Origin of the sequence: Herbiconiux daphne (genome assembly GCF_024979295.1) — a bacterium.
Taxonomy (GTDB): domain Bacteria; phylum Actinomycetota; class Actinomycetes; order Actinomycetales; family Microbacteriaceae; genus Herbiconiux; species Herbiconiux daphnes.
In genome coordinates, this window is sequence record NZ_JANLCJ010000002.1 from 620,761 (window position 1) to 678,431 (window position 57,671).

Below are 57,671 nucleotides of genomic sequence, written 5' to 3' on the forward strand. Positions count from 1 at the left end.
ACGCCCCGGCCGACTCGACCGCGGTGCACACCGCCGCGCAGACCCTCGACCGGGCGATCGCGGCGGCACTCGAAGCGGGTGCGACCTTCGACTTCATCGCGCTCGCGACCTCCCCCGAGCAACTCGCCGACTGGTCGCGCATCGACGGCTACCAGCGCGAGCCACTCGCCACCATCGACGCAGCGCGCGACACCACGACGCCCAGCGCCTGGAATACCGCGGCGCAAGCGGTCGTCGACCAGCTGGCCGCCCTCACGCAGTCACCCCCGGCCTGGTTGCAGCAGGCCCACCCCGAGGCCGTCACCCTCGACATCGCGGGCATCCACGCCGAGGCCCTCGCCGCCGACCAGTCCGGCTTCTTCGGCCGCAAAAAGCGCCGTCGTGCGGTCGCCACAAAGCTGGCCCCGGCCCTGCGCTCCCCCGACGCGGTCGACCTCAAGCAGCTCTCGACCCTCACCGGCCAGATCGCCGAGTCGGCCGCCTACCTCCAGTCCCTCCGCGCCTACATCCAGCAGCTCGCCGGCGTGCGGATCGCCGCCGACTGGAACCCGCTCCGCCCGAGCGACGCCGAATCCGTGACGACGCAGATCGCCTGGCTCCGCTGGGTCGGCACGACCATCGGCGTCCGCCCCGGCGAGGACCCGGATGCGTTCACCGCCGAGTCCCGCCGCCTGTACGAGTCGACGCCCCCGGATGCCTCCCGCGCCGCCGCGATCGCAGCGCTGGCAACAGCGTGGTCGGCCCTCATTACGGCAGCTCGCACCTCGGCAAGCGATCTCGGCGCGTGGGCCTCCGGCCCGGCGGGCGTGACGGGCCACGGTGCCTCGACCGGCCAGACCGCCCCGACAAGCCGGTCTCACGAGCCCCAGCGCCAAACCTTCTTCGAGACCTGGGCCGCCACCCGCACCGGCCGCAACCTCGACTCCCCCACACCCGTGTCCCTCGACCGCTGGCTGGCCTTCACCCGCGCCCTCGAACCGCTCCGCCGCCGCGGAATGACCGACGCAGTCAAGGCGCTCGAGACCGGCGAGCTCACCGCGGATGACGCACGCCTCTCGTTCGAGAAGGGTCTCGCCGCGGCATCCGTCGACGAACGCGAACAGACGACCGCCCTGGCCGACTTCGACCCGACCGCCCACAACCGCTCGATCGAGCGCTTCACCACGAGTGCGCTGGCGATCCGCGCCGAGCTGCCGAACGCCATCCCGGCGCACGTGCTGGCGCTCCGGCGTTTCGATTCGAGCGCGCCGGCCGGCCAGGTGGGTCTGCTGCGCCGCCAGCTCGAACGCCAGCGGGGCGGGATGAGCGTGCGCACGCTGCTCGACACCTTCGGTGAGCTGATCACGCAGGTGCTGCCGATCACGCTGATGTCGCCCGAGTCGGTGGCGCGCTTCTTCCCCGCGAAGCCGGGCCTGTTCGATATGGTCGTGTTCGACGAGGCCTCGCAGATCCGGGTGGCGGATGCCGTGGGTGCGATGGGTCGCGCCGATTCGGTCGTGGTGGTCGGTGACAGCAAGCAGATGCCGCCCACCAGCTTCGGCGAGACGGCGCTCGATGCCGACGACGAGGTCGAGCTCGAGGCCGTCGTGGTGCACGACGAGGAGTCGATCCTCTCGGAGTGCGTGCAGTCGCAGGTGCCGAGCAAGTGGCTCTCGTGGCACTACCGCAGTCAGGACGAGTCGCTCATCTCGTTCAGCAATCACCACTACTACGAGAGCCGGCTCTCGTCGTTCCCGGCGCCGCTGAGGTCGGCCGAGCGCGAGTCGCGCGACGGCTACGGTGTCTCGATGGTGCGGGTGAACGGCACCTTCAACCGCTCGGGCAAGGGCAAGGAGCTGCGCACGAACCGCATCGAGGCCGAGGCGATCGTGGCCGAGATCCGTCGCCGCTTCGAGGCGGCTTCGGCCGCGCAGACGGATGTTCCGCCTGCCGCTTTCGAGGCCCCGTCGCTGGGTGTAGTGACGTTCAACGCCCAGCAGCGCGACTTCATCGAGAACCTGCTGCGCGACACCGGTGACGAGCGCATCCTGAACGCCCTCGACAACGACAGCGAGGGCCTGTTCGTGAAGAACCTGGAAAACGTGCAGGGCGACGAGCGCGACGCGATCCTGTTCTCGATCGCGTTCAGCGTGAACGAAAAGGGCTTCCTGCCGCTGAACTTCGGCCCCCTGCAGCGCGCCGGTGGCGAGCGCCGCCTCAATGTGGCGGTCACGAGGGCGCGCCGTCAGGTGCTGCTCTTCGCCAGCTTCGACCCATCAGAGCTCCGCGCCGAGCAGACGAGCTCGATCGGTGTGAAGCACCTGAAGTCGTACCTCGAGATGGCGGCAAGCGGCTCGGAAGCCCTCGAGGCCGACCCCCGCCGCACAGCGATCTTCGACCGCCACCGAGACGACATCGCCAACGAACTGCGGATGCGCGGCCTCGCGGTGAAGACGGATGTCGGCCTCTCCGACTTCCGAGTCGACCTGAGCATCGCGCCCACAGACGCCCCCGACCGCCCCCTGCTGGCGGTCCTCCTCGACGGCGACTCCTGGAAGTCCCGCCGAACGGTCGCCGACCGCGACGGCCTCCCCACCGAGGTCCTGAAGAACCTCATGCACTGGCCAGCGGTCGAACGCGTCTGGCTCCCGGAGTGGCTGCACGCCCGCGAGGCGGTCCTCGACCGCCTCGAACTAGCGATCGCCGACGTCCAGGCGGCCGACGCCAACGGCGCCCAGCTCGCCCGAGTCGACTCGATGGTCGAGCAAGCGCTCGAGGCCGACGAAGATATCGAGAGCCCCGCGACGTATGCGGCCGCGCCCGCGCGCTCCGCAGAAGCGCCGACCAGCGACGACCTCGCCGCAGCGAATGCTCCCAACCTCTTCAAGAACCTGGCGAGCGCACCTCCCGCGCAGCGTTCCATAATCGACGACCTCATCGAGCCCTACACCCCGTGGACGCTGCGAAGGGTCGGCTCGATCGCCGTCCTAGACGCGCTCCCCCGGCACGACGCCGCCCGGGCGGTGGAGGCCGTCATCCGAGAGATCGTGGCGACGGAGGGCCCGGTCCACCTGGTGAGGCTGGCGAAGCTCGTGGCAGCCGCCTTCGACCTGAACAAGGTCGCCCAATCCCGAGCAACAGCCATCCTGAGCTTCGTCCCACCAGAGATGAAGGCGCGCTCGACCGAGCCCTTCGCTTGGCCCGCCGAGCTCGACCCGGTAACGTGGCGCCGCGCGCGCTCCTCGCAACAGGGCGAAGCCCGCCCGCTCGATCACGTCTCCCTGATCGAGATCGCGAACGCCATGTCGATTGTTGCGGAGGCCTCAGCCGGCCTGGCCGTGCCCGACCTCAAGCGCGAGGCGCTGGCGATTTTCGGCGGCAAGCGGATGACCGAGGCGATCAGCGCCCGCCTCGACACCGCCCTCACATGGGGCATCGAGGGTGCGCGCCTGACCCGCACGACCTTCAACATCATTCAGCCGACGAGTCCGCCGAGCTCCAGTCCCGCAAATTCACAAGCGTGATCCACACATCGCCGCGCGACCCAGCTCACAACACGAACTCCTGGATCGCAGTCCATCGTCGTGAAAGCCAGTCCTGCTGCGTAGGCTCCCCCACTTGTAGCCACCGGCCTCGAGGTCGATCGACCGCCCGGAATAGAACTAGTCAGGTGATTCAGTGCTCACTCGAAGGAGCTGCACCGTGTCAAGTAGATGCCAACTGTTTGACGCTGTTGCGTGTGTATCGGCCCGAAGCGTGTACCCCGATTTAGGTGGCACAGGATAACCGGCTCGAGCGAGTCCTAGCGGAGCCTCCTTTGCTCTTCGAACCGAGTTGGCGGATACGAGCATTGCGACGGTCTGACGCCCACCTTGTGCTGGCGACACTCCTTAATTCGCGGCGAGTTGGTTTTCGATCATCATCGAACGACCAGAAACGCAATTGGAACATATGTCAGTGCCGGTCATGCTTTCGCTAGCAGCCGCTAGGGTGCACATGTGCGAATGAAGGGTAAACACGTTGGTGCGGTTGTCGGCGGCCTCATTGCGTTCGGCGCTCCGACATTGGCTGTCCTGCTCGGATTCCCAACGACGCTAGCTGTCGTGGCCTTTGCGGCAGCGGTCTTGATTGGCAGCGCGTATGGGCTGGTGACGGCCCACTCACGACGGGCCGCCAGCCCCACCCGGTTGCTTTCCGTGAGGCTCTCAAACAACCTATCTGAGGAGATTGGTACAGCGTTTGGAACCGCATCGCTTGACATCTATGTCGAGCGGGAGTGCGAGGAAAGTCTTCGCGCTGCAGCCATCACTACCACTGATCCCATCGTCCAAATTCTCAGCGCCGATGCCGGCTCGGGAAAGACGAGCATCCTTTGGAACCTCCATCGTCAGTTGACGAAGCTCGGACACTATCCGATTCTGGTTTCCGCTGCCTGGCTGAGCGCAACTACAACGCAAGCTGCGCTACCAAAAGACACACTCATCAGGGACATGCGCAGCTTGCTCGATCAGAGGCGAAGGCCCATTGTGCTCATTGACACTGTGGATCTACTTCTCCACAACTCGAATTCACGCGTACTGACGCTCGACCTAGTCGCAATTCTTCAGGAAATGAATCTCGCCGTGGTGCTGGCAACCAGACCATCCGAAGAGGAAGTTTTGCCGACCTCTCTCGGCAAAGTGATTCAACTCGACCGCTATACGCCACGTGAAGTGTCAGTTGCCGTTCACGCTCTCGTTCGGCGCTTTGCACCCGGCGAGGATGCTTTCATCGCGGAAGCCGAGATACAAGACGCGGTCGCTAGGGGACTACCGGTCCGAGAGGTCTGTGAGAAGCCATTGTTCCTGCGGATGCTTTTCGAACTTGCTCAGCCAAATCTGCCTGATCTTCGAGAGACAGACGTAACTTCTTTGTACCGGCAATATTGGGATGACCGTATCGAATCGGATAAGCGCGTCGGCGCCCTGAGCGAGAGCGAAAATCTCTCGTCCCATGCCGCTGCAACAGCACTCCTGATGCTTTCGAGCGGGACCCCTGAGGTCAGGTCATCATCGCTCCTCGAACGCGCTCCGCATGAACTCATTGCAATCGAACCCTTCTCGAACCGTTCGTATCGCGAAGGACTCATGACGCTGACAGAGCGAGGGGTTCTCGTAGAGGAAGGGCAACTCGTCAGTTTCTTCCATCAGACAATGTTCGAGTTTGTCGCCGCCCTGGCCATTCGCCGAAGAGGGCGAAGCGGTGACCTAGAACTACTGCTCCGCCACGTGCTTGACAATCCACTGGACCTGTTTGTCGGTGCAGTGCTTGAGCAATACCTGCTGCTCAGCGCCGACGATTCTCTGGGACGCGACAGCGTAGCCGAGGTGACTAAAGCACTCATAGACAGCGGAGCCACCGGCCTAGCAAACCATGCAATAAGAACCCTGGCACGCAAGCCGACGCTCATTAACCTACAACCAAATGTGCTCGACGGCCTCGGACACTCTCAAACCGAGCATCTCATCACCCTCAGTGCCTCCGGGAGCCTGCCGGACTATGAGAATTTGGCGACCCTCTATCGCTCTGTATGGAAGACCGGCTCCAGAGCCGTCCGTAAAGCCATCACAACTGCACTGCTCCGGCTCGCGCCTCGAAACATTGATTGGGCTCGCCAGACGTCTGCTCTACTCGGAGTAGTAGTGCAAGCCACACGAGATCCGGAGACGGTCCAGCGGCTTACAGAACTCCACATCCTGCTTTATCGGAAGGGACGACAATCGGACGCCGACCAGATTGCAATGATTCTGCGCAAGCTCGACGATATTTCGCGACCGACGTTCATTGAAACGCTTACGCATTTGGGAGACCGATGGGCAGTAATCGGAGACGCAGTACTCCTTGCGGCCGTACGCGGTGCCATCGGCCACAACATGGCGAACAAGAAGACCGATATGGATGGATTACAACGCGCCTACGGCCACTTGCTCTACCATTCCGCTCCTCTCGAAGACGGCCAGTATTGGACGACACTCGCCGAACGCGTAGCGCAATCTATCGTCGAAGAACCAACTAGTCCAGATCTTGCCGCCTACCTTCACTCCCTCGCGGAATTTCTTAGCACAAGCAACACAGCACCCACTATTCACGGCATTCTTAAGGCAGTGCGCTCTGCCCCACCCGGATCAGCGCCACGGCTCCTAGCCAGGTGCTTCTACGGCCCCCTGCTCGAGGGCAAGTCACTCGCAACGATCGCGCTCACCATCAGCCTTCAGGACGACCTACAAGGTCTGCCCGTGGCAAAGCGCGGCCTGAAATCCGACCATCAGCATCGGGCAAACGTCGCACGCATCGCTCTGTCGCATCCCAACACAAACGATTCGCTAATCAAAGACATAACAAGCCCATTGGCGATAAGGGATTCCACCATTCTTCGCCGCGCGGACGGACTAGTTGCGGTCCTCCCTCACATGTATCGCGCCGGCGTGCCAGGCAGCCGTGAGCAAATCCAGGACCTACTTGTACATAGAGATGTCGATTCGCGCATCGCACGGAGAGAATTCCTCAACCGAGCAGACATTTACCTTGCAGACCCGTACATCGCTGAGTACTACGTCCAAATCTCGATCGAAGAGAATGACTCTGGGCGCCTCACCCACGCTCTTAGAGATCCGCACGCAATGGCTGCGCTAGAGAACCACAAAGCCGCCCTGAGCGAACTGATCACCGACAACCTCAAAAGCTCGGCCCTTCCGCAGCGCGAGGGAGCGAATACGTGGTTGCTAGCAGTTCGTGCTGGAATTTTGAAGCCAGACTTCGATGACGTGGATAGCGCTCTGATCGAGCTGAGTGACTTGAAAGCGCGCACTCATCTAGTTAACCTTCTGCGCGAACTTAGCGAGAATAACCCAGACATCTGCTCCAAAGTCCTTTCCTCACTTGAACGAGAAGTTCGCTGGGTTTCCAACCTTTCACGAGACAGCAATCAGCGTGAGCGCGACATTTATCGTGACTCCGTGGACAACGCAACGGCGTATGTCATTGCCTCACAACCTGAGGTCACCGATTTTGACTACACAACTCTGATCTCGCTCGCTTCGCGCCGACGAAAAGTCGACAGCAATGTGGAAGTGGATCTTTACCGCGCCGTCAACCGGGTGATTGTCAAGGTTGCACCAGCCGCGCCGGATATCGCGCTAGAACGACTCCTTACCGCGGCCTCGTCTGCAGCCATCAGTGACATCAGCGGAGCGCAACAAAAAGACATCGCCGCTTATCTATTCTCGGCGCAACGCTCGGTCATGCGGGAAGTCGGACGGAGCTCACTTCGCCGCCTCATCCTCAGCACCGAGACGCTCCCCGAACCAATCGCGGAGTCGTTTATAAGAAACTGCTTCTCGTATAGGCGAACAGACTCACGCCCCAGCTTCAGCGAGCTTCTCAAGCGGGCGAACCTCCATGTTGGGCTCGCCCATTTGATTACCACCAACCTCGAATCAGCAACCCGCAGGATCGGATCGGGCACCTTCCCGAAGATCCTCGCCTAGATGCGGTCAGAGGATCGCACGAACGGTCGCGATGTCATCTGGTTCGAACCAGAAACGCGTGCTGCTTACGTGGCAGAATCCGCATGTTCACCTAGTTTAGAGGCCCCGATGACCACGTCAAGCGAGGTTGATCGCGACTGTGATGAGTCATTATTAAGTCACGCGAGCGAGCCCATTCCGCCACGCTGCCGTCGGCTATCGAGCCTGTACGGATAATGCGAATGTGCGGTCTATCCCAACCTGGCGCCATCCACGATCTGATCCGGAAACGGCCAAACGTGATGTAATTTCTCGGCTGGTTGATTCCCCTCGGGGCGAAGTTTCGCGTGGTGTGGCGATTCGGTCAAGGCGATAAGAGTGCCGCTCAAGCGACTCGCGCGGAACAAGATGAGTCACTAACAGCTGAAACTTCGCGCTCGACTATAATCTCGTAAAGGGATACGCAGATAGTCGGTGGGGGCTCCGCGGTCGTCTTATGCGACTTGATGTGGGGGGGTGATCACCAATCTGCCTACTATGCGACGTTGCATCGAAAGTCATAAGAGCATTCGTCGCCTTGCGCCGGCGGAGGAGCCGATCTTCTCTAGTAGCAACGATGCAGGGGGGATGGGGGGTATTTTGACAGATACCAAGAATCTGAGTGTGGGTCTCAGTGCGGAGTTCAAGCTGTCTGGCGCTCGAACTACGTATACCTTGCGGGCGAAGGTGACAGGAATCGGCGAGAGGGGAATTCAGTTCCTCACCTCTACCGGCCGAGAAATCACTGTGCCGCGCGAAGCTGTGGTGAGCATTTCTCCAGGGGCTGAGTTGGATGCTCCCAGGGTCCAGACAGGTCAAGGACAAAGACTCCCCGCGAGGACACAGGGAGAACTTGCTCGTTCGGTACGCCGCACTCTGGATGGTCTCGCAATTGAACCGCAAGCCGCCGTTCGCGCGAAGATGCTGCGGTTGCAACTAGAGGACGTGCTGAGCGAAATATCCTCTTCGGTTAACAAACGTCGTGCAGCCGCCGTGCTGAAAGTCGCAGTGGCGGTTGAAGCTCAGTTGGCGCAGCACGAACTTACGACTTCCACCGCGCTGCGAAAACGGGCCGCTGAGGCCGTGGTCGAGGCAACTACTATCTCGCAGAGGCCCTCAAGGAACATCCTGACAACTGCAATTGATGATTCTCTTGAAGCTTTGGTTGCAGCGCATAAGGATCACTGGCAAATGGTCACCTCAACAGCTATTCATCCGCCAGTCCTAAGCACCCGAGACCGAGTGAATGTCACACGAGGAGGTGACCATGAATTCGATCTGCCGGTGAGGATCTCACTTGATCGATCTGCCACCGAGCTCAGCGATGTGGCGCTAGTACTCGATAAGTACCGCAACCTGGCGCTGATAGGCCGCCCACCGATGGTTGAGACGCTCGTTGCGGGTCAGACTGTGACGCTCACGGTTCGGCTCCGCGATAATCGCAAGCAGGGAGCGAGGGGGGACATCAATATTGATGCACATCTTCGGTACCGAACGCCTGACGGCCAGACCCAGACGTCGCCGAAACAAAGGCTGTTGCTGAGCATTCAGGGTAGTGAGGCACGCTCCGACATTCCGAACCCGTACCGTCGCTACGCGGGTGGATTGCCTGTTTCCAGGCCTGAGATGTTCTTCGGTCGTGATGCGCTGGTCCATGAGCTCGTGCGCGACCTCGGCAAAACCCCGGGGGGAACTTGCTACGCAGTTTACGGGCAACAGCGAACTGGGAAATCCAGCGTCCTCGAGCAGGTGAAGACGCGCTTGCTCGCCCGGAAAGCGGTGGTCGCCGGACTCTCGATGGGAGTCATTGATCGTCGCAGCGTGACCATCGATTTCGTCGAGGAGATTCTCGATCAGTTTCGTGTGCAGATCGATCGCCTGCTTCCCGCGGAAACGTCTCGACTGCTCCTTGCCCGATGGCCCGACACTGCGGCCATCGAAAGTCGACCACTTAGGAGCTTCCAACGAGCGCTAGAGGCAGGTCGCTCTTTGCTGCGATCGGCCGGCTCGACCGGGGTCGCGTTTGTCGTGGTTGTAGACGAGTTTACGTACGTGCATGAAATTCTGAGACGCCGCGGAATTGATCCGGCGGAGCACAACGAGCTCAAAGACTTCATGCGCCAACTCAAAGGATTGCTCGAATCGAGGATGTTCTCGGCCCTACTGATAGGCCAGGACACAATGCCGCGGTTCCTGGAGTCGTACCCAAACGAATTCAGTGTGATGTCCACACGAAAACTGGACTATCTCACCGTCGACGAAGCGCAGAAGTTAGCGGACCTGCCTATTCGAACTTCTGAAGACAGCAGCCGTTACACGGGTTATGCCCTCAGCACCATCGCCTCGTACACCGGGGGTCACCCATTCTTCACTCAGATTCTCTGCGACCGGGTGATCACGCTCGTCAATTCTCACAATCGTTCCGAAGTCACACAGAGCGATGTCGAAGAAGCGGTCGAGAGTTTACTGTCGGGTCGTGACCGTATTGAGGCACACAAGTTTGACTGCCTGGTCACCGCAGATAACACACATACGCTCATCACCGGGGTCGAGGGCGAAGACGAGACGGATGGCATCGAGCGTTCCCTGACAGTCTTGCGAAGAATTGCCAACTTGTCGGGCAGTCAGAATAGCCCTGTCGCCATCGATCGGCTCCAACTCGACTCACGGCAGACCTCAGCGCTCGACGACTTGCTTCTACGCGGAGTGCTCCACCACAACGAGAGTGGGGTCTCCATTCGCGTTCTGCTTTACGCCGACTATCTGCGGAGATACCAGCGATGACCGATAGAAGGCTCATCCCCGACAGAGTGCATGCTTTGCTCTCGGCCCCCGCCAACGTTGCAATCCATGGGAGCCCGGGCTCAGGGAAATCGTGGATGGGTGATCGAGTAAAGAACCTGCTGGATGAGGCTAAACAGCCGGCCACCCGGGTCGATCTCTCAACAACCATGTCCGGCAGAGACGTCTTCGTTGAGCTTCTTCGTGGATCCGGTGGCGACAAAACCGACCTAAGTGACCCCTCTACGACGATTCGAGACATCTGGCGAGCACTCCGAGCCTCTCTCGATGGCTCGGACATACACGTAGTCTTCGTCTTGGATCAGTTTGATCGGGTGCTGCAGTTCGACGACGCCCTCGATTTCTTGCTCTTGTTTCGGGAACTGGTTCACCGTCCGGAATCCCTTCGTTGTACAGCTCTGATCCTTTCTCGTCGATCACTTCAGTCCATCGAGACGACGGTCTCGGGCATATCTACGCTGGCGAGCGTTTGTTACACGCAGTACCTCGGTAGCCTCGGCGACAACGATCTTGAGGATCTCGGTCCTGGCACCAAAGGATTGGACCCGGCAGAGACAGCCGAGTGTTTGCGTTGGTCGAGCGGGCATCCTGCGCTTGCCAAGTACTGGCTCGCAACCCGACCGGACATTTCTCCAGATCCCTCGGGAGATATGGAGCGAGCGAAAATTGCTTCACGTGTGCTTGACCACCTAGCCGAGTTGGGACTAATCGATGCAGCGGCACAATATGTCCTCGGTCCAGTCATCGATGACCTGCTGTACGAGAGGCAGGAACTCGAGTTGCTCGGCATCCTCTTACCGCAAGACGATGACCCAGTCACCTCGTACTCCTTCTCGACTCAGGAGCACTTTCGCGACTCCCTGCGCCATCGAACCTGGAGTATGAACCCCTGGGGCGTGCTCGGACAGGCAGAGGTTCGCCTGAGAAGCGTCATAAGCAGTACGCTGAGCGATTCCTATGGGGAGGACTGGGGCTCCACGGTCGCGAAGAAGAGCCAAGCCGTTCAAATGGCTCTCTCGGAAGCCACCGCGAAGCAAGAGCGTGATGCCAGAAGGTTTTCTCGCCAAGCTCCCTGGCTCTCGTATACGTATCCGGGAGACCTATGGCAGATCATGCAAGTCGAATGGCACCTGTTCGCAACGATATTCAGCACGCGCGACAAATCGCACTGGAGGACGGTGATGGGCGGGCTGGCACAGTATCGCGCTCCACTTGCGCACGGGCGCCCCGAAGTGCTCGGTGAGGTCGAGCGAACACAGTGTCGGTTGTACGCGGAACAGATCCTCGAGAGGATCACTAAACACGAGAAGACCTTGTTTGATCGACCGCGGCTCGGCACCAATTGAACTCCAGCCGGAACCGGGCAACCCTCTCCCGGAACCATGACGCCGACCCCTGCCAACTAACCCGCTCCGCAATCACCGTCGCCAGCATCCGCGGGTGCTCCGCAACACCTCCCGAGCCCTCGGCTCGAAGCGCGACGGTGTGTGGCGGATACCACGCTCGTAGCTCCGGCGAGTTCGACGAGTCATGACTTGACCGAGGTCGTCACGATGCTGGCGATGTGGGCCGCGACGGCTGAGGGATTCTCGTGCTCCCAGTACCTCAAGACGATCCAACCAAGCGACTCAAGCAGCTTGTTTGCTGCCGCGTCACGAACCCGATTCTGAGCAAGTTTTGGGAGCCAATAGGACTGATTGGTTTTCGGGAACGTCGCATGAGTGGGACAGCCGTGCCAAAAGCACCCGTCGATGAACACGAGTACCCGCTGACGCGTGAATGCAATATCCGCACGAGTGCGCGACTGCGGGCTCGGACGCCAATCCACTCGATATCGGAACCCCTGCGCATGGAGGATTCTCCGGACCAAGAGCTCGGGCTTCGTATCCCGCGCGCGGTTACTCTGCATTGACCTACGGACGCCCGGCGTGCTGGCCCACGACATCTGATGATGCTAACTAGTTTTGCCGAACCTTCAATGCGACGCTCCACAAAATCCGCGAATGGGATTGCGTACCAGCCTCAACTCCTAGGGCTCATCTGGACGCCCGTATAGCTTCGGAGCTAGCTCTTACGATTTCGTCACACATTGCTGCAACTTGCTCATCATCGAGCGAGCGGACATCGACGAATGCCAGTCTTCGTCGTATTCGTGCAGTTGAGTCACGGATCAACTCTCGGCGTGCGACCGCCTGGGTGCTGTCGACCACTGCGCGGCCGAGCGCCTGGACCAAACGAGGGTCGCCTCCGATCGAACGACGTTCGAGAAGCTGATTCAAATCACTTTCTGTCAGCTCTAGGAGAAGGTTCTCTGCCCCCTTGAAGACTGTGGCTTGCCACCAGAGGCGGCTCCATGCGTGACGTGTCAGGTCTGTTGCAACCCATCGCTCACGATTCGTACTTCCATGAAATCTCCACCGTGTGACGTCGGGAAAGAGAATTATCGAAAGGAAGGACCATATGTCCCGCGCTCCCGCTTCGGCCCACGTCAAGTCGAACACGCGGACCATGAGGTCGGCTGCAGCACGATCGAAAGCAATGCGGGCGGATTCCGTTGAAATCGTAGGAAAACCGAAGTCACCTGCAAGCCGGAGAAGTTCAGCACGCGCAGTCGAGAGTTTCTGTTCGTCGGCGCGACTTCCACCGATCGGCGAGTAGACCTGCGCCGGATGCGCCATGGATGGGTCGAGTTGCTCCAGGCCTTTGTCGAACAGGGCCGACGCGACGCCAAAGGGAAGTCGCGGGAGTAGAAGTGTCACTCGAAAATCCGTCCGTAACCGTGGGCTCTGATCGCGCTGTCGACAAGTGAGCGGAACCGGCTGGGGTCCTCCGCGCGGAGGGAGGCTGTCAGCCCGGCGCTATGAGCTATCTGCTTGTACCTCCCGAGAACGCGTCCCACGGAATCGTCCGGGTACGATTCAAGGTCGACGTCCTCGAAGAGCAACGCCTGCTCGACCATCACAGCGGCTACTCCGGCCTCGAGTTCGCTGACGAGTTGCATGCTCAATGCCGTCGGCCGCTTCTGATCGATGGCCTCCACCAGCAATGTGTCGCGCGTATTGATTAGAAGCAGGAAGGTGCCCAAGAATGGGGCATCGAGTTCGTCCGATGACTGCAGATGCCAGCTAGCGTGCGGGCCATATGGTGTTCCTGCGAAATCAGCGATACCGATTGGGAACATAGCGCTGTCCCCGTCGAGTCTGAAGGCTGTTACAGAGTCCCAGAGAACGGAACCTGCTCGGAAGGCTTCGGCTACTCCAGCCGGCTGTCGCTCGTCCGTCAAGGTAATCGCGCTACGAACCTGAACGGTCCCGCCGATGCGATCGCCCGGGAGCGTGACTGTATACGCCTGATTCGGCTCCAGAGTCGCGCTGTAAAGGGAAGCACTCATACCGGTTGTCGAGCTGGACCACGAGATCGTCAGCCTCAGGTCGGTTCGCTCCGGCAAACGAGCTGCTGCTAAGAATTCGACGAGGTCGACCGAGAGGCGACTGGACATCACAAGATCGGTCTGGGGATCCCAGCCCTCGAGGAATTCAGGCATTGGCGTGCCGTCGAGCTCCCACGTCGACATCACCACGAGACCCTCAGGCGGGACGAAATAAGGCTTGAGTTCACGCATGAAGGCCGCTCTCCCTCACATCGATCCGCGTGACGGCATCTGGGAGAAGCTCGACAACCGCGACGAGCCTGTCTGGAGTCGACGCATCTATGTCTATGCTCTCCTCGCTACTTAGCGTGCGGCCGTCCAAGGTCTCCCATCCCAGCACTCTTGGACCGGTCAGGCCAGCGGGCGCCTTACCCTCTCGCCCACCATCGACGACGACTGCTGGGCTACAAGTAAGACGTCGCTGACGATCGATTCCCGAGAGGCTCACCTCGGTCACGATGACGCGCGTGTCTCGGCGGTCTTCGATACGAGGAGTGCCGATACGGAGCCCGGTCGCTCGACCGCCTCCGCCTCCGCCACCGCCGCCACCACCACCACCACCACCACCTAAGTTGGCGGCCGGCCCGGCACCCCCAGCTGCAAGTGACGGAGCCAAGGCAGCCAGGCGACTAGACAAGCCTCCCAGTCCGCCGACGGCGCTTCCCCCCGCTTGCACCGGTTCGAAGGCCGCCCTGAGCCTCGCGCGAATCCAGTGACGCGCCCCTCGGACGATCGAGAGGGAGAATGGCGGAAGGCCCTGCTCTACCCAGCCGTCATGCGTGGGAGGTTCGGCGCTAGCGAACTCCTCGTCCGCGCGTTGCGATGCCCTGAAGACCCCGCCATATTGAATTGCCACGTCGATCGGTGTCGGACCTTCGAGGTAGTCGACGACTAACTCAGCGTCGCGCATTCTGGCCACGTGGTGGCTCGGCCCCTCGAAAGCTCTAGCGCTCGGATCCGTTAGGGCTTTCATTGAGGGCAAAAGGGCGGCGCTCTCGATCGCGATTCTGCCGACTTCACCGAAGGCAGCCCTCTTGTATGCGACTCCCCCACCAGAACGAAGGGCATCAAGCGCTCTCGTGAAAGGGCTGAGTTGAGCATCCTTTCGAGGATCCGGGAGATGGACCGCTTCCCCTTCGAGTTCCACTTTGAAGTTCATAACGACGGGGTCGCCGATCATCTTGGGCCACAGATTCCAGCTGATGGCAGACGCGATGAAGCGGGCGGCATCGGCCGGCGACCTCTCAGTGATCTCGTCCTCGCTCTCGCCTTGTACTCCGCCGAAATCCGCTCCAAGGATGTAGATGTCCGTTCCGGTTTCAGCGCCGCGGAATCCCCGCAAGCCGAGCAAATCGCCGACACGCTCTGCGTCGTCATCTAGCAGAGGGTCCGGTATCCCATCCGCAGCGATGACCCCCCACCAGTGTCGACCGGTATAACGCACACCATCGTGGTCGTACCGCTGCCCCAGTGAAGCGGCCATGACTCTGCGCTGAAATTCTCCTCGGACAAGCGTGCGAGTGTCGACCAGGATCGTATTCACTCGGCTAACGCGGTAAAGGATCCCCTTGCCGAAGCCATACGTGCCGCCACCTAGTGCCGAGTCGCGAGGCTCTCCGACATTACGAAGGAACTGCACGAAGTCATTGCCTTCACCCTCTATGGGGGGCACACTTGCCCGAATCGGGCCTCGAAGGCCCACCGTCCCCCGATCCGAAATCTGCAGGAGGTAGCTATCCTCGCTGAGTGCCGAATCGAAGCCGTCGACCGATAACTCCGATATCCCTGAGCTGAATGCTGTCGACCAACTAGCGGACAGGTCGCCCATCTTTCGCAGACTGACCGTGAAGTCCACGCTCACGCCGGCACGTGCGTCCCAGCTGTTTTGCGCCGCCTCCCGGACAAGCACGGTCAACCCGTCCAACCCAGGACGGCCTAGTTGACGCAAGATGCCGTCCGCGGTCGCAGATCCCTCCTCTGCAAATGGCTGTGACCACCACCGACCGCTCACGAGCTGAACTTCTCAATAATCGTTTCAATTGATAGGGGTTCCGCAATCGAACGCAAAAGGTCGATATCCACCTCGTAGTCAGCGCTGACAATTCCCTTTGAAACTCCGCCCGATTCAGCCGGCAGCAGACGTGGCGTCTCGTCACCAACTCGAACAGTGAAGGCCTCGACCAATTCCAGGTGTGGGCCGGGCGCAGACGTTTCCGACCATCCAGATCGACGCAATGCACCGTCCAGGGCAAGCTCGTCTGCAGTGAGACGCCGGATTCCTGCGATCCGATCGCTTATGGTGGGCCCGCCGACAACCTCCTCGAAGAGGCATACGACAAGAAGAAGGGGCACTGATCTGTCGGCCTCCAACTGCCGCAACCCGTGGACCGTGACGCCTCGCGAGCTCGCCGTGGCGGATTTCACCTCCACACATGCCCCATCGATCTCGAAGTCGTGGTGAGTTCCGAACGGGCCCGTCCACGCGCTCAGTGAATCGTGGCGATTTTGAAGCAGGAGATTCAGAATGAATAGCTCTCCAGCCAGCCCGAGAATCTGTTCCGACGACATCATTCGGAGAGCTATTAGCCGGAAGAGAGCGCGCCAGCGCTCCAGTGCGGCGTGTACGTTCGCGGCAGATACGGTGTCACCTTCGGTCAGCACGTCGACTATGAGACTGTCGAACTCCGGCATCAGCCTCGAATCAGCAACGGAGATATCGAGGTAGGTTCTCGACTTTCCTGCGAACACGATGTTGGTAACCGATTCGAACAGATGACTCCCCGATCCGGTGAATAACGATTCTTCGGGCGACTCCACGAGCAGATGACGGGCACCGGTCGAGTCGATGGCCACTCGGACGTCCAAGCCGCTCTCGATCTCGAGCGGGAATGCGTTGATCTTCACCCCGGTCGGAATGCTGAGCAGCTCCCAGGCGGCCCGAACTGTGATGAGCCCCAGTTCAGGCATCGACAGGTTCCTCAGTGTCCGTCTCATATGCTTCTGACTCATCGACAAAAGAGATCTCGTCAAGGGGAACGGCGACGTGCGTTGCCGTTAGCCGCGTCTTCGGAGATGCCTCACCTGGAAATACAACACCGATACCGATCACCCAGTCAGCCGCGCCCAATTGGGTGCGGTCCTTGCTGGTGGGGAGCGGCGCACTTACCGGGTCAATTGGGTAGACGACCAAGAGACCCCGCGATCGATTAACGGGATCATCATTCCTGAGCTGCATGAGTTGAGGCTCTAGGTAGCCCTTGGCATCGGCCGCCGATAGATCGAGATCAAGCACTCTATCTTGCTTGCTCATCAGGGTCTTGATGTCGGCTCTCTCTGGCCGGCCATCATCCAGCTTGGATCGAGTGACACCTTGTAGCTTCACTCCGCCAAGGGAGATCTCTCCAGCGTCACTCTCCACGACCGCGATGGTCCAATAGTCGAGCCCCGCGTTGGCCGCGGTCTGACTCCGTATGTACTTCGCGACCAAAGGGGCCTCAAGGTCTGGCGAGTCCTCGTGGATCCTGTAGGAGTCGAAGAAGTCCAGAACAAGCCTTGCCGGGACGTCACGAATCAAGAAGCGACCTGTCTCGCGCTCAACACGGCCATACTGCACTGCAGCTCTGACCAATCTGTCTGCGGCCGTCACGTTGTCCTTCAGCCAATCTGCATCGAGGGCTCGAAAGAAGCGAGTCTGCAGACGACGCCCTGCGAATGAGATGTACTGAGGCTGAGCAGCACCCATCTTGGCTGTAATCTGCAGCGCCGGGTGGGTGCGGATCTTGACGGCGATATCGCGTGGAGTGAGGCCGACCTTCTGGTAACCATCGATATCCAACCTCATCTCGGCTTCGACCGATGCCAGGTGCCGAAAGTTCAGTCTCAGTTCTTCCGTCATCCAGATTCTTGGCAGATCCTCATAACTCGGTCGGTATCCGAACCAACGCCCCATCTGAAGGAGAGTGTCGTATGCGCGCGCCGTGCGAATGAAGAAGCTGACTACAAGACCCTCTAGTGTCAGACCACGTGAGAGGGTGTTGCCGCCAACAGCGATAGCGATCTGAGGCTCGTCGCCGTAGTTCAGGCGGTCCTTGCTACGGAAATTGTCGACGATGACCTTGGCCGAGTCGATGATGGCAGGCAGTCGAGCGATTATTTCGTCGAACGACGGGAAATCGCCATAATCGTCGGGAGCAGGCACCGCGTGGATCTCTCGTTCCCAGACTCGCTTGAGATCGCTCAGCGTGGTGGCGTCTCGGCTGCGCACTCCGTTAACAATCTGATCGCGGTAGGCGACTACCGGCTCCCGGTACGCCTCCTGCACGCCGATCCTCTCGGAAACGTGCACGAGCATCGTACTGTGACCATCATCAGCTCGAGAGCGTCGGATGGCTGTTGCCAGCCAGAACCAGAGAAATGCCGCCTTCAGTTCGTCGGTCAAGGAGGGCGCGAATCCCGGCGCATCCGCAGCTGACGCCGGTCTCAGGAGATTCAGACTCTCCGGGGGAACTATCCGGATCATGTCCCGCCCGGCGGCGTCCGGCAGTTCGTCCTCCCCCTCCACGATGTCGCGGCCGAAGATCTTCTCTGGCCCAAAATAGCCCTCCGGCCGGGGCAGATTGAGAATGAAGTCTTTCGGGTACAGGTCTTCCGAGGCCGGATCGATAAAAACATTCGCGAAAGGTGTCGCGGTATACCCGATATACGTCCTCTTCTTTGCAACCTTCAATAGACGCCGTATCAGAGGGTTGATCGACTTCGTAGCAACAGATGCCTGGTCGGCCTCGTCATCGATGATCAGGACCGGCAGTTGCCGCAGAGCCTGTTGTGAAGGCTGCAGTTCGAGCCAGGTAACCAGTCGCTTCAGAACGGCCGCGTTTTTCTTGACTATGGCGACTGCCGTCTGATCGGACGTGAGCGTGGCCAAGGGGTTGCCTGGCGGTGCGTGGAAGTCCCGAGTCTCGTCCGTGAGCAGCTTCCATTTCTCTGGAAGAGTCTCGCTGAGTTGTTTCGAGAGGCGCTGCTGAGTCTGTTTTCGCAACCCGTTATGCACACCGGAAAGAACGATGATCAGCCGATAATCCTCGTCCGCCATCTTCGCTATGACCGATATGAAGTTGGTTGTCTTCCCGCTCTGGACGTAACCGACAACTAAGCCTTGCGAGTTGAAGGCGTTGGAGTCCGTCCTCGGCGTATGAGCGACCACGACATTGCTGGAATGCTCGAGCTGCCCCATCCGCTCCGGCGGCCAGTGCTCCTCATCGACGAAGTAGTCGCGGACGGGGGGCCAATACACAGAGCCTTCGGACGGCCCGCTATACCAATTGGGTTGGCCTGCGGCGATGATCGCAGGCCCGCCCGACTGAATCTTCGCGACATCCGCCTCATACTGGAGCGCCATCTCGTCGACCACAGTCGTGTCGCCACCTACGCCGCGTACAAGCGAGAGGACTCTCTCTACAGCCTGTTCGACCCCGAACTTCTTCGCCCAGCCCGCGAACATCGGATAGAAAGCAGACACCATTTCTTTGTCCCCCCTGACGAACAACACCATAGCCTGATCGATACGTCGCAATCGACTAAGTCGACAACTGCCGAAATGACCAGCATCATCAAGCGCTTGAGCATCACAGTCCTGATAGTCGCTCAAACTCAGATTCAGACTCGGAGTCGGGACGGAGTCAATTCGAACAAACGTTCTACCGACACGCGCAGGACGTATATGTAACCTGCCGTTTGCCGGCTAAAGTACGGAGTGATGACAGTTCCAGAGGCACATCCGACGCCTGCCAACCCAGCCTTCAAATTGGTCCGTGTCCTGGACCTTTTCGCCGGCGCGGGCGGACTCAGTGCCGGATTCAAGCAGAGCTCGATGCGATACGAGACAGTGCGAGCGGTCGAGATGGACCTCGCGGCAGCATCGACGTATGCTGCGAATCACGGGGCCGAGAAGGTATTTGCGGGGTCAATTCAAGACTGGCTACGCGACGAGGTCGTTCCTCTGGTGGACGTCGTGATCGGTGGGCCACCCTGTCAGGGTTTCTCGACTCTTGGGAAGCAAGACGTCGAGGATGTCCGCAACTTCCTTTGGCACGAATACGCAGAGACCGTTCGACGGGCTCAACCAAAGTACTTCGTCGTCGAGAACGTCGCAGCATTCGCAAAGTCATCTCAGTTCGCCGACTTCCAACGCGAGACCAGTGAAGGTGGTCTCCTGTACAACTACTCCTTTGACTACCGCGTGTTGAATTCCGCCGACTTCGGTGCTCCACAGGCGCGAAAGCGTACCGTTATCATCGGGTGGCGTGACGGCCAGTCGAACCCGGGTTTCCCGGAGCCTACGCACGGGCCCGGTCGGGTCCACCCTCATGTGGCCGTTTCTACTGCATTCCTCCAACGTGGGATCGTGGAAAAGGTTACCCAGATCGACCTGCCCCCGAGACGGACATCTATCCTCGGCGGGCGTGCAATCCCTGGCCCCTACCTCCCACGAGAGCTACACGTGACCCGCAATTACACAAAGCTGTCCTTAGATCGGTTCGCGTGCATCCGGGAAGGTGGAAACAGGTTCCAGATCGACGAAAACCTGCTTCCTCCATGTTGGAAGAAACACCGAACGGGTACGGCGGACGTAATGGGACGGCTTCACAAGGGCAAGCCCTCCGTCACGATCCGCACCGAGTTCTTCAAACCTGAAAAAGGTCGGTATTTGCATCCCACCGAGAACCGCGCGATCACCCATTATGAAGCAGCAGCACTCCAGGGCTTCCCGGAAGACTTCCAGTTCATGGGGAGCAAGACCGAGATCGCCCGCCAGATAGGTAACGCCGTACCCATTCCCCTCGGGGCGGCGATCGGGCGACATCTGCTGGGTCTCCTTTAGTGCGGGTGTGTCGCCTCTGGGAGGTTGGTCTGTCGCCGAGGGTCCGGTCCACGTGAGCGAAATCTCACTCGAAGCCACTGGCCCATGATGCCGCTCGGCTCTTCGAAGGACTACAGATTACGGGTCCGGGGCGTCCGATCACTGGCGCGCTTATTGGTTGAGCTGTCGAAACCTGTTGGCTTCAACCAATCCCGCGCGGGTGCTCCCACTTGCTTCAATAGCAAGTCATTCAGCGCCTGCGATTTTGTGAGCTGATAGACAGTCTTCTTATAGTCGCGTCTTTTCTTGCTAAAGAACTCATTGACGATGCGGATCGAATTCTCAATCTCGTCATCCGAGATGGCCCGGACATCCACATCCGCGAGCGAGCTGGGAGTCACATTCTTATTCGGAGTGGCCTCGAGAGCCACGAGCATTGCGACGTGCCATTGCGTGTACCAAAGCTGCGTACGTTTACCACCCTGATATTCGTCGAATTCATGATCCAGGGCTGGTCGGCCCATGAACCTCTCTACACGCTTGATGATGCGCGCAGATGTTAGATACGTGTCGAGTGGATAGTTCCCCGGAAAGAGTTGTTCATAGTGCGTGCGATTTGCGACTAGACGAGTCTGCGAATTCACCTTTGCCGAGAGAAAGGGCTCCTGCAACAAACTTGATGCGAGTGAGCGCGCGAGCTGCGGAATAGTGACGATCTTTTCAAGCTGAACACCCTCATTACGGTAAGCATTCCTTTGTCGTTCGTAAACTAGTTCGGTTCCGGCGAAGAACGCTTCAATGTCCTTGTGGATAGAGTCGGTCGCCCGCAGCACACCGCGCTTGATGTCCGTCTGATTATTCGTCGCGATAATTATCTGGTCTCGTGTCGCACCATCCGGCGGAACTACTACGCGGACCAGGATTGTCCTGGAGTCCTCGTTTGGGTTTGCTCTGAAGTGCTCAAATAGCACCGTTGATGTCTGCAAGCCGTTCACAATCTTGGGCTCCTTGAGGCCAAGCGTCCGGTATGCCTGTCGCACATCTGTTGCCACTATGGTCACGCCGTTGTTGAGCATCCAGAAGTCGACAGGACCGGACGAACGGAGCGTTTGCGCGATCGCATCATTCACTCCGTTCCTTCCTTCGAAATCACGCACGTTGTCGATAAAGAGCCGTCGACGACGGTAGCCATCTTCGTCGGTGAGAAACTCGGCAAAATCGCTGAGGCGAACCAGTGCAATGAAGCCGCCAGCGTCGGCATTGAGGGCGTCCTCAGATAGCTTCAACTCAATCCATTGCGCCCTTGGTGTACGAAGCATCTTCAGCAACTCCGGCGCCCCAACGAACGAAAACGATGTATCCGCCTCAGGAAACATACGCGACGAGACTTGTTCGATTGTGCTTTCTTGGGCCGCAAACGCCGTATGCGGCCGCTCACCGCGGGTCGCGTAGAAGACCTTAAACGACATGTGAGCAATTCGCGAAAAGTTACTCAGGTAGAAGGCTCGGAAGGCGCTTGCGCGTCCCATGAGCCTGGTGCTGTAGAGCCGGCGTAGTTCGCGCTCGTCGCGGCCGAGATCAAAGAGTGTTGACAACGTGGAGATCAACTTGTCCAGAGCTGTGCCAGAAAAAGATGGCGTTGTCTTCGACTGGAAAACAATGACTTCAACGGTGACATCGCGACGTTCGGCGTTCGTTCTACTGGGGGTCAACGGGTCGCCATCCACTAGAACATAGAACCCATCAATTCCACCGTCCATACCTCCACCGATGAGTCCATCACGTATTTCATCAATGCCGAGGTCGAAGCTCTTCAATAGCTCCGAGGCGACGAGAAGTTCGAAAAATGTACTCTCGTCCGACTCGGGGCTAAGGGAAAGATGCCGCTCCTTCAGAATGCTATCTAAGAGCAATTGAGTGTTGGAGGGCTTTTCCTTGGTCATGCCCTCATCGTAGGGATGATCGGCCCCCGATACCGAGGCTCGAGGCAAGGCGCGACACGTGCAAGATCTGATGCGCGCCACTGGAGTTTCATCACATCCGCGGGCTTGATCCACGCACATGCGTCGCGATCGGTGTTATTCGACGGTCGGTTCAAGATCAACATCACCCCGTAAAATGCGAAATCCACGGCCAGGCGGCGTACTGCGTTCGACGAGCTGTCAAGGCCACCTCCGGTTACAAATGAAGACGGCAAGTTCCGCCATATACCTCCCGCCGTCTTCTCCCGGCTCGACCTTCACGCCTGGAACCTCTCTCTTGCCAACCACTGATCTCCCTGGCCCGCGCCGGCACACCAAGATGCGACCGTCTTTTAGGTAAGCGGCGGCGGCGGCTACCGATCAGTCACGCCCGATCGCGTTGCGCAATTGGGCGAGGACTCCAGAGTCCCAGCTCAAGCATCTTCGACGCTTGAACCGTTGGCTCTGATCCAAAGCGCATCGGCGCAGTCATCTGAGCAAGCCTTCCACGGCATGATCCGAAGTACCTTCGGCACGCGAATCCCACAGTTTCGGCATCGGCGAAGTCGGCCTGCGGTGTACCCCCGATCAAGCAGCAGAACGTCACAGTCAGCATTGCCCCTGCTGGCGAGGTCTTGCTCAGACTCGTAGAGAGACTTCGCTAGATCCTTCCAGTCAGGCTTTGGTTCGGGATCATTTGCCCAATCGGAGAGCAAATGAATGAGGGCTTCCTCAGCGCACAAACCATCAATCTGCGCCCGGCGCCTGAACTCGTCAGCGAGATACGTCGGAACGATTACAGAGCTGAACATGGTTGAGGGTGTCATACCACCAATGATACGAGGTGATGTACACCCCGCAAGTGATGGACCTCTGGCACCATTGGTCAATGCCCAATCAGCCCAAGACGCCGCACAAGTCTTTCCGGATTCCGCCCGAGCTCTACTCGGCGGCTCAGGCGAAGGCGGCACGACAGGGCCGCACACTGACCGACGTCGTGAAGGAATTGCTCCAGAGCTATGTCGATTCCACCGACTGACTAACGCTGATTCTGCGAGACGAACTGCTCTAGATGGTCTCGGAGCACCGGGTCGTGGACGTAGACGTAGGTACCTCGAATGCCCCGCGTGAGAAGCACCGCGTAGACGTTCTGGATGTACCAGAGCAAGTCGTCATCGGAGTAGACGCGGCCGAGCGCCTTGTTCGCCTCCTTGCCCTTCTTGTCGAAGTACGAGGCGCGGTCGACGACGATGCGGCCGGTGGTCGTGTCGAAGCGGAGGTCCGGGCCGATGATCACGCCGGCGTAGTTGAGGTCGTAGCCCTGCACCGTGTGGATCGAGCCCACCTCGTCGAGCGAGCCGGGCGACGCGATCCAGTCGGTCTGGGTGCTGTTCCAGCGCATCCGCAGCTCGCCGATCTCGATGTCGTGGCCCGGCTTGTTGCCCTTCGTCTTCCACTCCCAGGCGTAGCCCGCGACCAGGCGGGAGAGGCCGACCTCGCGGTCTCGACGCACGATCTCGGCACGCATCTCGGAGACGTCGTCGAACATCCGGAACTCGTAGTCGCCGAAGTCGGGGACGGATGCGGGCGGCTGGGAGCCTGACCCTGGTGCGGCACCGAGCATCCGTCTCACGTGACCGACGTAGTCGGAACCGGCACGTACCCTCATCTGCGAGAGGAGGGGGTGGTGATGGTCGGCTGCCTTGGCGTCGGCGACGAGCTGCTCGAGGGCTTCGATCGGGATGTCGGCCGGCTTCACACTCTGCGCGGGGTCGACGAGGAAGATCTGGTGGGCGCTCTTGGCCGTGATCCAGTCGAGCTGGGTCTTCGACGTGTCGTCATGGCCGAACAGCTTCGTCGTGATGTCTCGGAACTTGATGTTCAGTGCTGCCGCCGGCTGGTTGGCGCGCTGGTTCAGACGGTGCGTCTCGTCGACGATCAGCAGGTCGAAGTCGGTCGCCGACTCCCCCACGTCGAATGCCGTCAGCACCATCGACGGGTCGAGACCGGGGGTCTTGCGAAAGACCTTCTGCACCGATTTGCGGAGTGACTGCTGCGGGATGACGAAGCCGATGTGCAGGTCGCGGAGGAGCATCCGGTGCTCGTCGGTGAAGAACTCGGAGAAGAGGGAGTCGCCGTCGTCGTCGAGGGCGTCGAGGCCGGTCGACGAGCGGATGTCGGCGAGCAGCTTGAGCAGGTAGATCGCGACGACGGTCTTGCCGGTGCCGGGGTCGCCCTGGATGACAGTGGTGCTGCGGTAGCCGCGGCGCAGGTCGTCGAAGAGGCTCTTCACGACTCCCTCGACGGCGAAGGCCTGGTCGTCGGTGAGCGACTTGAAGGGGCTCAGCTTGAAGAGGTCACTGTTGATGATTTCGGGGATAGTGCGGGTGAAGACGCCGTCGAGCCTTAGGCGGTCGAAGATGGCGTCGAAGCTGTCTTGGTAGAAGGCGCGGTTGTAGTAGTCGGCGTTGACGATGCCGTCGTTGCGGTTGAGCACCTCGAAGGCGCCGTCGCCGCTGAGCATCTCGATGAGGAACGACTCGAGGTCGAGGCAGACGGACTTGTTGAAGGTCTCGTCGAGGATGACGCGGAGGTTGGTGAGGTGGCTGCGCTCGATGCTCGCGAGGTGCTGGCGCATGCGGGTGGCTACGTTGAGGGATTCGCCTACGTAGATCTTGCGGCGATCGGATGCTCGGCCTGCGCTGGTCGTGTCGTCGTCGAGGATGTAGACGACCGGCCAGTTGGTGATGCGCTTGTCGCCGCTTCGCGCCCAGACGCCGACCTCGTCCTTGTCGAACGGGAGGCGGACGATCTCAGAGCTGGTCATACTTCGTGGACGTGCCGCGGGACTTCTCGACGGGGTACTTCTCGCGGGTTTTCGCGAGCTTGGCGCGGACGATGTCGTCGGGGTTCAGCTTGAGACGGGCGGCGAGGAGGTAGGCGTAGGTGAGCACGTCGGCGAGCTCGTCTTGGATCTGCTGCTCGTCCGCATCCGGGGACCACTGGAAGAGCTCGAGCAGCTCGGCCGCCTCGATGGAGATGCTCTTCGCGAGGTTCTCGGGGGTGTGGAACTGGGCCCAGTCGCGCTCGGCCACGAAGGCGGCCAGGGCTTCGTGGATGGTGGGGGTGGCCATGCTTGGATCTTATCGACCAAGCAAGGGAAGGGAGCTGGACCGCCCTTCCCTTGCGGGGCTTCACAGGCCGACGGCGGCCAGTCCGAAGTTCGCCTGGTCGGGCGTGAATCCCTCACCGTATTCGCTCGTCAACTGTTCATACAGTCCGTCGCGGGAGAACCCTTGGAGATCGAGGTACGACTTGGCTGACTCAGCGGCCTCTTGGTTCCAGTCGACCGCGCCGGCGGATTCTAGATAGGCGATCGCAAACTCGGCATCTTCGGGCGTAAACCCTTCGCCGTACTCGCTCGTCAGCTGCTGAGTGAGTCCGACGCGGGAAAACGCCGAGAACGACAGGTAGGACTGGGCGGAGCGGACCGCGCTGGACTGCGCGGTGGTCATCGCAGGCTTCTCAGGCTCTACGGGCGTCACTGGCTCTGCGGGCGCCGGTGCGGGGGCGGCCGTCTTCTCCACGTTCACGACCACGGTGTCGCCAGCCTTCGCGATCGCACCGGCGGTGGGGGTGCTGCTCAGTACTGTCCAGTTGTCGCGATCTAGTACGACGCCTTTGTCGGCCGAGAACTCCACTGTCAGCCCAGCGTTCTCGATCAGCGCGGCTGCTTCCTTGGCGGTCAGGCCGGTGGTCTCGGGGACGGTGACATCGGCGACCGCAGCTTCCTCGGTGATGGACGGCGCCGAGGCGCTGGGGTTCGTGTCGGCCGCCGCGGTGACGTCGTCTTTGCCGGCCCCGATGGCGCTGCCGATACTCCCGATGACGATGAGTCCGGCAACGATGCCGACCGGGATAACGATGGCCTTCCGCTTGTACCAAGGTGCCTTCGCTACAGGTTCCGCAGTGGTCACCGCAATCTCGGGCGGTGCCGTGGTCGCTGGGCGAACCTGGGCGGTCCAGGTGACACCGTCGTAATAGCGTTCGGTGCCGGGCGCGTTGGTGTCGGCATACCAGCCTGCCGGATAAGACGGAGTGTTGTCGGTCATCGGTTTCCTACAGCTTTCAGGATGTTGTGGACAGGCCCCACCGCGCCGGATCACACCGGACCCAACGGGCGTAGGTGGAGCGCGAACGTTTCAGTCCAGAGGTGATCGCTGATGCCGATTCCCACGGGCATGCGAGCGGGAGCGCCCCCTGCGCTCACTATTGGGAAGTATGCCTTACATTCGGCCCACGTCCGATACTCGTCGGTGAAGAACCTGGAGATGGGTGAGCGATTCGGGCCGAACAGCACCATCCTTTCGCTCGCTGTGCCCTATAAGCCGACCCCACGGGTGCGGTCGGTGATGCTTAGAGCTATTGCGGTCGGATACTCGGCCCGCGGTCGTCTTGGTCGTGTCAGCGTTGGTAGGCGTAGGTGAGCACGTCGGCGAGCTCGTCTTGGATCAGCTGCTCGTCCGCATCCGGGGACCACTGGAAGAGCTCGAGCAGCTCGGCCGCCTCGATGGAGATGCTCTTCGCGAGGTTCTCGGGGGTGTGGAACAGGGCCCGGTCGCGCTGGGCCACGAAGGTGGCTAGGGCTTCGTGGATGGTGGGGGTGGCGGCCATTCGGCCACGCTAGCGGCGAGACTGCGCTGGCGATCGGGCCGAGCGACCTCTGCCCCGCGCTCCTTTCGGTCAGATCGCCTGATGCAGAGCGTGGCGGAAATGAATGCCGCTACCGCGATTGCGGTGCTTAACCCAGCGAACGTCCACGGGCTCTCGAGGGTTGATGGGCCGGAGTAGAAGAGTAGGAGTGTCGCAGAACCACCTATGCCTGCAGCCGCGGAAATGACGATGTTTCGGCGGCCGGCGGACCATCGCAATGAACGATCGAGAAGGGCTATCACGACGAGTGCTGCGACGCCGGCACAGCATCCGGTCAGGGCGCCGACGATCGATGTGGCCAGAGACGTCATGACGACCAGCGGGAGATAGACGTCACCTACCGGCAGATTCATCTGATAGATGAGGCTACTGGCGACACCTAGACCGCCTCCGGCCACGATGCCCATCCCGATCGCGATCGCCCAAAGGAGAAACATCCTGCCCCACGTCATGGGGACAGAGTAAGCGAGTTGAGGAAGATTTCGTCGATGTAGTCGATCTTTGCTCAGCTTTGCTCGGACTGGGATGGTCAGCTCGGATGGTAGACATCAGGGCCGATCGGGCCTTTGGGTCGTTCGGGAGGTCAGCGGCATCCGCTGCCTGGCTGAGCAATTTCACGAGTCTGAGTCGCTGTTCTGCGCTGGGTTGAGTCCGAGGGTGCTTCGACAGCATGTACGGATAGCCGCCGTGCTCGACGCCATCATCGGCAACGACATCTGCTCCACCCGACTCGGCCCGAAATTCCTCGGCGAGCGCCGACACCGCGACGCCGCCGCCTCGGGGTCGTTCACCGTGACCGGATAGAGCTCGATTAGCTCCACGTCCGCTGAGCATCCGCGTGCCGCCGCAATGCCCTCGACCGACCGCGGCACCTCCACCCGCAGCGTCTCGAGCGACGACACCGAGAGCGTGCGCGCCGATGCCGACGAAGTACGCATGCGCGTCTTCGTCACCGGCGCCACCGGGCTGATCGCATCGGCTCTCGTCGCCGACGGCCGGCCCTCGACTGAAGACGACCCCCTTCCCCTTGACGGTCCGGTCGGCGGCCGCGGCGCGTCGGTGAACCGCACGCTTGCGCTGGCCGAGCACGGCGCACGCACGGCCGAGCCTGCTGCAGGACTTGGTGCACATCGAGCCCTGAGGCTCAGGCCGATTGGGCCGCCGCGTCTGCCTCCAACAATCGCAGCGCCTCGAAGAGCGCTGCCCGATGGCGCTCGTCGAGCGGGGCGAACAGCGTCGGCAGCACGCCAGACGCCACCCGACGCCCGGCGGCGAGCGCCTCCTCCCCGGCCTCCGTGAGCGCGTACTCGAGACGGCGCCCCCGACCGGAGGTGCGCGTCACCCACCCGCCCGCGATCAGGCGTGTCGCGAGCGTGCCGAACGACTGGTCGCTCTGAAACGTCCCCACCGCGAGTTCATGACCTGATGCACCGGGCGTATTCGCGATGGCCCGCAGCGCGTCCCACTGCACCAGGGTCACGCCGACCTCGCGCAGCGCCGCATCCATCGTGCGGTGGTTGCGGTACTGCGCCCGCTTGATCGCCTGGCCGAGCAATTCCAGATCCGTCGCCATGGTGCTACTGTATCAGCACACTTATATAAATATATTGATATGGAGAACCGGATGCTCGACCTCATCGCCCAGGCGCCCCTCACCGAACGCGGCGAACCCACTGCCCCGACCGCACTCGTGCTGCACGGCGGGGGTGGGCCCCGCACGGTCGCACCGATCGTCAGTCACCTGGACGTCGGGCGACACGTTCTCGCGCCGACGCATCCCGGGTGGGACGGGACACCGCTGCCGACGGAGCTCACCTCAGTGAGCCGGCTCGCGACGGCCTACCTCGAACTATTGAAGGAGCGGGGCGAACATGACGTCGCCCTCGTCGGGTCGTCGATCGGCGGCTGGATCGCGCTCGAGATGGCTGTGCAGGCAGCGGGTGACGAGCGGTTCGCGGGCCTCCTGGGTCCGGTCGTCGTGATCGACTCCGTCGGCATCGAGGTGCCAGAGGAGCCGGCCGCCGACTTCTTCGCCCTCAGCCCGCGCGAGCTCGCCGAGCACGCCTGGCACGACCCCGACCGCGGGTACATCGACCCCGCCGGCCTTACTGACGAGCAGCGCGCCGTGCTGGCCGGCAACGGAAAGGCGATGGCGACCATCGCCGGCACGACGATGAGCGACCCCACGCTGCTCGCGCGTCTGGGCGGCATATCGCAGGACACACCGCTGCTGGTGGTGTGGGGCGCCAGCGACCGCATCGTCACGCCCGCCTACGGGCGGGCGCTAGCGCGGGCTGTGCCTGGCGCGGAGTTCGTGCAGATCGAAGAGGCGGGGCACCTGCCGCACCTCGAGGCGCCCGAAGCGACCTGGGTGGCCATCGACGCGTTCCTCGAGAAGCACAGCGGCGAGCGCGTCTGAACCGCCTCAACCGATGCCGAACACGCGGCCCTGTGAGAAGCCGACGAGGTAGCCCCCAGCGAAGACCCACCGCTCGTCGTAGTACGCCGGGATGCTCCAGAGCGACGCCCCGGTCACCGCATCCAGCGCGGTCCCGGTGCCGCTCTGCGGCATAGGTGTCGGCGGCACACCCTGTCCTTTCGACGTGTAGAGCCCACCCGTTCCCATCGCTCCGTCGAGCTTGTACTGGGCGAGCTCACCCTGGGCTCCGCCAAAGTCCGACGGACGGGCCGACACATCCACCGGCGCCCCCGTGGCGTGGTCGAAACCGCAGACGCCACCCTGTTCGCCGGACTGCACGATCACGCCGTCGGTCGCCAGACTGAAATCGTAGGTCGCGAGTGCCGGACCATTGAGCCCAGAACCCTTCGTGCACCCGGCCCCATCCGCGGTCCATCGCGACTCGCCAGTCACCCCGTCGACGAGTTCGAGTTGCGTGCCCGGACCGATCAACAGCACCTCCGAGACCCGGGGGACGTCGCTTCCCGGCTGCCGCGGGATGAGGCCGACGGGCGCCACCGCGAAGCCCGCGTCGAGCGAGCGGCTCCATACCTCGTTGCCGGCGTCGTCGATGCCAGCCACCGTGCGGGAGCGCTCGTAGTCGATGCGATCGGAGAAGCGCAGGGTGAACCCGTCGTAGTAGGTGTAGCTGCGATCGGTCGTCGCCGCCGCCATCACCGCACCCGAGTCGGCGTCGTAGACGTCGAGCACCGAGGGCTGCCCGTCGTACCAGTGGGTGACCTGCAGGATGGAGCTCGCGTTGGTGATGGGCGGGGTGATCGCCCATTGCCCATCGAACGGCACCGACCAGCGCGGACTCGCGAGGTCGCGCGGGTCGGCCCGCTCCACCGCCCACGACGTCGTCGGTGCGCCCGCCGCATCGAGCCTCTGCGCCACGAACGTGACGTCACCCGACTCGCCCGGAACGGCGTTGAGATCCCGCACGGTGAACCCGTCGGGAACGGTCACCGACGACAGTGTCCCGCCGGTTGCCAGATCGAGCACCTCCTTCGGCCCCGGGCCGCCCAGAGAGTCCCACACCAGCACACGATCGGAGGTGCCAAGCAGGGTCGCCTTGGTCTGGTCGCCGTACGTGAAGGCCCACGACCAGTCCCGACTCCAGACCGGCACCCCGGTGCTCGTGTCGAGCAGGGTGAGCGAGTACCGGCTGGCGTCGAGGTCGCAGCTGTAGTTCGAGTCCTCCGGCGGTTGCGTCGGCCCCGTCTGCACCAGCGCGTAGCCGTCGGCCACGTCGATGACCTGCTGATACTCGCACATGTCCCCCGCGGCCGGCAGCTGCACCGACCACACTGGGCTCGGTGACGGCTGGGTGAGCAGGTCGTGCGGCGTGATCGGCTCATCCGTCAGCACGAGCGGATGCGGGGCCGCGGTGGGCGGAGCATCCGTCGCCGCCGGAGTGGGCGTCGGCGTGGGCGAGGCGGAGGTCGGAGGCGCCGCCGCCGTCACCCTGTCGTCGCCGAACAGCGACACCCCGGTCACCGCGAACGCCACGGCGGTGCCGCCGAGGCCGAGGCCGAGCGCCGCCAGCACCGCGGCCACCGCCACGCGCACCTGCCGCCGGCGGTCGCGCCGCGGCGACTCCTCCACCGTCGCAACCAGCGCGGCCCGCATGGCGGCGCTCCGCGTTTCATCGAATCGAGGGCGATCGCTCATTTCACACCTCCGGTGACACTCGTGGACGGGTCGAGCAACACGCTCGTGTGCGCGGCGAGCCGCGACTTGGCACGCGACAGGCGCGACTTCACGGTGCCGATGGGCACGCCGAGCACCCGCGACGCCTGCCCGGTCGTCAGTTCCTCGAGCACGCACAGCGTGATGACGTTCTGGTCTGCCTCTGACAGCCGGGAGAACGCTTCCCGCACCTTCGCATCACGCGCGCCCTGGTCGATTCGCGTGCCCACCGCATCCGAGAAGTCCGGTTCGTCGTCGATGGACGGCTTCGGAAGGCGCTCGAGCACCGCCCGGTAACGTCGGGTGCTGCGGGCGATATTGCGCACCACGTGATTCGTGGCCACCAGCAGCCAACCGATCACCGACCCGTCGACCACCCGCACGGATGCGCGCTTCCGCCAGGCCTCGAGAAAGACCAGCGCCGTCGCATCCTCGGCATCGTGCGGATCGCGGATGAGCCGCAACGCCTGCCCGAACACGCGATCGCGATGGCGATCGAACACGCGGGCGAACGCGGCGGAGTCACCGGTGAGCGCTGCGGCCCAGTCGGCCGCCTCGTGAGATTCCGTCCCCATACCCTCTACTGTCCGCTGCCTCCGGGAGGGTTCCATTCTCGTGGAATCCTCCCCGGGGGCTGCGGGCGGGCGACCTGACGACCCCCACCCCGATGGGGACCACCCCCTCCTCACCCCGTCCTCCTGACCGTCCGCGGCTCGATCGTGGGGCCGCAGATAAGTCTTGTGCGCATTATGTGGTTGACGGCCAGGCCACGACCCTCGTGGTCGATATGGTTGGCGGATGAACTTCTGGGACACCGTGTTGGCCTCGATCCTCGGCACATCCGGCGCTGGGGTACTGGCCTGGGTGGGCGTCCTGATTAGGCGTAGGTATCTGCGCCGCGGCGTCGTCTGGCGCGTCCGCCCTCTCGGCCCCAATTCATGGGGCCTAAAGTACGTCGGACGACGCACGATCACCGAAGTGACTCTGTCCAGCGCTGGTGCGGATGGAATGCCCCGAGCAGGGTCGCAACCGCCGCCCCAAGGCAGCACCATTTACAAAGGTGGCAAGGAGTTCGTCATGCCCGGTACGGAGGCTGGTGGCGTGGCCTACGTGTCCTGGAACGACAGCCGTGGACACTGGATCGCTCGAATTTTGCTCCGCCCGGGGCTCGACTCTTGGTGGGTCAAACCGGAACTCCGCCAGAAGAAGGGCGCGACAGACGTTACCGACCTGACCTAGAACGGTCGGGGGTCTTCCGATAGCGGCGACGCTGGCGTGGACACCGGGAGCAGGCCGGGGTGCGGCGGCTCAGCGGTGGCCTTCTCCGCGGCTCGTGCTCGGCCGGAGGCGCGGCCTCCCTCGGCGCCCGACTTGCGGCCGGGGTGCCAGTCGCACAGCGCCTGCAGGTTGTCGTCGTCGGTGCCGCCCCCGGCGTGTGGGGTGATGTGGTCGACGTCACGGGCGGGCAGACCGCAGCGGCGGTTCGTGTCCGTGCGGATGTGAGCATAACGCCACCGGTCGCGGTCCATAATGCGGAGTCGGGTGCTGCGCCAGTCGGGTGGGAGCTCGGCCAAGCGGTTCGAGTCCTGCCAGCCGGACATCAGCCCTTGCCTATCGGACTCTTCCCCTGCTGGGCGGTCGGGGGAAGCCGAACACCTCCTCGAACCAGGCAGACACGACCTGGTCGATATAGGTGGCCCGCACCCGGTGAGGTGGCGATTCAGCGCACTCCACGGGTGGCGGCTCTTCGCCCACTTGGCGGGGCCGGGGCCTTGGTCCAGTACCACTTGCGGTACCCGCGGGGTCCGGGGCGCGGATCCGCGATGGCGTCAGGCTTGATCGCGGCCATCGGACGTCGCCTCCTCGGGAGGCTCGGGGTCGGCGGGTGCGGAGCGGATGAGCGCGGCGCGGTGAGTGTGGCGAGGCAGGCACTGCCGGTGATGATCTGCCCTACTGCCGTTCATCGGCTCAGGCCTTGACGAGCGAGGAACCGACGACGGCGGCTTCGAGCGCGGCCTCCTCGGTGTCGGCCTTCGTCGCAGCCTTGCCGATCCAGTGGGTGACGTTGCCGTTCTCGAGCTTCAGGGAGGTGATGAACTTGTCGGCCATGGCGCGATTCCCGAATGACGGGTATGGATGCATGCAGGCGATGAAGGCGCTAATGTCGCGTTCGTGTCAACCGCCGGAGATCAGTCGCGCAGCGCCACCGCGTTCAAGTGGGTGATCGGCGGAATCTTTATCCTCTTCGCCTTGGTCTTCCTTCGCGGTTGCTTTGTCTCGGCCGAGCAGGACCCGAAAGAATCGACCTTTGCTAAAAACGAGTCCTCTATCCTGGCGCCGATCGCCAGGGAGGTCTCCGTAATCAACGACCCAACACTGGTGAAGGGGTTCTCCGTCGCGAACAACGGTGGCGTACACAGCAATATAGATAGGTACGTCCTGGAAGTGCTTGTCGTCGCGGAGCCTAACTACCACGGGTACGTCCCGTTCACGGCTAGCGTCCAGTCATCCGCAGGCGACTTCGACTGTCGCCTAGAAACGTTCCGCGGCGCTAAGTGGAGTTGGACAGTGGATCCGACGCGCACGGAGCTCACATGTGATGCGACAGCCGAGCAAGTAGCGGGGGCCAGGTCAGCGTCTTTCGGTGTCGACCTACAGGAATTTGTAGGGTGAAAAGGGGACGGATTGAGCGACCGGGTGCCGGCCCCGCCCTAACGAATTAATTCCCCCTGGAGCCAGGTTGTTAGCCCTGGCCATTCATCACGGTATGGTGCCGCCATGGACGCCGTCACCATCATCAACCTTGCACTCTTGCTCGTCACAGCAATCGGTGTGGCCGTGGCCATCTACCAGGCGAAAGAAGCTCGTGCCGCTCGCAACGAGGCCCAGGATGCGCAGGACGCCTCGGAGAGAGCGCGCGACCAGACGGTCCGACTTGCCGAGGAGGCAAATTCCGCGTTCGTGCGTAGCGCGGCGGCGCAAGAAGAGGCAAACGAAATAGCCAAGGCGGCGATACCGAAGCCAGCCGTCACGTGGATGATCCGACCCATTAGGCGTTCGCGCTTCGAGGTGACCAACGTCGGGTCTGCCGTCGCTTTCGGGGCCGTTGTCGCCGGCGCCGGCGAATCGCCCGGGCACGTTCACCCAGATAGTGAAGAAGCGCAGGACGTCCTCCCTAACGACGGGCTCGGCGTCGCGATGCTTGTCGGTTACGGGTCGGACCCCGTCGTCCGAATCTCTTGGAGAAATACGCCGGCCGGTCAGCTCCAGACCGTAGAGCGGACGTATCGAGGGTAGTGGGGTCGGTGCGCCCATCAGCTGTTCGCGATGTCGAGCAGCCCGTCAGCGTGGCAGAGCTCGTCAGCCTCGCACCACCAGGCCAGGTTCTTCCCGGCGAGCTCGGGCCGGATCTTCTCGACGCCGAGCGCCTGGATGGCGTCGAGCCGGAACATGCCTACGGCGGCGACACGCCCGTAGGTGCCGACCGGGTGGGGGGTTACCCCAATTCGCCGAGCAGGCGACTACGACTGTGTTCTCGGGCTTTCGCCATCCTTGCTGACGGGAGAGCCGGACTCGGTGGGGCGCGGCGTCGGCTCAGTCGTCAGGTCCCACTTCTGCAGCTCCTGCCGCCCTTGAAACGCCTTCCAGTAGCTCTCTTCCGCGTCGCTGATTATCGACACCTCCGCGTGCTCGATCGTCCGATTGTGCACCTGGGGTTGCTGAAGCGCTCGAGGCGGTCAACGGGTCGCCCTTAGCATCAGAATGTCGGTCGCCCGGATCTCGCTGCCGTCGCGCGAGGCGGCGCCGTTGCGGGTCAGGTCGCCGAGGTAGGTCGAGAACGTTCGACCCGTGATGGCGATCCCGGCAGCGTCGCCGAGTTCCGCCTTGTCGAGGCCGTGAGGGTAGCGGTCGATAGTGCGTTGAGCCTCTTTACTGCTCCCTAGCGAAGGATGGATCGGTAGTGGTCTTGTCACTCGGCGGCCCCCATGGGTGCGGGACGGCCGGCGAGGTACTCGAACCCGGCGTCGGTGAGCGTGTAGCCGGCCGGATTATCACCGTAGGGGCGTCGAGGCCGGCGACGAGGTCGTCCAGGTTCCATACGAGTGGATCGAGGGTGCTGCGCTGATTCTTGGTGAGTCCGGCCACGCGCTTCTCCACGATGACCTGCTTCTCGACGACGACCGGTTCCGGGGCCACCGTGCGCTGGGCCGCCTGGAGGTCCTTCGTCAGAGTGGCGATCCTGGCGCGGAGCTCCTTCCGTCGGCGTCGGCCCGAACGATTTGAGTTCTTGTCGTGGCGGGTCAGCTCGGATCGTAGGGTGGCGCTTCGCCCCAGCCCCAGCGGGGAACCGGCGCTTCCGCCACCGGCGTGGCGCCTGGAGCCGAGTTCTCCACCGCGATTCGAGTGCCCCACTCGGCGTAGGCCATCAGCGCCGATCGGGCTTCTGGGTCGTTCGGGAGGTCAGCGGCATCCGCTGCCTGGCTGAGCAGGGTCACGAATCTGAGGCGCTGCCCTGCGCTGATGTTGAGACCGAGGTGCTTCGACATCATGTGGGGGTAACCGCCATGCTCGGCCGTGTAGGTCGCGGGACCGCCCAAGACCTCGGACCACCACGCGGTGACCCCATCGCGATGCTCACGAGTGACTTTGCCGCCGAACATCGGCGCCAGAAGATCGTCGCGCTCGACAGCGTCGTAGAAGCAGTCCAGCCATCGCCCGACCGCGGCGGAGCCTCCGATCCACTCGTAGACGCTCGGCGGTTGAGCCATGGTGAGAGCCTACGCCGGAGGGGCGGTTCTGGTTCAGGTTGCAGCCAGAGTCGTCCAGGCGCGCGGCACCGGATAACCCGCCACTTGGCGCCTACACACGCGAAGCTAAACGAGTTTTGATCAGGTATTTCTGATAGAATCTCAGTATGCAGACAGCCACTCGACTTCGGGAGATCGCCGACGATCTTCGCGTCGTCGTGGGTGCGGCGGGGGCAGGGTTGGCGGGCCTTCGGGATGACGAATTGCTCGACCTCATGGCCGCTTTCGAGGCCGTCGGGCGCGTGGTCTCGGCGGGGCAGGTGCGGGTTGCCGGAGAGGTCGGGGTGCGGTCGCGCAGCGAGCTCGGCGATGAGGGGCTGAGTCGGTCGCAGAACTTCACCAGCCCGGTCAAGCTCGTCGCGAGTGTCACCGGCACGTCGGCTCGTGAGAGCAAGGCGCGGCTGGAGGTCGGGCGGCGGTTGCGCGGCGCCGTGCTTCTGGGTGGCGGCGAGGGGCCCGCTCCGTTCCCGCTCGTCGGTCAGGCTCTCGATGACGGGGTGCTCGCTGTCGAGACCGCATCGCTCATCGTCAGCCGGTGCGCCGAGCTGGCGGAGCGCGGGTGCTCCCCCGACGTCGTGGCCAGTGCCGAGCAGACGCTCGTCGATGAGACTCTCACGTGCCGTCTGACTGCGGATCAGACGGCCAAGCTCGCCATCCATCTGCGTGAGCTGATCGATCCCGACGGAGCCGAACCGAGGGATGAGCTGCACCAGCAACAGCGGTCGCTCACCATTGCGCAGGCGAGCGACGGCATGATCCGCGGGCGGTTCGCCCTCACGCCAGAGCAGGGCGGCGTGTGGCTGGCGAGCATCCAGGCGATGCTGAGTCCTCGCGTGTCCAATTCGCTTGCCGGCGGCCCGCGGTTCCTCAGCGAAGAGGAGTTCGTCGCGCAGACCGCCGCGGCCGACATCCGCACTCAGGCCCAGAAGAACGCCGACACGGTCACCGAGCTGATCGCTCGCGCTGCCGGCGCCCCCGACATGCCCCGCATCAACGGCGCCACGACCACCGTCAACGTGCACATCTCACTCGATGACCTCGAGTCCGGTCGCGGAGTCGGGTGGATCGACGGGGTCGACGAGCCCGTTCCCGCCTCCACCGTCGCGCAGCTGCGCTGCACATCCCCCATCGCCGCGACCCTCTTCAACGACCGCGGTGCGGTGCTCTATCACGGCAAGACACAACGGCTCTTCAGCGCAGCACAGAACCGGGCACTCGCCGCCCGAGATGGCGGATGCGTCTGGCCCCACTGCGATCGACCCCCATCCTTCTGCGAAACACACCACGCAGACGAATGGGTCTCCGACGATCATCCACCGGGGCGCACCGACATCGACAACGGCGTTCTGCTCTGCCACTTCCATCACTCGCATCTGCACAAGTCATCGTGGAAACTGACCATGCATTCGGGGGTGCCTCACCTCATCCCGCCGCGGTGGATCGACACCACTCAGACACCGATCCCGACCACGCGTCGGCGCACCATCCAGCGGCCGGCCGCCTGACGAGCACGCCCACGTCCGCGAACCGGCCACGGTCACCGAGGGCAAGCGCGGAGCGCGCGGCAGTTCGGTGTTGCGGCAATCATCCGGGCATCCATCGAAGAGGCTGCCGCGCGCTTCGCGCTTGCCGACGATGGTCATGGCTGGGTCGGCAGGGCACGGTATCGCGAGCAGGTTCGCAGGATGGACCCGGACGGGTGAGCTCGGTTCAGTGTGCGTTCTAGGCCGACAGCTCTTCTCTGAGGAGGGCTGCGCCGGCGCCCAGCGCGGCGAGTTTGCCGCGGGCGACGGTGCGGGGCAGGGGGGCCATGCCGCAGTTGGTGGAGGGGTAGAGCTTGTCGGCATCAACGAACTGAAGGGCCTGCCGTAGCGTGTCGGCGACCTCCTCTGGCGTCTCGATGTCGGTGGACGCCACATCGATGGCTCCGACCATCACCTTCTTGCCCCGGATGAGCTCGATCAGATCGATGGGCACGTGCGAGTGGTGCGACTCAAGCGACACGATATCGATGTCCGACGCCTGGATCTTCGGGAAGATCGCCTCGTACTGACGCCACTCCTCCCCCAGCGTCGCCTTCCAGTCGGTGTTGGCCTTGATGCCGTAGCCGTAACAGACGTGCACCGCCGTCTCGACCGTGAGCCCCTCGATCGCCCGCTCCAGAGCGGCCACGCCCCAGTCGTTCACCTCGTCGAAGAAGACGTTGAACGACGGCTCATCGAACTGGACGATGTCGACACCGGCATCCTGCAGCTCCTTCGCCTCCTCGTTGAGGATGGTGGCGAACTCCCACGCCAGCTTCTCGCGGCTGCCGTAGTGAGCGTCATAGAGGGTGTCGACCATGGTCATCGGGCCGGGCAGCGCCCACTTGATGGGTTGGTCGGTCTGAGCGCGCAAGAACCGGGCGTCGTCGACGAAGACCGGCTTCTCACGGGTGACCGCACCGACGACACGCGGAACGGATGCGTCGTAGCGGTTGCGGATCCTGACCGTCTCACGGTTCTCGAAATCCACCCCGCTGAGGTGCTCGATGAAGGTGGTCACGAAGTGCTGACGGGTCTGCTCACCGTCACTCACGATGTCGATGCCCGCCTGCTGCTGATCCGCCAGCGACAGGCGCAGGGCATCCCGCCGACCCTCGGTCAGCGCATCGCCCTCGAGCTTCCACGGCGACCAGAGCTTCTCGGGCTCCGCGAGCCAGGAGGGCTTGGGCAGGCTGCCGGCGGTCGAGGTGGGAAGTAGCTTGGTCATCACCGGGCTCCCTGCTGTTCGTTCTGGCTTGCTGTGAAGTCTCTCGACCACGACTCGAGGGCGGCTTTGTGCGGCTCGATGAAGTGCTCTTCGGCGAACTTGCCCTGCTCGACCGCCAACCGGCTGCGCTCTTCGCGGTCGTATTCGATCGAGGTCTTCGTGAAGTCCGGATTCGTCAGGCTCGGCTGGTATGACTCCCCCGCGACCTGGTTCGCGTTGTAGATCTCGGGCCGGTAGATCTTCTGGAAGGTCTCCATCGTGCTGATCAGCGCGGCCAGCTCGAGGTCGCTGTAGTCGCCCAGCAGATCGCCGAGATGGTAGAACGCCAGCGGCGCCACGCTGTTCGGCGGCATGAAGAAGCGTACGCCGAGGCCCATCTGGGCGAAGTAGGCATCCGTCTGCGAGTACTCGCTCTGGCGATATTCGACGCCGAGAACCGGATGCTCGTTGTCGGTTCGGTGGTAGGTCTTGCTTGTCGAGACGCTCAGGCAGATGACGGGCGGCTTGCCGAAGTGCTGGGCGTAGGCATCCGAGGCCAGGAAGGCCTTGAACAGGTTGCCGTGCAGCTCTCCGAAGTCGGCCGGCTTGCCGGCGGGGAGCACGATACTGAAGTCGTAGTCCCGCACGTAGGAGGAGAAGTTGTTGCCGACGATGCCCGGGATGCGGTCACCGGTGCGTCGATCGACGATGGTCGTCTGCAGCACTTCGATCAGGGGGACGGCGTCGCGGACTCCGGCGCCGTCGATGTCGACGCTTGCGGAGATGATGTCGAGTTCGACCGTGTATCGGTCGCCGTCTTCGTTGTCGTGCGGGGCCAGGTCGTTGAAACGACCGTCGATCATCGTGAACGTGTTGCGGAGGTTCTCTTGGCGCTTCTCGCCCCGGGCGAGGTTGGCGAAGTTCGTGGTGATGCGGGAGTTGGCGAGGGGGCGGTAGTTCTCGTCGAAACGAGTGCTCTCGATCGAGAAGTCAAGGGTGGTCATCGACAGAACCCCGCCCGTGCGAGAGCGGCGTCTGCGCCGACGATGTGGGCGTTCATGATGGTGACCATGGCGGTGTGCTCCTCGGTTGGGGAAGTCGCGGCTGCGCGACTCCACGAGTAGGGATGTCGCAGGCGTGTCCCTGGACGGGACGCGAGGCTTCGTTGTGCGCACTGCGCTACCAGGCTAGAGCAGCCTCGCCGTTGGTGCGCGTCGGATGACCTCGCGTTACGGGGCGCGTTGTCCGCCGCTCCGTGGAGGTTCGTTTGAGTATCAGGCGTGACGGCGACCGAAGACGCGCCGCACACCGAGCACCACCGCCACCACGAGCAGGCCCAGGGCCAGGCCGAAGACCGCCGACAGGGCTGTGTCCACGATCCACACCACCACCGGGCCGGCCGCCTCGATGGCGTGGGTGACCACGTGGAGCAGGTCGTATGGCCCGTGCCAGAACGTCTCGGCCAGGTTCGCGATGACGAGGTGACCGCCCACCCACAGCATCGCAACCGTGCCCACCACGCTGATCACCCGGAACACCGCCGGCATCGACGCCACCACGCGCGCACCCGTGCGACGCACTCGCCGTACCGGGTTCTTCATCATCTGCAGGCCGACGTCGTCGATCTTGACCAGCAGCGCCACGGCGCCATAGACGACCAGGGTCATCGCCAGCGCGATCACGGCGAGCGCCGCCAGCGTCATCCAGATTCCGAGATCGGTGTCAAGCGACGCGAGCGCGATCAGCATGATCTCCGTGCTCAGGATGAGGTCGGTGCGGATGGCGCCGAACACGAGCTTGCGCTCATCGCGATCCTCGGTCTGGCCCGGCCCGTGATGCAGCCCGAACCACTCCAGCACCTTCTCGGCACCCTCGAAGCAGAGATAGGTGCCACCGATGATCAGCAGATAGGGCAGCACCCACGGCGCGAACGCGGTCAGCAGCAGCGCGATCGGAATGATGATCACGAACTTGTTGAACAGGCTGCCCAACGCGATGTTGCGCACCACCGGCAACTCGCGGGCCGGCGACAGACCCTGCACGTATTGCGGCGTCACCGCCGCATCGTCGATCACGACGCCCGCCGTCTTGGCGCTCGCCTTGAGCGCAGCGGTGAGGATGTCGTCGACAACCGCGAGCAGGCCTACCGACATCCGTTGCCCCATTCCGTCGCCCGGGTGGGTGGTGGCGACCCGTCAACGGTATCGCGAGACGTGTCGCCACCACCGAGCCACGGCCCGGCCGCGGCATCCGCTGGGCTCAGACGCGTGCGGCGAGTGCCTCGGCATAGAAGGCCGCGGGGTCGTTGGCGAGGGATGCCTTCACGAAGCGCGTCCAGTCGTCGGCCAGCACTTCGATCGCCCCAGCCTCGACACCGTCGAGCGAGGCCGCGGCCACCGCGCGCGGGTCGATCATCGGGCCGTCGTAGCCGGCCATCATGTCGGTGTCGGCCGCGCCGAGGTGCACTCCCTGCACGAGGGTGCCCTGGCCGGCGAGCTCGAGGCGCACGCCGTTGGTCATCGCCCACTCGGCTGCCTTCGCGACGCTGTAGGCGTTCGCGCCGGAGGTCGAGAACCACGAGAGGGCCGAGTGGATGTCGACGATCGCTCCCCCGCCGTTCGCGGCGAGCACGGGCGCGAAGGCGCGGATCACGCCGAGCGTGCCGAAGAAGTGGGTGTCGAGTTCCCGACGGATGCCTTCGAGGTCGTTCTCGCCCAGGAGGTTGGAGCCGGTGGTGATGCCGGCGTTGTTGACGAGGAGGGTGACGTCGGTGGCGTGAGCGGCGGCATCCGTCACCGACGAGAGGTCGAGGAGGTCGAGCCGCAGCACCTCCACGCGCGGGTCGCTGAACTCGCCCGCGGGGAGCTGCTCGGGGCGGCGCACGGCCGCAAAGACCTTGGCGGCGCCGCGATCGAGCAGCTCGTCGACGAAGCGGCGGCCGATGCCGCGGTTCGCTCCGGTGACGAGGGCGACGGATGCTGCGATGTTCATGGGTGTCCTTTCGTGGGGCGGCCGCGGGTGTGGCGCCATCCGTCGACTAGGCTAAAACCTCACGTTGACGTCAAGGGCAAGTCGGATGGGTCACCGTCCGCCCGCCCGGAAGGATGCACCATGCAACTCATGGAGACCGAGATGCGGATCGGCGAGCTCGCGGCCCGCGCCCGGGTCAGCACGCGCGCGCTGCGCTACTACGAGGAGCAGGGCATCTTGCACTCCGAGCGCACGCCGAGCGGGCAGCGCGTCTACGGGTCATCGGCGGTCGAGCGGGTGCGGCTCATCCAGCACCTGTTCTCGGCCGGGCTCGCGAGCCGCACGATCGCGCTCATCCTGCCGTGCGTCGACACCGGGCATGCTCCACCTGAGATGCTCAGCAGCCTGCACGCCGAGCGCGACCGAATCACGACCGTCATCGCCGACCTCGAGCAGGCCCGGCGGCGGCTCGAGCAGGTGATCGAGCTGACCGAGCACCCGACGGTGGAGCAGTGCGAGATCGCGACGGATGCGACCAGCCGCACGAGCGTGATCGTGGGGGCGTCGGCGTAGGGTCGGGGTGGCTGAGGAGGGCGGTAAGGTCGACGTGGAATGCCGCATTCCGATGAGCGATCGGGAGCTGTTGTGAAGATACTCGTCTACGGCGCCGGCGTTCTCGGGAGCATTCACGCGGCGGCACTGCATCAGGTCGGCCACGAGGTGTCGCTGCTCGCTCGCGGCGAGCGGCTCGAGGAGTTGCGCTCGAAGGGCGTGCTGCTGGCGTCGGGCGAGAGTGCCGACATCCGGTCGGTGCCGGTGCCGGTGGTCGAGATGGCGACCGGTCCGTATGAGCTCATCGTCGTGCTGGTGCGCACGCATCAGGTCGAAGCCGCGCTCGAGGCGATCGCCGACGTGACGGGCAATGTGCTGCTGCTCGCGAACTGGGCCGGGGGCGTCGAGCCGCTCGTCGCCGCAGTCGGTGATCGCGATCGCCTGCTGCTCGGCTACCCGACGGTGGCGGGCACGATGGATGGCGGGGTGATCCGCTATCGCCCACCGTCGCTGCTCACCCGCTTCGTCTCGATGCCGGTCAGCGAGCTCGACGGGGTGGTCACGCCGCGACTTGTCGAGGTCATGCACGCGTTCCGCACCGCCGGCATCAACAGCCGGGACCAGCCGCGAATGGATGCCTGGCTCAAGACCCACGCAGCATTCGAAGTGCCACTCGCGCGGGCGGTGCGCGCGGCGGGCGGTCCGAGGGTCTTGGCCGACGATGCCGATGGGGTGGAGGAGATGATCCGGGATGTGCGGCTGAGCCTCGCGGCCCTGCCGATGCGGCCCGTGCCGCGGGGCTTCAACGCGCTGCAGATCGCGCCGGCGGGGGTGCTCATGAGCCTGTTCACGCGGTTCTTGCGCAGTTCGGCGGCCACACCGCTCGGCATCGACACACCCGCGGCGATGGCCGAGGTGGACCGGCTGGCCGAGCAACTGGCGGCGCTGGGGTGGGCCGAGTGAGCGGCATCCGGGGGGCGGCGTTGGTGGCAGCAGTCGCGCGGGTGGGTTTGGGGGCGGCGTTATTACCGCAGCTCGGCCGCCGCGGCGCGGAGTTCGGCGAAGGCCGTGCGGGTGTGCGTGATCAGCTCGCCCGGGGCGTCGTCGCGCGCCGGGTCTGACCAACGGCGGTAGCCCACACCGAACGCGAGCACACCGAGCTCTGCAGCCACCTGCGCTGCGGGCTCGGAGACGCCACGGGCCTGCAACGCATCGGCCATCGCCGCCGCCAAGCCGATCGTCTTCATCGCGTTGCGGGTGCGCAACTCCTCGTTGGCCTCGATCGCGGCGTGCAGGCGCGGGCCGAGCCCGCGGTTGAACTCGGTCATCGCTCCGGACGCGCGGTCGAGACCGGCGGCGACCGCCTCGAGCGGAGTGGCGGCATCCGGAGCCGACGCGATGCCCTCGGCCAGCAGACCGCTCAGCATCTGCTGCCCCGCCGAGAGCAGCTCGCGCTTGTCGCTGAAGTGGCGGAAGAAGGTGCTGCGGGTCAACCCGGCGCGCTCGGCGATCTGCGCGACCGTCGTCTCGTCGTAACCCTGCTCGGTGAAGAGGTCGAGGGCTGCTTCGACGAGGCGCTCGCGCGCATCCGGTTTCCATCTCGGCATGGTCTCAGTCTACTGATGCGACACATGTCTCATGACGGTGTTAGGGTGATGGGACATCAGTCGCATCACCGTGGAGGTCTCTCTTGCGCGTCTTCATCACCGGAGCCACCGGGCTCATCGGCTCAGCCGTCGTCGCCGAACTGCTCGGGGCCGGGCACTCCGTGACCGCCCTCGTGCGCTCCGACGACTCTGCGGCGAAGGCCATCGCAGCCGGCGCCGACACCGTTCGCGGCAGTCTGGTCGATCTCGACGTGCTGCGCGCCGAGGCGGAACGGGCCGATGGCGTCATCCATCTCGCTTTCGGCAACGACTTCAGTTCGGCCGAGGCTCTCGGGCGGAACATCGCCGAGGAGTCCGCCGCCCTCGCGACCCTCGGCGACACCCTCGTCGGCTCCGGCAAACCCCTCGTGACCGTGTCAGGCACGCCTCAGGCGGCCGGACGCCCGTCGACCGAAGACGACCCACTCCCCACCGACGGACCGGTCGGCGGCCGCAGCATCTCGGTGAACCGCACGCTCGAACTCGCCTCGCGCGGCGTGCGCACGGCGGCCATCCGACTCCCCCGCACCGTGCACAACGAGGGCGACGGCGGATTCGCCGGGTTGCTCACACTGATCGCCCGCCAGACCGGCATCGCCGGCTACCCGGGCGACGGCACCCAGCGCTGGCCGGCCGTGCACGCGCTCGACGCCGCGGTGCTCTTCCGCCTGGCGCTCGAGACGTCACCTGCCGGCCGCGCCTGGCACGCGGTGGCCGACGAGGGCGACCAGGTTCGCGACATCGTCGCGGTGATCGCCCGCCGGCTGGGTCTGCCGGCGGAGTCGCTGCCGGTGGAGAACTTCGGTCCGATCGGTCCGGTGTTCGCGGCCGACCAGCCGGCGTCGAGTGCGCGCACGCGCGCCGAGCTCGGATGGGAGCCGACGCACCCGAGCCTGCTGGAGGATCTGGAGAAGGTTCAGCCCTGAGGGGTTGGGCTTGGCGGGGCGCGGGCCGGTGAGGCGGGGGCGGGCCGGCTAGGTCGTGATGAAGAAGAACATCATGATGAACGGAACCGCGGATGCCGCGATCGCGATGGTGCTCACCCAGCGCGCGGTCGACGGGCGCGAGCGCAGCACCGAGACCATGCCGAGGAACAGGCCGATCACGGCGAACCAGAGCGGGATCCACGTGGGAATGCCGACGGCCAGCACCACGATCGCCGCGACGCCGGCGATGAGCGACACGACCGCGATCGGGTCGACGCCGCCCTGTGGGCGCTGGAGGGTCTGCGGGCGTTGCGTCGGGTCGTCGAGTTCGCTGCTCATGGGTGGGGTCCGTTTCGTCGGGTGCCGGGGATCATGACCCTACGTCGGATGGCGCGGGGCGGCATCCGTTGGGCGGGCATGACGGGGTCAGTCGCCGATGATGCGGATCGGGTCGGCGAGGTTTTGGCGTTGTAGCTCGTCGGTCAGCTCGGTCAGTGCGGCGGGGGCGGTGGCTCGCGCTTCAACCATCACGAGATTGTTGGTCGGTGCCGTGTAGACGGTGACGAGGGTCTCGGCGCGGCGGCCGAGCCAGGTGTTCGGGGTGGTTGAGACGCACGGGTCGTAGCCGAGGTTCGCGATCGCGTGCACCAGTTCGGCTTGGCGGATGCGGGTCGCCGAGCGGTGCGGTGAGGGCGCGCAGAAGGAGACCAGGCGGCCTTTCAGCGGTTTGTCGCGGATGGCGGCGTCCCAGGCGAGGTTGCGGATGAGGCGGTCGGCGAGGCTGGGGGCGAGGAGGTCGGGGAGGGGGTTGGGGTCGTCGTCGTCGTCGGGGGCTTCGTCGTTCTCGTCGTGGGCGGGTGGTAGGCCGACCAGTGGTGCGTCGATCGAGCGCGCGTTCGAGTCATCCGAGGGGTCGGGGGTATCCGCGAGGTCGAGCAACAGGTCGAAGGGCGCCTCGGAGTTGGTGTCTTTCATGAGGCCGATGAGCAGGTAGTGAGCCGGATCCCATCGCGGGGGCGGCGCACCGAGGAGGTCGCGCGCCAGGTAGCGGTGCGCGGGGAACACCGGGTAGCCGCCGTCGTGAGCGCCGAAATGGCGTAGGAACTCGACGTAGTTCACCGGAAGCGGCTTCGGGCTGCGTGTGTCCAGTGCCCGGAGGTCGGCAGGCGCGGCTCCACGCAGCGTGGCTCGCCAGCCGGGGCGATGCTCTTCGACGAACGACAGGAGCTGCGGCCAGTCGATCCGGGCGTGCTCGTGCCTGGTCACATCATCGACCTCCTTTCATACGTGGGATCAGATACTCGCCGGCGCAATCGTCGCATAGAGTGCACCGGATCGGTGGGAATAACGAGCATTCTTCACCTGGATTTGGTAGAATTTCACTATGCACCCTTCCCCGCTCCTGACTGAGATCGCCGCCGATCTCAGGGGTGTGGTGGGGGTTGATCTCGCGGGTCTCAGCGACTCGGAATTGCTCGAAGGGCAGGCGGCTCTCGAAGCCGTCAAGCGGGTGATCGATGCGGCCGCGGTGCGCTTCGCCGGCGAGGTGGGCGCTCGCTCGCGCAGCGAGTTGGGCGACGAGGGGCTCAGCCGGTCACAGAACTTCACGCACCCGGCCAAGCTCGTGTCGGCGGTGGCAGGAGTGTCGGCCCGCGAGGCACGTAACCGACTAGAACTCGGCGCACGCCTCCGCGGAGCGGTGCAGCTCGGCGGTGGGGTCGGGCCCGAACCGTTTCCCGTGGTGTCGGCTGCACTCGAGAACGGTGTTCTCGCCGTCGAGGCGGCGGCCATCATCGTTCGTCATTGCGCGGTCCTCGCTGAACGAGGGCTCCCGGCCGACACTGTGGGCGGTGCGGAGCAGACACTCGTCGACGAGAGCGTGCAACGGGGCCTGACGCCTGACCAGACGTCGAAGCTCGCGATCCATCTGCGTGAGCTTCTCGATCCGGATGGCGCCGAACCCCGCGACGAGTTGCATCAGCAACAGCGGTCGCTCACGTTCTTCACGTCAGCCGACGGAATGGTGCGCGGCCGGTTCGCGCTCACTCCGGAGCAGGGTGGGCTCTGGCTCAGCAGCATCGAAGCGATGCAGAGCCCTCGCATCGCCGGCCCCAGGTTCGTCAGCGAAGACGAATTCGTCGCCGGCACGGTCGCGGCCGATCCTCGCACGACGCCGCAGAACAACGTCGACACCATCACCGAACTCATCGCCCGAGCGGCCGGTGCGCCCGACATGCCGCGCCTCGGAGGCTCGACCACGACCGTCAACGTGCACGTGGCCCTGAGCGACCTCGAGGCCGGCCGCGGCGTCGGCTGGATCGACGGGCTCGACGAACCGGTGCCCGCCTCCACCATCGCTCAGCTGCGTTGCCACTCCCCCTTCGTCACGACGCTCTTCGGTGACAGAGGTGAGGTGCTCCACCACGGCAAGAAGCAGCGCCTGTTCAGCGCCGCCCAGAACCGTGCGCTCGCCGCCCGCGACGGCGGCTGCGTCTGGCCCGAGTGCGAACGACCACCCTCGTGGTGCGAAACCCACCACGCCGACGAGTGGGTCTCCGACGATCATCCGCCGGGGCGTACCGACATCGACAACGGGGTTCTGCTCTGTCACTTCCATCACAGTCACCTGCACAAGTCGGCGTGGAAGCTGATCATGCGAGGTGGGGTTCCTCACGTGGTTCCGCCGGCGTGGATCGATGTCGAGCAGACACCGATCCCGACCACCCGCCGCAGAACCGACCTGGGTGCGAGGCACCGGTCTGCCGCGTGAAGCGCCGCGCCTGGCCTCGGGCGGCGATGGGGGCTACAGTCCACGCAAGACGATCCACGCAAGACCGACCCACGCAAGACCGATCAACGCCTGCCGAACCGACGCGAGCGGAGTGCCCCGATGGCCTTCACCGAAGTGATTCCCTACCTCTATTACGCCGACGCGGATGCCGCACTCGACTGGCTCGAGCGCGTGCTCGGGTTCGGTCCCTCGACCCGATGGCGCCTGGGCGGCCCCAGCACACGGGAGGCCGACATCCGGGTGGGTGATGCGCGGGTGTCGATCTCGGGGCGAGCGCCCGCAGGGGCCGGTGGCGAGGGTGCAGTCGGCGAGGGTGCCGGTGCACTGATCATCGTGCATGTCGACGATGTGCAGGCCTTCTACGAACGGGTGCGGAGTGTCGAACCTGGCGCCGCACCCGATGCTCCGGTGACCCAGCCGTATGGGCCGACGATGTTCACGGTGGTGGATCCGTGGGGCTACCGCTGGAACTTCTGGCAGGGCGAGGCCGACCCACCACAGCCGAACGCCTCGTGACACAGCGTGAGCCCGGTGGCAGGATCGTGACATGAGCGGACGACTGCTCGCCGTGAACGACATCGACCTCTGGGTCGAGGAGTTCGGGCGCGCCGACGACCCGGGGCTCGTGCTGGTGCCCGGCGGTGCCTCTGCTTCCGACTGGTGGGACGACGAGTTCTGCGAAGCCCTCGCCGACGGCGGCTACCGGGTCGTGCGCTTCGACCTGCGCGACACCGGCCAGTCGACCACACGGCCACTCGGCGAGGCCGGCTACACGGGTGACGACCTTGTCGACGACCTCGCCGCACTGATCGTCGAGCTGAAGCTCGCGCCCGCCCACGTGGTGGGGTTGTCGCTCGGTGGCGCGCTCACCCAGCGGCTCGCGGTCGCGCGGCCCGAGCTGGTGGCATCCGTGACGCTGATGTCGACGAGTCCGGGCGGGGCCGATGCGCCGGATGGGGATGACGGGCCGGATGGCGATGACGGGCCGGAGCTGGCGGAGTCCACCGCACAACCCGACCTCTCCGACCGGGAAGCCGTCTTCCGCTCGATGCTCGCCGAGGAGCGACTCTTCGCCGGCACCTTCCCGGTCGACGAAAACCGCATCCGGCGCATCAGCAACCGCATCTTCGATCGGGCGATCGACCTCGCCGCCGGCGCGAATCAGTGGGGTGTGCCCCCGGCGAGCGGCACCCGTGCACAGCTGGCCGACATCACGGCGCCGACGCTCGTGGTGCACGGCACCGCCGATCCGCTGTTCCCGATCGAGCACGGCGAAGCGCTCGCGCGTGAGATTCCGGATGCGCGGCTGCTGCGGGTGCCGGGCCTCGGCCACCAGTTCCCACCGCCCGAGACCTGGGAGCTGATCGTCCCCGCCATCCTCGAGCACGCTGACCGGGCACGCTGACCGGGCACGCTGAGCCGAACGTCCTGAGCCGCTGAACCTGCCGGTGGCAGACCTGCCCGTGGACGACCTCGCCGGTACGCGTTCAGCCCAGCGGGTCACGCCTCGTGCTGATGAGCGACACCAGGCCATACCCGAAGACGGCGCCGCCGACCCAGGTGAACGCGTGCAGCCAGGATGGGCCGCCGTTGAGGTCCCAGACGAGACCCCCGACGCCGAACACGACGCCGACGATCATGAACGTGACGGCGATGCTCCGTGCTGCGCTCCGCGGTGTGGCACCCAACGGTGTGGGCTGATTCGTCTGGTTGCTCACGGTCATCTCCCCCTGATGTCGGCACCCGAGCCGGGCACGCGAGACATTAAACACCAATCGGGAGATACGGGAATAAGACGGCCCCTGCGGCGTTGAACTTGAGCGTAAGGCACTCAAGTTTCAAACCAGGAGGTTTCGTGCCCGAGAACTTCAACCCCACCGAGGGATCCAACGATGCCGGCAGCAACTCGTTCGACGAGTTCCTCGCCCGCTACCTCGAGGGCGAACAGCGTGCGGCGCGAGCCGGCCGCTCCATCGACCTCAGCAAACTGATCAGCCGCCGCACCCAGGAGCTCCTCGCTCAGGCCGGCAGCTTCGCCGTCGAGCACGGTCACTCCGAGCTCGACGCACTCCACATCCTGCGCACCATCGCGCCCGTCGCGCCGGCTTCCGACGCGATCCGCGGTGTCGGCGCCGACCCCCGCGCCATCGCGGAGGCCGCCGAACTGCGCCTCCCCCAGGCGTCGACCGACCGCGTCGTCGCGCCCGCGCTGACCCAGTCGGCCCAGCGCGCGCTCATGCACGCCTACCAGGTGGCCCGCGCATCCGGATCGACCTACATCGACCCCGAGCACCTCTTCTTCGCGCTCGTGATCAACCAGGACAGCCCCGCCGGTCAGGTGCTCGCTCAGGCGGGCGTCACCCCCGAGGCTCTGCAGGAAGGCATGCGCCAGAACGTGAACACCGGCTCCAACGGAGCGGCGACCGCCGACGACCCGACCCTCCAGGGCCAGGGCCAGGACGACGAGTCCGACACCCCCACGCTCGACAAGTTCGGCACCGACCTGACCGCGCTCGCCCGCGACGGCAAGCTCGACCCGGTGATCGGCCGTCTCGACGAGATCGAGCAGACCATCGAGATCCTCTCCCGCCGCACCAAGAACAACCCCGTTCTGGTCGGTGAGGCCGGCGTCGGCAAGACCGCGATCGTCGACGGCATCGCCCAGGCGATCGTCGACGGCGGCGTGCCCGAGCAGCTGCGCGAGAAGCGCATCATCTCGCTCGACCTGCCTGCCATGCTCGCCGGAACCCGCTACCGCGGCGACTTCGAAGAGCGCCTGACGAACGTGATGGACGAGATCTCGGCCCACAAGGACGAGGTGATCGTCTTCATCGACGAGATCCACACCGTGGTCGGCGCCGGAGGCTCCGGCGAGGGCGGCATGGATGCCGGAAACATCCTGAAGCCCCGCCTGGCTCGCGGCGACCTGCACCTCGTGGGCGCCACGACGCTCAAGGAATACCGCGGCATCGAGAAGGACCCGGCGCTCGAGCGTCGCTTCTCGCCCGTGACCGTCGGCGAGCCGTCGAACTCCGACTCCGTGCTCATCCTGCAGGGCCTCCGCCCCGCCTACGAAGAGCACCACGGCGTGACCTACACCGACGAGGCCCTCTCGGCCGCCGTCGAGCTGTCGGCCCGTTACGTGAGCGACCGGTTCCTGCCCGACAAGGCGATCGACCTGATCGACCAGGCGGGTGCGCGACTGCGCCTCTCGCTCGGCAAGAAGGTCGAAGCCGTCGACACGGCCGCCCTCGTCGCCGACCTGGCCTCGCTCGAAGCCTCGAAGAACGCTGCGGTCTCGGCCGAGCACTACGAAGAGGCGTCGCGCATCCGCGACGAGATCGAAGACATCCAGCACCAGCTGGCTGAGGCGACATCCGCCTCTCGCCGCGCTGCGGCCGGCGCTGCCGGTTCAGGTGCGGATGCCGCGACCGTGGTCGATGAGAAAGAGATCGCCGCCGTCATCTCGCGTGCCACCGGCATCCCGGCCGGTCGCCTCGGCGACGTCGACCGTTCCCGCCTGGCGGTGCTCGAGCAAGAACTGCACGATCGCGTGATCGGGCAGGACGACGCCGTGACGGTGGTCGCCCAGGCCGTGCGCCGCAACCGCACCGGAATGGGTGACGGCAACCGGCCGATCGGCTCGTTCCTCTTCCTCGGCCCGACCGGTGTCGGCAAGACCGAGCTCGCCAAGACCCTGGCGTCGTCGCTCTTCGGCGACGAGAAGGCCATGCTGCGCTTCGACATGTCGGAGTTCGGCGAGCGCCACACGGTGTCGCGGCTGGTCGGTGCCCCTCCCGGATACGTCGGTTACGACGAGGCCGGCCAGCTGACCGAGCGCGTGCGCCGCAACCCCTACTCGGTGGTGCTGTTCGACGAGATCGAGAAGGCTCACCCCGACGTGTTCAACCTGCTTCTGCAGGTGCTCGACGACGGGCGGCTGACCGACGGTCAGGGTCGCACGGTCGACTTCCGCAACACGGTGGTCATCATGACCTCCAACATCGGATCGGAGTTCCTGGCCTCGCGGTCGGGCGCCCTCGGATTCGTGGCGGCGTCGACCGACGGCTCCTCGAACGGCTTCGGTTCGGAGAAGGCTCTGCGCGACCGCGTGATGGGCAAGCTCCGTGAGGCCATGCGGCCCGAGTTCCTCAACCGCATCGACGAGATCGTGCTGTTCCGCAAGCTCGAGAAGGCGCAGCTGCGCCAGATCGTGTCGCTGATGCTCGGCTCCACCCGGGCGCGGCTGGCTCTGCGCGACATCGCCGTGACGGTGACGGATGCCGCCACCGACTGGATCGCCGACAACGGCTACGAGCCCGAATACGGTGCTCGCCCGCTGCGCCGCGTGATCCAGCGCAACGTCGACGACAAGGTCGCCGACCTGCTGGTGTCGGGAGCGCTCGCCGACGGCGGATCGGTCACGATCGACAGCCGCGACGGGCAGTTGACGGTGAGCGCCGACGGCGGTGCTGCTGGTGCTGCTGAAGCCGACGCCGACGCACAAGCTGACGACTACTTCGCCCAGGCGGCGTAGTCGGTCGAAGGATCACCCCTCCTGGTGAACCCGAGGGGGTCGGGCACATGATGTGCTCGGCCCCCTTTTCTTGTGCCTGGTTCACCGGGGTGCACCGGTGTTCGCCGGAGCACCGTCAGCGAGCGGTGAGGGCCCGTCCGGCATCCGGCGACAAGCGGATGGCGGCCACCAGAGGCACGAGCGTCAGCACGGCCACGAACGCGAACGCCACCTGGTAGGGCACGAGACCGCTCCCCACCGCGAAGCCGACCGCGAGCGCCATGCCCCCGACCGCCACGCCGAATCCGGCCGCCAACTGCTGCAGCGTCGAGTTGAGCGCTGTGGCGTCGGTCATCGACGACGGCCCGATGTCGGCATAGGCGATGGTGGCGTAGACCGTGAACCCGGTCGAGCGCGCCGCGCCGCTCAGCACGAGCAGCGGGATGAGCACGGCCAGCGAGACGTCGGCGGTGAGGAACGCCATGGCGATCATGCACGCCATTCCCACCACGTTCGCCGTGACGAGCACGCGCCGGAACCCGAACCGCCGCAGCAGCCCGGTGGTGGCCGGCTTGATCGCGAGATTGCCCACGAAGAGCCAGAGCAGCACGGCGCCGGCATCCACCGCCGTCCAGCCGAACGCGTTCTGAAAGAGCAGGGGCAGCAGGAACGGGATGGCACTGACCGCCGCCCGGTAGACCGCTCCGCTCGAGCCCGCGATGCGGAACGACTCGTAGCGGAACGCCCGCAGCTGCACGAGCGGATGACTCACCCGCAGCAGGTGCCGCACCGCCACCGCGAGCACCGCAAGCCCGATCGCGGTCGCGACCGCGAAGCCGAGCACCTGGATGCCCGATTCGCTCACGAGCGTCGAGCCGTAGACGAGCGAGCCGAGGGCGATCACCACGAGCACGAGGCCGGTGACGTCGAGCTTGGGCACCGGCATCCGGTCGGTCGACGGCACGATGCGCAGGGCGACCACGAAGGCCAGGATGCCGAGGGGCACGTTGATGAGGAAGATCCAGTGCCACGAGGCGTAGGTGGTGAGCAGGCCCCCGACGAACGGGGCGATGATCGGGGCGACGAGACCGGGCCAGGCGAGGATGGCGATGGTGCGGATGAGGTCGTTCTTGGGCGTCATGCGCAGCACTGCCGCGTGCCCGACCGGCACCATCAGGGCGGCGCCGATGCCCTGTAGCGCGCGGGCGGCGACGAGCACCGGCAGGGTCGGGCTGAGGGCGCAGAGCAGCGAGGCGACGGTGAAGATCGCGATCGCGAGCGCGAAGATGCGGCGCATGCCGAAGCGCTGGCTGAGCCATCCGGAGGCCGGGATGAACACCGCGACCGTGAGCAGGAACGCGGTGACGGCCACCCCCACCGAGGCCGCGTCGACCCCGAGGTCGGCGCCGATGGCCGGGGCGGCGGTGACGACGATGGTGCCGTCGAGGTTCTCCATGAAGAAGCAGCCCGCGACGAGGAACGCGAGGGCGCGCTGTCGTCGAGGGTCCACGTCGCGAGCCTAGGGCCTGCGGCTCGCGCCGGGCGAACGCATGGCGAGGTACGCGCCGTCGGGCACGCCGTCGGGCACGCCGTTTTGCCTGGCGGCGGCGCGGGCGCAGACTGGTGGCATGGTCGGGCGAGTGCGACGCGGGTTCTTCTGGGTGCTGAAGAACACCCTGAACCGCGGGGCGTTGCGACTGGCTCGTCGCGGTGTCGGGCCGTTCTATCTGCTGCGGCACACCGGCCGCAGATCAGGGCGGGAGTTCGAGGTGCCGCTCATTCTCGCGCCGGTCGCCGACGGCCTGGTAGCCGAGCTGACCTATGGCGAGAACGTGAACTGGTATCGCAACGTGGTGGCGTCGGGGTCGGGCACCGTGCTGCGCGGGCGGCGCAAGTGGCGGGTAGTGGCGGTGGAGCCGATGAGCGCGGAGGCGGGCCTCGCGGCGTTCGGCGGTGCCCCTGCGGTGGTGCTGCGGTTGTTGGGCAAGCGGGAGTTCCGGTTGCTGCGCACGGCGAGCGACGGCGCATGAGGCGGGAGGATGTTGCGCCGGTCACGGCGGGGGCGCATGCGCCGGTGACGGTGCCGGTCACACTACCTCTGCCGCTGCCGGGCGGCGCGGTGCTGCGGCTCGCGGCGGCCGACGACGTGCAGCGGCTCGTCGATGCCTATCGCCGCAACCGCAAGCATCTCGCGCCGTGGGAGCCGGCGCGCTCCGAGTCGTTCTTCACGAACGACGACCAGGCCCGCCTGCTCGACGACCTGCTGGCGCGGCACGCTCTGGGCGAGGCGGTGCCGCTCGTGGTCGTGCACGACGACGAGATCGTCGGCCGATTCACCGTGAGCGGCATCGTGCGGGGTCCTTTTCTGAACGGCCAGCTCGGCTACTGGATCGCCCACGACCACACCGGTCAGGGTCTCGCGACGACCGCGGTCGACCGCATCAGCGAGCTCTGCGGCCCCCGCGGACTGGGGCTGCACCGGCTGCAGGCGGCCACCCTGCTGCACAATGCCGCCTCACAGACCGTGCTGCGCCGCGCGGGCTTCGAGCAGATCGGAATGGCGCCGCGCTACCTGAACATCGCGGGTGTCTGGCAGGATCACCTGCTCTTCCAGCGCATCCTGGAGTGAGGGCCACCTCGTCAGCGGGCAGCCGGTCAGCGGGGCACCGAGCCGAGGCCCGATTGCCAGTCGATCCGGTAGTCGAAGAGCCACGCGGGGGTCTGCGACGAACGGGCGCTGCCTGGTCGCGGCGGGGTGGAGCCCTCCTCCCGCAGTGCTCGGCGCGAACGGGCGAACATCGTGCGCAGAAAGGCGTCACGCACCACGCGACCGACCGGGCCTGGGGCCTTGCCGCTGCCGGCACGCTTGCCGCGCGCCACCACGCGGGCGACCCGGCGCCGACGCAGCGACTCATAGGCGTCGAAGGCCTGCTCGATCGTCGCCGAGTCGCGCAGGGCGAGCGCCAGCACGACCGCGTCCTCGAGCGCCATCGACGCTCCCTGTCCCGACGACGGGGACGCCGCGTGGGCCGCATCGCCGATGATGATCATGCCGGCCCGGTGCCAGACCGGCACCGACGGGAAGTCATGGGTGGCCCACGGCGCGAACAGCTCGGGCGAGGCCTGGATGATCGCTGCGGCCGGGGTGTCGTCGGCGGCGACCAGGTCGAGCAGCGTCGTGCGCCACGCCTCACCGTCGATCGCGGCGAGTGAGCCGCGCGCGGGCTCGTCGCGCATCGGCGGGTTCGCGAACCACCAGATCGTGCCGTCGGGAGCGGGCAGGTAGGAGAAGAAGGTCGAGCGGCCGAAGATCATCTGCATCGTGCCCGGCTCCGCATCGACCGCCACTCCCGTGGCGTAGCCACCCGCGTTGAGCACGCCCAGATAGCGGGCCTTCGGGGCGCCGGCGTCGATGAGCGACCGCACGCGGGAGTGCAGCCCGTCGGCGCCGATGAGCAGGTCGCCCGTCGCCGTGTCGCCGCCGGCGAAGTGGGCCGTGACGGGCCCCGCCTGCCCGGCCTGGTCGACCCTCTCCAACCGGTGCCCGTACTGGATCGGGATGCCCCGCTGCTCGACCGCCCGGCGGAGCGCCGCGTAGAGCTCCGAGCGGGTGATCGTGCGGGTCACCGTGCCGTCGTCGAGCACCGGCCCGAGCGGAAAGCGGGTCAGCGGCTCGCCGTCGCCGAGCGCGAGCTGCATGAACGGCGTGTCGACGCCGGGCAGCGAACGGATGTCGACACCGAGCAGGTCGAGCATGCTCACGCCGTTGACCGCGACCGTGATGAACGCTCCAACGCCGTCGGAATGACTCTCGCGCGCCTCGTGCACCTCGCAGTCGATGCCGGCCTGATGCAGAGCCAGCGCGGTCGCGGTGCCGGCGATGCCGCCGCCGATGATGAGTGCCTTCACAGTGCGTCCTCTCGAGTCGATAGTCGATCGTCATCCGGATAGTTATATTATGACTATTCATACCCGGTCGCCAACTGGAAAGCAATCTATGATCGAACCATGCCTGCCGCAGCGGCCCGACGGTCCCCCCTCGCCCTCGTGGTGCTGACGCTGCTGGCCGAGCGCCCGATGCACCCCTACGGCATGCTGCAGACGATGAAGCAGCGTCAGAAGACGTCGATCGTCAACATCAACCAGCGCAACAGCCTCTACCAGGTCATCGACCGTCTCGTGCGCGACGGCCTGGCCGCGGTCGACACCACCGAGCGCGCCGAGAACCGCCCGGAACGCACGCTCTACCGCATCACCGACGAGGGTCGCGCAGCAGCGGAGCAGTGGGTGGAGCAGCTGCTCGCCTCGGCGAAACCCGAGTACCCGTCGTTCCCGGTGGCGCTCTCGCTCGCCATGATCGTCTCGCCCTCGCGCGTGGTCGAGGCGCTCAAGGCGCGCCTGACCGCCCTCGCCGACCAGCGCGCCGAGACCCGGGCATCACTGGCCGACGCCGACGCGATGACACTCCCCCGCCTGTTCGTGCTCGACGACGAATACCGCGACGCGATGCTCGACGCCGAGATGGCGTGGATGTCGGCTCTCGTCACCCGCCTGCAGAGCGGCGAGCTGACCTGGTCGGAGGAGTGGATCGCCGGCGTGGCCGCCCGATTCGCGCAGCCGGAGGCCCCGGAGACAGCCACGCCGCCGCATCAGCCCCGTTAGTAGCCCGGTCAGTATCCCCGGTAGTAGCCCGCGTCGATGTCGGCGAGCAGACCCTGGTGAGTCGGGGTCCAGCCGAGGAGCTCTTGCGTCAGAGCACTCGAGGCCGGCATGTCGAGGGCGAAGAACGCGCCGATCCAGCCGAAGTGCCCCGCGGCGTCATCCGGAGCGACCGAGACCGCCGGCACCCCGATCGCCCGGCCCAGCGCCTCGGCGATGTGCCGGGCCGGAATGCCCTCCTCGCCCACGCCGTGCACGACGGAGCCCGCCGGAGCCTTCTCGAGGGCCAGGCGCACCAGGGTCGCGACATCCTGAACATGAACAGCCGGCCAGCGATTCGAGCCGTCGCCGACATAGCCCGACTCGCCCGTGGTGCGCGCGACACCCGCCAGAGTCGAGACGAAGCCGTGATCACCCTCGCCGTGCACCGTGGGCGAGAACCGCAGGCTGACCGAGCGCACGCCGCGGTCGGCGAACGAGAGCGCGAGGTGCTCAGCGCCGCCGCGCATCGCCTCGGGGCCCACCATCGGGGTGGCGTCGCGCTCGGTCACCACGCGCCCGGGAGCGAGCCCGGCCACGCCCGCCGCGAACAGCAGCGCGCGGTCGGTGCCGGCCAGCACGTCGCCGAAGGTCTC

The 57,671-nt window shown here is 64.6% G+C and carries 51 protein-coding genes and 1 pseudogene (2 of these 52 only partly in view); 22 read left to right on the top strand and 30 right to left on the bottom strand.

The window, feature by feature from the left end; translation table 11 throughout:
• From N1032_RS08460 to N1032_RS08475, 4 genes are all read left to right on the top strand, one after another.
• A protein-coding gene (locus N1032_RS08460; protein WP_259538585.1) for a DUF4011 domain-containing protein crosses the window boundary here: on the top strand, positions 1 to 3,503 show its 3' portion. The gene continues 2,647 nt to the left of window position 1, outside the view; the window shows 3,503 of its 6,150 coding nt (coding positions 2,648-6,150); its start codon lies off the left edge, out of view; it ends in the stop codon at positions 3,501 to 3,503.
• Positions 3,504 to 3,977: 474 nt separating this feature from the next.
• A complete protein-coding gene (locus N1032_RS08465) occupies positions 3,978 to 7,505 on the top strand; it encodes an NACHT domain-containing protein (protein WP_259538586.1) in 3,528 nt (1,175 codons plus the stop codon).
• Between the two features lie 495 nt (positions 7,506 to 8,000).
• Complete coding sequence (locus tag N1032_RS08470; RefSeq protein WP_259538587.1) at positions 8,001 to 10,307, top strand: ATP-binding protein; 2,307 nt, start codon at positions 8,001 to 8,003, stop codon at positions 10,305 to 10,307.
• Positions 10,304 to 11,671 carry an ATP-binding protein gene (locus N1032_RS08475; RefSeq protein ID WP_259538588.1) on the top strand — a complete coding sequence of 456 codons (1,368 nt, stop codon included), beginning with the start codon at positions 10,304 to 10,306 and terminating at the stop codon, positions 11,669 to 11,671. Before N1032_RS08470 ends, N1032_RS08475 begins: the two co-directional genes overlap by 4 nt.
• A gap of 182 nt (positions 11,672 to 11,853) precedes the next feature.
• On the opposite strand, the gene N1032_RS08480 is transcribed toward N1032_RS08475, so the two are convergent.
• The 6 genes from N1032_RS08480 to N1032_RS08505 all read right to left on the bottom strand — a co-directional run bounded on the left by N1032_RS08480 (position 11,854) and on the right by N1032_RS08505 (position 19,402).
• The gene (locus N1032_RS08480) at positions 11,854 to 12,270 is read right to left on the bottom strand and encodes a very short patch repair endonuclease (RefSeq protein ID WP_259538589.1); all 417 of its coding nucleotides are present in this window, start codon (positions 12,268 to 12,270) and stop codon (positions 11,854 to 11,856) included.
• Between the two features lie 91 nt (positions 12,271 to 12,361).
• A complete protein-coding gene (locus tag N1032_RS08485) occupies positions 12,362 to 13,084 on the bottom strand; it encodes a DUF6339 family protein (protein WP_259538591.1) in 723 nt (240 codons plus the stop codon).
• Positions 13,081 to 13,947: a hypothetical protein gene (locus tag N1032_RS08490; protein ID WP_259538592.1), complete on the bottom strand. Its 867-nt coding sequence runs from the start codon at positions 13,945 to 13,947 to the stop codon at positions 13,081 to 13,083. The genes N1032_RS08485 and N1032_RS08490 overlap by 4 nt, the downstream gene beginning before the upstream one ends.
• Complete coding sequence (locus N1032_RS08495) at positions 13,940 to 15,583, bottom strand: hypothetical protein (protein ID WP_259538593.1); 1,644 nt, start codon at positions 15,581 to 15,583, stop codon at positions 13,940 to 13,942. Before N1032_RS08495 ends, N1032_RS08490 begins: the two co-directional genes overlap by 8 nt.
• Before the next feature lie 179 nt (positions 15,584 to 15,762).
• Entirely contained in the window at positions 15,763 to 16,722 is a 960-nt protein-coding gene (locus N1032_RS08500) for a PD-(D/E)XK motif protein (RefSeq protein ID WP_259538594.1), read from the bottom strand.
• Complete coding sequence (locus N1032_RS08505) at positions 16,715 to 19,402, bottom strand: Z1 domain-containing protein (protein ID WP_259538595.1); 2,688 nt, start codon at positions 19,400 to 19,402, stop codon at positions 16,715 to 16,717. Before N1032_RS08505 ends, N1032_RS08500 begins: the two co-directional genes overlap by 8 nt.
• 108 nt (positions 19,403 to 19,510) lie before the next feature.
• Here N1032_RS08505 and N1032_RS08510 point away from each other — a divergent pair, with 108 nt between their 5' ends.
• Positions 19,511 to 20,635, top strand: coding sequence for a DNA cytosine methyltransferase (locus N1032_RS08510; RefSeq protein WP_259538596.1), 1,125 nt, complete (start codon positions 19,511 to 19,513; stop codon positions 20,633 to 20,635).
• Between the two features lie 110 nt (positions 20,636 to 20,745).
• Here N1032_RS08510 and N1032_RS08515 read toward each other — a convergent pair whose 3' ends face one another.
• Entirely contained in the window at positions 20,746 to 22,557 is a 1,812-nt protein-coding gene (locus N1032_RS08515; RefSeq protein WP_259538597.1) for an AIPR family protein, read from the bottom strand.
• Between the two features lie 907 nt (positions 22,558 to 23,464).
• On the opposite strand from N1032_RS08515, the gene N1032_RS08520 reads away from it, so the two are divergent.
• Positions 23,465 to 23,614, top strand: a complete 150-nt coding sequence (locus N1032_RS08520) for a hypothetical protein (protein ID WP_259538598.1) — start codon at positions 23,465 to 23,467, stop codon at positions 23,612 to 23,614.
• Here the strand turns inward: N1032_RS08520 and N1032_RS08525 are convergent, their stop codons facing one another.
• The 4 genes and pseudogenes from N1032_RS08525 to N1032_RS08540 all read right to left on the bottom strand — a co-directional run.
• The gene (locus N1032_RS08525; RefSeq protein ID WP_259538599.1) at positions 23,615 to 25,402 is read right to left on the bottom strand and encodes a DNA/RNA helicase domain-containing protein; all 1,788 of its coding nucleotides are present in this window, start codon (positions 25,400 to 25,402) and stop codon (positions 23,615 to 23,617) included.
• A complete protein-coding gene (locus tag N1032_RS08530) occupies positions 25,389 to 25,709 on the bottom strand; it encodes a nucleotide pyrophosphohydrolase (RefSeq protein ID WP_259538601.1) in 321 nt (106 codons plus the stop codon). The genes N1032_RS08525 and N1032_RS08530 overlap by 14 nt, the downstream gene beginning before the upstream one ends.
• 60 nt (positions 25,710 to 25,769) lie before the next feature.
• Positions 25,770 to 26,687, bottom strand: coding sequence for an Ltp family lipoprotein (locus N1032_RS08535; protein WP_259538602.1), 918 nt, complete (start codon positions 26,685 to 26,687; stop codon positions 25,770 to 25,772).
• 367 nt (positions 26,688 to 27,054) lie between these two features.
• Positions 27,055 to 27,249, bottom strand: a pseudogene (locus N1032_RS08540) (nucleotide pyrophosphohydrolase); the annotation flags it as partial.
• Positions 27,250 to 27,945: 696 nt separating this feature from the next.
• On the opposite strand from N1032_RS08540, the gene N1032_RS08545 reads away from it, so the two are divergent.
• The gene (locus N1032_RS08545) at positions 27,946 to 28,092 is read left to right on the top strand and encodes a hypothetical protein (protein WP_259538603.1); all 147 of its coding nucleotides are present in this window, start codon (positions 27,946 to 27,948) and stop codon (positions 28,090 to 28,092) included.
• Positions 28,093 to 28,432: 340 nt separating this feature from the next.
• On the opposite strand, the gene N1032_RS08550 is transcribed toward N1032_RS08545, so the two are convergent.
• Complete coding sequence (locus N1032_RS08550; protein ID WP_259538604.1) at positions 28,433 to 28,861, bottom strand: MarR family winged helix-turn-helix transcriptional regulator; 429 nt, start codon at positions 28,859 to 28,861, stop codon at positions 28,433 to 28,435.
• Between the two features lie 51 nt (positions 28,862 to 28,912).
• Here N1032_RS08550 and N1032_RS08555 point away from each other — a divergent pair, with 51 nt between their 5' ends.
• A complete protein-coding gene (locus tag N1032_RS08555) occupies positions 28,913 to 29,707 on the top strand; it encodes an alpha/beta fold hydrolase (protein WP_259538606.1) in 795 nt (264 codons plus the stop codon).
• A gap of 6 nt (positions 29,708 to 29,713) precedes the next feature.
• On the opposite strand, the gene N1032_RS08560 is transcribed toward N1032_RS08555, so the two are convergent.
• Positions 29,714 to 31,420: a hypothetical protein gene (locus N1032_RS08560; protein WP_259538607.1), complete on the bottom strand. Its 1,707-nt coding sequence runs from the start codon at positions 31,418 to 31,420 to the stop codon at positions 29,714 to 29,716.
• Entirely contained in the window at positions 31,417 to 32,013 is a 597-nt protein-coding gene (locus N1032_RS08565; protein WP_259538608.1) for an RNA polymerase sigma factor, read from the bottom strand. The genes N1032_RS08560 and N1032_RS08565 overlap by 4 nt, the downstream gene beginning before the upstream one ends.
• Before the next feature lie 223 nt (positions 32,014 to 32,236).
• Here N1032_RS08565 and N1032_RS08570 point away from each other — a divergent pair, with 223 nt between their 5' ends.
• A complete protein-coding gene (locus N1032_RS08570) occupies positions 32,237 to 32,677 on the top strand; it encodes a hypothetical protein (RefSeq protein ID WP_259538609.1) in 441 nt (146 codons plus the stop codon).
• Here N1032_RS08570 and N1032_RS08575 read toward each other — a convergent pair.
• A complete protein-coding gene (locus N1032_RS08575; protein WP_259538610.1) occupies positions 32,674 to 33,039 on the bottom strand; it encodes an HNH endonuclease in 366 nt (121 codons plus the stop codon). The genes N1032_RS08570 and N1032_RS08575 overlap by 4 nt on opposite strands.
• 367 nt (positions 33,040 to 33,406) lie before the next feature.
• On the bottom strand, positions 33,407 to 33,547 hold the full coding sequence (locus N1032_RS08580) for a hypothetical protein (protein WP_259538611.1): 141 nt from the start codon (positions 33,545 to 33,547) through the stop codon (positions 33,407 to 33,409).
• A gap of 63 nt (positions 33,548 to 33,610) precedes the next feature.
• On the opposite strand from N1032_RS08580, the gene N1032_RS08585 reads away from it, so the two are divergent.
• Complete coding sequence (locus N1032_RS08585; protein WP_259538612.1) at positions 33,611 to 34,111, top strand: hypothetical protein; 501 nt, start codon at positions 33,611 to 33,613, stop codon at positions 34,109 to 34,111.
• 105 nt (positions 34,112 to 34,216) lie between these two features.
• Entirely contained in the window at positions 34,217 to 34,735 is a 519-nt protein-coding gene (locus tag N1032_RS08590; protein ID WP_259538613.1) for a hypothetical protein, read from the top strand.
• A gap of 17 nt (positions 34,736 to 34,752) precedes the next feature.
• Here the strand turns inward: N1032_RS08590 and N1032_RS08595 are convergent, their stop codons facing one another.
• From N1032_RS08595 to N1032_RS08605, 3 genes are all read right to left on the bottom strand, one after another.
• On the bottom strand, positions 34,753 to 34,944 hold the full coding sequence (locus N1032_RS08595; protein WP_259538686.1) for a DUF4326 domain-containing protein: 192 nt from the start codon (positions 34,942 to 34,944) through the stop codon (positions 34,753 to 34,755).
• Positions 34,945 to 35,175: 231 nt separating this feature from the next.
• Complete coding sequence (locus N1032_RS08600) at positions 35,176 to 35,412, bottom strand: hypothetical protein (protein WP_259538614.1); 237 nt, start codon at positions 35,410 to 35,412, stop codon at positions 35,176 to 35,178.
• 327 nt (positions 35,413 to 35,739) lie between these two features.
• A complete protein-coding gene (locus N1032_RS08605; RefSeq protein WP_259538615.1) occupies positions 35,740 to 36,207 on the bottom strand; it encodes a group II truncated hemoglobin in 468 nt (155 codons plus the stop codon).
• A gap of 146 nt (positions 36,208 to 36,353) precedes the next feature.
• On the opposite strand from N1032_RS08605, the gene N1032_RS08610 reads away from it, so the two are divergent.
• Positions 36,354 to 37,751 carry an HNH endonuclease signature motif containing protein gene (locus N1032_RS08610; protein ID WP_259538616.1) on the top strand — a complete coding sequence of 466 codons (1,398 nt, stop codon included), beginning with the start codon at positions 36,354 to 36,356 and terminating at the stop codon, positions 37,749 to 37,751.
• 217 nt (positions 37,752 to 37,968) lie between these two features.
• Here N1032_RS08610 and N1032_RS08615 read toward each other — a convergent pair whose 3' ends face one another.
• From N1032_RS08615 to N1032_RS08630, 4 genes are all read right to left on the bottom strand, one after another.
• Positions 37,969 to 38,997, bottom strand: coding sequence for a methionine synthase (locus N1032_RS08615; protein WP_259538618.1), 1,029 nt, complete (start codon positions 38,995 to 38,997; stop codon positions 37,969 to 37,971).
• Positions 38,997 to 39,980 (bottom strand): DUF1852 domain-containing protein, encoded by a 984-nt coding sequence (locus N1032_RS08620; protein WP_259538619.1) that lies wholly within the window; start codon positions 39,978 to 39,980, stop codon positions 38,997 to 38,999. Before N1032_RS08620 ends, N1032_RS08615 begins: the two co-directional genes overlap by 1 nt.
• 270 nt (positions 39,981 to 40,250) lie before the next feature.
• The gene (locus N1032_RS08625) at positions 40,251 to 41,129 is read right to left on the bottom strand and encodes a DUF808 domain-containing protein (RefSeq protein ID WP_259538620.1); all 879 of its coding nucleotides are present in this window, start codon (positions 41,127 to 41,129) and stop codon (positions 40,251 to 40,253) included.
• Positions 41,130 to 41,235: 106 nt separating this feature from the next.
• The gene (locus N1032_RS08630) at positions 41,236 to 41,967 is read right to left on the bottom strand and encodes an SDR family oxidoreductase (RefSeq protein WP_259538621.1); all 732 of its coding nucleotides are present in this window, start codon (positions 41,965 to 41,967) and stop codon (positions 41,236 to 41,238) included.
• Positions 41,968 to 42,087: 120 nt separating this feature from the next.
• Here N1032_RS08630 and N1032_RS08635 point away from each other — a divergent pair, with 120 nt between their 5' ends.
• Both N1032_RS08635 and N1032_RS08640 read left to right on the top strand, forming a co-directional pair.
• A complete protein-coding gene (locus N1032_RS08635) occupies positions 42,088 to 42,519 on the top strand; it encodes a MerR family transcriptional regulator (RefSeq protein ID WP_259538622.1) in 432 nt (143 codons plus the stop codon).
• Between the two features lie 72 nt (positions 42,520 to 42,591).
• Positions 42,592 to 43,461, top strand: coding sequence for a ketopantoate reductase family protein (locus N1032_RS08640; protein WP_259538623.1), 870 nt, complete (start codon positions 42,592 to 42,594; stop codon positions 43,459 to 43,461).
• 62 nt (positions 43,462 to 43,523) lie between these two features.
• Here N1032_RS08640 and N1032_RS08645 read toward each other — a convergent pair whose 3' ends face one another.
• Positions 43,524 to 44,105 carry a TetR/AcrR family transcriptional regulator gene (locus tag N1032_RS08645; RefSeq protein WP_259538625.1) on the bottom strand — a complete coding sequence of 194 codons (582 nt, stop codon included), beginning with the start codon at positions 44,103 to 44,105 and terminating at the stop codon, positions 43,524 to 43,526.
• Between the two features lie 83 nt (positions 44,106 to 44,188).
• Between N1032_RS08645 and N1032_RS08650 the strand changes: the two genes are divergently transcribed.
• Positions 44,189 to 45,070: an SDR family oxidoreductase gene (locus N1032_RS08650; protein WP_259538626.1), complete on the top strand. Its 882-nt coding sequence runs from the start codon at positions 44,189 to 44,191 to the stop codon at positions 45,068 to 45,070.
• Positions 45,071 to 45,118: 48 nt separating this feature from the next.
• On the opposite strand, the gene N1032_RS08655 is transcribed toward N1032_RS08650, so the two are convergent.
• Complete coding sequence (locus N1032_RS08655) at positions 45,119 to 45,409, bottom strand: hypothetical protein (protein ID WP_259538627.1); 291 nt, start codon at positions 45,407 to 45,409, stop codon at positions 45,119 to 45,121.
• Positions 45,410 to 45,496: 87 nt separating this feature from the next.
• Positions 45,497 to 46,336, bottom strand: a complete 840-nt coding sequence (locus N1032_RS08660) for a hypothetical protein (protein ID WP_259538628.1) — start codon at positions 46,334 to 46,336, stop codon at positions 45,497 to 45,499.
• A gap of 118 nt (positions 46,337 to 46,454) precedes the next feature.
• On the opposite strand from N1032_RS08660, the gene N1032_RS08665 reads away from it, so the two are divergent.
• The 3 genes from N1032_RS08665 (at position 46,455) to N1032_RS08675 (ending at position 49,266) form a co-directional block, all read left to right on the top strand.
• On the top strand, positions 46,455 to 47,840 hold the full coding sequence (locus N1032_RS08665; protein WP_259538629.1) for an HNH endonuclease signature motif containing protein: 1,386 nt from the start codon (positions 46,455 to 46,457) through the stop codon (positions 47,838 to 47,840).
• Between the two features lie 120 nt (positions 47,841 to 47,960).
• On the top strand, positions 47,961 to 48,377 hold the full coding sequence (locus N1032_RS08670; RefSeq protein ID WP_259538630.1) for a VOC family protein: 417 nt from the start codon (positions 47,961 to 47,963) through the stop codon (positions 48,375 to 48,377).
• 31 nt (positions 48,378 to 48,408) lie between these two features.
• Entirely contained in the window at positions 48,409 to 49,266 is an 858-nt protein-coding gene (locus N1032_RS08675) for an alpha/beta fold hydrolase (protein ID WP_259538631.1), read from the top strand.
• 82 nt (positions 49,267 to 49,348) lie between these two features.
• Here N1032_RS08675 and N1032_RS08680 read toward each other — a convergent pair whose 3' ends face one another.
• Complete coding sequence (locus tag N1032_RS08680) at positions 49,349 to 49,579, bottom strand: hypothetical protein (RefSeq protein ID WP_259538632.1); 231 nt, start codon at positions 49,577 to 49,579, stop codon at positions 49,349 to 49,351.
• A gap of 137 nt (positions 49,580 to 49,716) precedes the next feature.
• Between N1032_RS08680 and N1032_RS08685 the strand changes: the two genes are divergently transcribed.
• Positions 49,717 to 52,398: an ATP-dependent Clp protease ATP-binding subunit gene (locus N1032_RS08685; RefSeq protein WP_259538633.1), complete on the top strand. Its 2,682-nt coding sequence runs from the start codon at positions 49,717 to 49,719 to the stop codon at positions 52,396 to 52,398.
• Positions 52,399 to 52,513: 115 nt separating this feature from the next.
• On the opposite strand, the gene N1032_RS08690 is transcribed toward N1032_RS08685, so the two are convergent.
• Positions 52,514 to 53,887, bottom strand: a complete 1,374-nt coding sequence (locus N1032_RS08690; RefSeq protein WP_259538634.1) for an MFS transporter — start codon at positions 53,885 to 53,887, stop codon at positions 52,514 to 52,516.
• Between the two features lie 40 nt (positions 53,888 to 53,927).
• On the opposite strand from N1032_RS08690, the gene N1032_RS08695 reads away from it, so the two are divergent.
• The gene (locus tag N1032_RS08695) at positions 53,928 to 54,407 is read left to right on the top strand and encodes a PNPOx family protein (protein ID WP_259538635.1); all 480 of its coding nucleotides are present in this window, start codon (positions 53,928 to 53,930) and stop codon (positions 54,405 to 54,407) included.
• Entirely contained in the window at positions 54,404 to 55,006 is a 603-nt protein-coding gene (locus N1032_RS08700) for a GNAT family N-acetyltransferase (RefSeq protein WP_259538636.1), read from the top strand. Before N1032_RS08695 ends, N1032_RS08700 begins: the two co-directional genes overlap by 4 nt.
• Positions 55,007 to 55,032: 26 nt before the next feature.
• On the opposite strand, the gene N1032_RS08705 is transcribed toward N1032_RS08700, so the two are convergent.
• Positions 55,033 to 56,286: an FAD-dependent oxidoreductase gene (locus N1032_RS08705; RefSeq protein WP_259538637.1), complete on the bottom strand. Its 1,254-nt coding sequence runs from the start codon at positions 56,284 to 56,286 to the stop codon at positions 55,033 to 55,035.
• Positions 56,287 to 56,385: 99 nt separating this feature from the next.
• On the opposite strand from N1032_RS08705, the gene N1032_RS08710 reads away from it, so the two are divergent.
• Positions 56,386 to 57,039, top strand: coding sequence for a PadR family transcriptional regulator (locus N1032_RS08710; protein ID WP_259538638.1), 654 nt, complete (start codon positions 56,386 to 56,388; stop codon positions 57,037 to 57,039).
• Positions 57,040 to 57,047: 8 nt separating this feature from the next.
• On the opposite strand, the gene N1032_RS08715 is transcribed toward N1032_RS08710, so the two are convergent.
• Positions 57,048 to 57,671 carry the 3' portion of an SDR family oxidoreductase gene (locus tag N1032_RS08715; RefSeq protein ID WP_259538639.1) on the bottom strand. It continues 273 nt past the right edge of the window, so only the last 624 of its 897 coding nucleotides appear in the window; the start codon falls outside the window, past its right edge; the stop codon is at positions 57,048 to 57,050.

What these genes read in the sequence shown, in the direction of transcription:
- N1032_RS08520 (WP_259538598.1), top strand. Translation starts at nt 23,465, where the DNA reads ATGCCCAATCAGCCCAAGACGCCGCACAAGTCTTTCCGGATTCCGCCC.
- N1032_RS08645 (WP_259538625.1), bottom strand. Translation starts at nt 44,105, where the DNA reads ATGCCGAGATGGAAACCGGATGCGCGCGAGCGCCTCGTCGAAGCAGCC.
- N1032_RS08675 (WP_259538631.1), top strand. Translation starts at nt 48,409, where the DNA reads ATGAGCGGACGACTGCTCGCCGTGAACGACATCGACCTCTGGGTCGAG.
- N1032_RS08695 (WP_259538635.1), top strand. Translation starts at nt 53,928, where the DNA reads ATGGCGAGGTACGCGCCGTCGGGCACGCCGTCGGGCACGCCGTTTTGC.
- N1032_RS08550 (WP_259538604.1), bottom strand. Translation starts at nt 28,861, where the DNA reads ATGGCGACGGATCTGGAATTGCTCGGCCAGGCGATCAAGCGGGCGCAG.
- N1032_RS08570 (WP_259538609.1), top strand. Translation starts at nt 32,237, where the DNA reads ATGAACTTCTGGGACACCGTGTTGGCCTCGATCCTCGGCACATCCGGC.
- N1032_RS08665 (WP_259538629.1), top strand. Translation starts at nt 46,455, where the DNA reads ATGCACCCTTCCCCGCTCCTGACTGAGATCGCCGCCGATCTCAGGGGT.
- N1032_RS08535 (WP_259538602.1), bottom strand. Translation starts at nt 26,687, where the DNA reads ATGACCGACAACACTCCGTCTTATCCGGCAGGCTGGTATGCCGACACC.
- N1032_RS08480 (WP_259538589.1), bottom strand. Translation starts at nt 12,270, where the DNA reads ATGTCGTGGGCCAGCACGCCGGGCGTCCGTAGGTCAATGCAGAGTAAC.
- N1032_RS08525 (WP_259538599.1), bottom strand. Translation starts at nt 25,402, where the DNA reads ATGACCAGCTCTGAGATCGTCCGCCTCCCGTTCGACAAGGACGAGGTC.
- N1032_RS08670 (WP_259538630.1), top strand. Translation starts at nt 47,961, where the DNA reads ATGGCCTTCACCGAAGTGATTCCCTACCTCTATTACGCCGACGCGGAT.
- N1032_RS08510 (WP_259538596.1), top strand. Translation starts at nt 19,511, where the DNA reads ATGACAGTTCCAGAGGCACATCCGACGCCTGCCAACCCAGCCTTCAAA.
- N1032_RS08500 (WP_259538594.1), bottom strand. Translation starts at nt 16,722, where the DNA reads ATGCCTGAACTGGGGCTCATCACAGTTCGGGCCGCCTGGGAGCTGCTC.
- N1032_RS08475 (WP_259538588.1), top strand. Translation starts at nt 10,304, where the DNA reads ATGACCGATAGAAGGCTCATCCCCGACAGAGTGCATGCTTTGCTCTCG.
- N1032_RS08560 (WP_259538607.1), bottom strand. Translation starts at nt 31,420, where the DNA reads ATGAGCGATCGCCCTCGATTCGATGAAACGCGGAGCGCCGCCATGCGG.
- N1032_RS08580 (WP_259538611.1), bottom strand. Translation starts at nt 33,547, where the DNA reads ATGGCCGACAAGTTCATCACCTCCCTGAAGCTCGAGAACGGCAACGTC.
- N1032_RS08515 (WP_259538597.1), bottom strand. Translation starts at nt 22,557, where the DNA reads ATGACCAAGGAAAAGCCCTCCAACACTCAATTGCTCTTAGATAGCATT.
- N1032_RS08555 (WP_259538606.1), top strand. Translation starts at nt 28,913, where the DNA reads ATGCTCGACCTCATCGCCCAGGCGCCCCTCACCGAACGCGGCGAACCC.
- N1032_RS08575 (WP_259538610.1), bottom strand. Translation starts at nt 33,039, where the DNA reads ATGTCCGGCTGGCAGGACTCGAACCGCTTGGCCGAGCTCCCACCCGAC.
- N1032_RS08635 (WP_259538622.1), top strand. Translation starts at nt 42,088, where the DNA reads ATGCAACTCATGGAGACCGAGATGCGGATCGGCGAGCTCGCGGCCCGC.
- N1032_RS08625 (WP_259538620.1), bottom strand. Translation starts at nt 41,129, where the DNA reads ATGTCGGTAGGCCTGCTCGCGGTTGTCGACGACATCCTCACCGCTGCG.
- N1032_RS08610 (WP_259538616.1), top strand. Translation starts at nt 36,354, where the DNA reads ATGCAGACAGCCACTCGACTTCGGGAGATCGCCGACGATCTTCGCGTC.
- N1032_RS08605 (WP_259538615.1), bottom strand. Translation starts at nt 36,207, where the DNA reads ATGGCTCAACCGCCGAGCGTCTACGAGTGGATCGGAGGCTCCGCCGCG.
- N1032_RS08490 (WP_259538592.1), bottom strand. Translation starts at nt 13,947, where the DNA reads ATGCGTGAACTCAAGCCTTATTTCGTCCCGCCTGAGGGTCTCGTGGTG.
- N1032_RS08565 (WP_259538608.1), bottom strand. Translation starts at nt 32,013, where the DNA reads ATGGGGACGGAATCTCACGAGGCGGCCGACTGGGCCGCAGCGCTCACC.
- N1032_RS08700 (WP_259538636.1), top strand. Translation starts at nt 54,404, where the DNA reads ATGAGGCGGGAGGATGTTGCGCCGGTCACGGCGGGGGCGCATGCGCCG.
- N1032_RS08620 (WP_259538619.1), bottom strand. Translation starts at nt 39,980, where the DNA reads ATGACCACCCTTGACTTCTCGATCGAGAGCACTCGTTTCGACGAGAAC.
- N1032_RS08615 (WP_259538618.1), bottom strand. Translation starts at nt 38,997, where the DNA reads ATGACCAAGCTACTTCCCACCTCGACCGCCGGCAGCCTGCCCAAGCCC.
- N1032_RS08655 (WP_259538627.1), bottom strand. Translation starts at nt 45,409, where the DNA reads ATGAGCAGCGAACTCGACGACCCGACGCAACGCCCGCAGACCCTCCAG.
- N1032_RS08590 (WP_259538613.1), top strand. Translation starts at nt 34,217, where the DNA reads ATGGACGCCGTCACCATCATCAACCTTGCACTCTTGCTCGTCACAGCA.
- N1032_RS08630 (WP_259538621.1), bottom strand. Translation starts at nt 41,967, where the DNA reads ATGAACATCGCAGCATCCGTCGCCCTCGTCACCGGAGCGAACCGCGGC.
- N1032_RS08710 (WP_259538638.1), top strand. Translation starts at nt 56,386, where the DNA reads ATGCCTGCCGCAGCGGCCCGACGGTCCCCCCTCGCCCTCGTGGTGCTG.
- N1032_RS08495 (WP_259538593.1), bottom strand. Translation starts at nt 15,583, where the DNA reads ATGGGCGACCTGTCCGCTAGTTGGTCGACAGCATTCAGCTCAGGGATA.
- N1032_RS08530 (WP_259538601.1), bottom strand. Translation starts at nt 25,709, where the DNA reads ATGGCCACCCCCACCATCCACGAAGCCCTGGCCGCCTTCGTGGCCGAG.